Raw genomic sequence first — 54,839 nt, 5'->3', positions numbered from 1 at the left:
CGGCGACCGTCCTGTGGGGGCTTCGGCTGTCCGTGCACATCGCATGGCGCTCCCGAGGCCACGGGGAGGATCCGCGCTACACGGCACTCCTGGACAAGGCACGGGGCAACCGTACGTGGTACGCCCTGCGCACCGTCTACCTCCTCCAGGCCGCGCTGGTCTGGCTGATCTCCCTGCCCGTCCAGGTCGCCTCGTACGCGGCCGTCCCGGTGGGCTTCCTCGGCGTTCTCGGGCTGGTCGTGTGGGCCGCGGGGCTCGGCTTCGAGGCCGTGGGCGACCACCAGCTGGCCCGGTTCAAGGAGGACCCGGCCAACCGGGGCCGCATCATGGACCGGGGCCTGTGGGGCTGGACCCGCCATCCCAACTACTTCGGCGACAGCCTCGTCTGGTGGGGCCTGTACCTGCTCGCCTGCACGAGCCCGTCGGCGGCCCTCCTGAGCCTGGTCTCCCCGGTCGTCATGACGGCACTGCTGACCGTCGGCAGCGGCAAACGCCTGCTGGAGAGACACATGGCCGGCCGTCCCGGCTACGCCGAGTACGCCGCCCGCACGAGCGGATTCCTCCCCCGTCCGCCCCGCCCGCCTCGCAACGCAGGAGACGAGAAGTGAACCAGCAGCCGTCACGGGAGACCGCCGACCACCGGGGCGGCGCAGCGGACCGGGAGAGGCCCGACCAGGCCCTGGTACCCGCCCCGGGCCACCGGCTGTCACAAGGAGCGTCCGCCGCGGTCCTGCTGCTGCACGGGGGCCGGGCGGACGCCCTGCGACCGCCGACCCGGCTGAACCTCCCCGGCCTGCGTATGCGCCCCTTCGCGACGGCCCTGACGCGTGCCACCCCCCACCCCGACGTCCTCGTCGCACACGTCCGCTACCGCCACCGCGGCTGGAACGGCCGGCACGCCCATCCCGTCGCCGACACCCGCCGGGCCCTGGACGAACTCCGCGCCGTCGCCGGACCGGTCCCCGTCGTGCTCGTCGGGCACTCCATGGGCGGCCGCGCCGCATTGCGCGCCGCCGACGACCCGCAGGTCCGAGGAGTCGTCGCGCTGGCCCCCTGGTGCCCGCCGCACGAGCCCACCGCCCATCTGCGGGCCCGCGCGGTCGTCGCCCTCCACGACGAGAACGACCGCATCACCCGGGCGGCGGACACCTGGTCCTACCTGACGCGCGCCCGGAAGGCCGAGGCCCGGGTCCACGGGGTCAGGATGCCCCGAGGCGGCCACGCCATGATCGGCGACGCCGGCCTGTGGCACCGGATCACCGCCGGAGCCACCGCGGCGCTCCTCGGGCTCGCCCCGTACCCCGCGGCCCTCGCCGGCCTCGCGGACCACGCCCCGGACACCCCCGGGACGCCGTGGCAGGAGGGGTGATCACCGAGCCCGGGCCGCCGGCGCGGTCCGCGGGCCGGATCCGGTACCCGTCCGGCTCAGCGCACTGGGCCACCAGGCGCGCGGACCGATGTCGATGATGAGCGCCGGTACCAGCAGGGAACGGACGACGAGGGTGTCCAGCAGGACGCCGAACGCGACGATGAAGGCGATCTGGACGAGGAAGGCCAGCGGGATCACCATCAGGGCGGCGAAGGTCGCGGCGAGGACGACACCGGCGGAGGTGATGACGCCGCCCGTGGTGACGAGCCCCCGCAGCACCCCCTCACGGGTGCCCAGGGTGAGGCTCTCCTCGCGTACCCGGGACATCAGGAAGATGTTGTAGTCCACGCCGAGCGCGACCAGGAACACGAACCCGTAGAGCGGTACGGACGCGTCCGTACCGCTGAATCCCAGCAGGGGCCCGAAGACCAGCGCGGACACCCCCAGCGTCGCCAGGAAGTTCAGCGCGACCGTCGCGACCAGCAGCACGGGCACCAGTACGGAACGCAGGAGCGCGACGAGGATCAGCAGGATGATGCCGAGCACGACCGGGACGATCACGGTCCGGTCGCGGGCCGAGGTCTGCTGGGTGTCGAACTGCTGGGCCGTGTAACCCCCGACCAGCGCGTCCGCCCCGGCCACCGCGTGCACGCGCTCCCGCAGCTCCTGCACGGTCCGTCTCGCGTCGTCGCTGTCGGCCGCCGCCTCCAGCGTGGCGTCCAGCCGGACGCGCCCGTCCACGACCAGTGGGGTGCCCGTCCCCGGCCGGCCACCGCCCGCGGTGACGGGTACGACCGCGGCCACGCCGTCCGTGCCCTCGACCGCCGCCCGTACCTCCGCGGCCCGGTCGGCGGCCGCGATGACGACGGCCGGATTGCCCGAGCCGCCGGGGAAGTGCCGGGCGAGGGTCTGCTGGGCGCCGACCGAGGGCGCGTCATTGACGAAGATCTCGTCCAGCGGCACGCCCTTGGACGACAGCGCGGGGGAGAAGCCGGCCAGCACCACCAGCAGGACGGAGGTGGACACCCACACGCGTCGCGGCGACCGGTCGATCAGGCCCGCGACCCGGCGCCACAGCCGGTGCCCCTCGGCCGAGGAGTCGGCGTCGGCCGGCCCGGGCACGGCGGGCCAGTAGGCGGTGCGGCCCAGCAGGACCAGGACGGCGGGCAGGAAGGTCAGGGAACTCAGCACCGCGCACACGATCCCGATCGCGCCGACCGGCCCGAGGGCCCGGTTGTTCGTCAGATCGCTCGCCAGCAGCGCCAGCAGACCCAGCGCCACGGTCGCCGCACTGGCGGTCACCGCGCCGGCCGACCGGCGCACGGCGGCCAGCGCCGCGTCCGCCCGGTCGCCCCGCGCCGCGAGCTCCTCACGGAAGCGCGCCGCGACGAGCAGGGCGTAGTCGGTGGAGGCCCCGATCACCAGGATCGACAGGATCCCCTGCACCTGCCCGTCCACGCGGACGGCACCCCGGTCGGCCAGCGCGTAGACGACCGCGCAGGCCAGGCCCAGTGCGAACACCGCACTCACGATGATCACCAGGGGCAGTAGCACGCTGCGGTAGACCAGCAGCAGGATCAGCAGCACCGCCCCGAGGGCCACCCCCACCAGCAGCCCGTCGATGCCCGAGAACGCGTCCGACAGGTCCGCCTGGGTGGCCGCCGGGCCGGCGATCCCGACCGAGGTGCCCGGCACCCGCTGCGCGGCCTCCCGCACCTCGGCCAGGACCGCGGGGAGTTCCTCGCCCAGGTCGGGTGCGAGCGGCACGACGGACTGGACGGCGAGCCCGTCGGCGGACACGACGGCCGGTGTGGGTGGGCCGGTGATCCCCGGCCGGCCGGTGAGGTCCCCGACGGCCCGTGCGGCAGCCTCCTGCTGTCCGGCGGTCACCGGAGCCCCGTTCGCCGTCCACACCACCACGGCCGGTACGGACTGCGCCCCCTCGAAGGCCTTCCGGGCCTCAAGGACCTTCGTCGACTCGGCGCTGCGCGGCAGGAACGCCGCCTGGTCGTTCGTGGCGACCTCGCCCAGCTTCCCCGCGTACGGTCCGAGCGTCCCGCCGATGCCGAGCCAGACGAGCAGCAGCACGAGCGGAACGATCCAGCGGGCCCAGCGCGGTGCGTTTCTCAAAGCGAATCCCTTGGCGATGACGTATGACGTGTGGGTCGGACGGTGAAGAGCATCCATGCCGAGGGACCCGACGGCTGCGGCCCCTCGCCCCCACTTCCGGCACAGGACCCGATCGGGTTGCAGTTCTTCGTACTGAATGCCGGGGCATCGACCCGCCGGGTGTGTCCGGCCCGGCCGGCGCGGCCCGGCGCGGCCGGGTGGACACCGAGGAATGCCGGGTCGACGCCGAGGAATGCCCGGGTGGACGCCGAGGAACAGCGCACACCGCACATCGCACACCGCACTCGGCGGGGCGCCGGTCTCGCGGTGGCGTCCACCACCCCGCTGAGCGGGCGCTGTTCGTCTGCGAGGAGAGCGAACCCGGCCACGACACCCTGAGGCGTTTCCGGCCGGCGCGCGCGGGGCGGCGGTCGGGGGCGGCGCGGCGGCCGCTACTGTCGTGTCCCGAGGAGGGAGCCCATGCCCCGCACGTTCAGCGTCCATGACACCGTCGTCGTCGCGGCTGACCCGTCGACGGTCTACCAGCACGTCTGCGACCCCACCCTCATGGGACGTTGGAGCCCGGAGAACCTGGGCGCGACACCGGCCGAGGGACCCGGCACGGCGACCCGGCCCGGGATGGTCTTCGACGGCCACAACAAGCGCGGTCCGTTCCGCTGGACCACCCGATGCACGGTGACGGCCGCCGACCCGGGCGAGGTCTTCCGGTTCAAGGTCCACGCCATAGGGCTGCGCCGCCCGTGGCTGCGCGGCCCGATCGCCACCTGGGAGTATCGTTTCTCCGCCGTGCCCGGGGGCACCGAGGTGACGGAGACGTGGACCGACGACCGCCGTGCCTGGCCCGATCCGGTGGCCAACGCGTTCGACAGGATCGCGACGAAGGGGCACACCTTCGCCGAATTCCAGCGGAAGAACATCCGGACCACCCTGCGCAACCTGAAGGCGCACCTGGAAGCCCGCCCCACCACCGCACCCGGCTCGTCCGACTCCCCGTGACGCGAGCGGGACCGACCGGTCCGCGCCGAGCGGGCCGACCACGACGCCGATGCGCGCGGACAGTTGGTCGAGCAGTGCCGCGGTTCCTCCGCGAACCGGTACGCGCGGTGCCGGGCGGAGGTCCGCCGGACGGCCAGCCGGGTGACTTCTGCCCGCAGCGCGGCCCGGTACCGCCGCACCGCGCGGGACTCGGCGTGAGGATGCACGGGCCGGTTCCCCGTTCCTCCACGGCTGGAGTCAATCAGTGCTCGAACGCAAGCAGCTCAAGGGCCGAACCCAGGTCACCTTCATCCTCCCCGAGGGAATCCCGGACGGGCCGGTCAGCGTCGTCGGGGACTTCAACCACTGGAATCCCTCCGCGCACCCCCTGGAGTCCCGCGGCGACGGCACCCGCGCCGCGACCGTCGCACTGCCCGCCCGCAGCGCCCACTCCTTCCGCTACCTCGCCGCCGGCGACTACTGGTTCGACGACGAGCACGCCGACGGCCACGACGGCGCCAACAGCCGCGTCCACACCTGACGGCGAACGGCCCACACGGCCGGCTTCCCCGCCCCGAAGGGGCAGCCGGTCGACGTCCGTGTCCACCGCACCGCCGGGTGCGCGGACCGGTCGGCGTACCGGAGGCCGGTCGCCCCGGTCGGCGCCGGCCCGGAACATGATCACGAAGCTGCGTGCCGTGCGGTGCAGGCGAGTTCCGGCTGTAGGGTGGGGGCCTACCGATCGAGGGGGACCGGCGTGGTGAGCGTGGTGATCGCGCGGACGACCGTGAACGACGAGGCGAAGGCCCACGGGATCGCACGGGGTGCGGTGGAGGCCGGGCTGTCGGCCGCAGCCGACGTCGAGACTCGGACGACGCCCTGCCACCGGGCCAACCGCCCCCTGCGGCACGAACGCGGCCACCGGGTCTCCTGCACGACGACCCCGCAGCGGGCCGCGGACCTGCAGGCATGCGTGCACGAGCGCCACCCGTACGACGTCCCCCGGTGGATCGTGTTCCCGGCCGCCGGGGCCGCGCAGGGGCGCTTCGCCCGGGCGGTGAACGAGACCGACGCGGGCCGGTGCTCCTCGTGACCGGACACCCCGCGCACCTCCGGGCGACGGCCGACGCCTACGACGCTGTCGTCGCCCTCTACGCGGATCTCGCCCGGGACTGGCTCGACGGCGTTCCGCTGGACCGCTCGGTCATCGCCGCGTTCGCCGACCTCGCGCGGACCGGCGGCGGGCCCGTGGCCGAGCTGGGGTGCGGTCCGGGATACGTCACGGCGCACCTGCGCGACCTGGGGCTTGACGTCTTCGGCGTCGACCTCTCGCCCGGCATGATCGACTTCGCCCGCGCGGCCCACCCCGGCCTGAGCTTCCGCACCGGGTCCATGGACGCGCTGGACCTGGGAGACGGGGCGCTGGGCGGCATCGTCTCCTGGTATTCGATGATCCACGTTCCACCGGCGGAACTCCCGGCCTACTTCGCGGAGTTCCGCCGCGTGCTGGCTCCTGGCGGAACCCTCCTGCTGGCCTTCTTCGAAGCCGAGGGCGGTCCGGTGGCGGCGTTCGACCACAAGGTGACGACCGCCTACCGATGGCCGGTCGACGACCTCGCGGACATGGCCAGGGAAGCCGGGTTCGCAGAGATCGGGCGGATGCTCAGGGAGCCCGGCAGCCAGGAGCGCTTCCGCCGGGGCCACCTCCTGATGCGGGCGGCGGACCCCCGTACCGGCGACCGGACGTGAGCCCGGGGCACGCGGCCCTCGCGGCCGTGCCCCACTGCCTCCGGGCGGCGGCCCGCTGAAAACCACGTGCCCCGGCCGCCGCCGCGGGACGGCGGTGCGGTCCACTCCCGGCGGCGGGAGACTGGAGACCGGCAGACCAGAAGACCGGCAGACCGGCAGACCGGCCCCGGCAGACCAGCAGACCGGCCCCGGCAGACCGGCGGACCGGCCCCGACCGGATCGCGGGAGGATCCATGACCGCGCTCGGCGAGCTGATGGAACTCGACGACAGGACCGTGCTGGTCCTGGGGCAGGGACTGGACCTCGCGCACGACCGGCCGGACGTCGCCAACGCCCTCGCGCACCGGGCCGGCGACACACTGGTACTCGTCGACACCGGGGTCGGCCGGGCCTTCCGCGCCGCGCTGCGGACGGCGGCCGACCGGGTCGGACCCTGGTCCCGGGCGCTCGTGCTGACCACGCACGGCCACCTCGACCACGTCGGCAACAACGATGTGGCCGACGAGCTGGCCGACGAGCTGGGCGTGCCCGCCGAGCACTACGTCCCCGCCCGCGACCTCGACCAGATGCGGGACCCGAAGTCCTACTGGGCGCGCTCCTTCCGGCGCATCGCCTGGGCGGCCCCGCTGCCGGCGCCCGCACTGGCCGCCCAGGTGGTGTCGCTCTTCGCACCGATGCGGCCCTTCGCCGCGGCGACCCGGACCTACGAGCAGCGGCCCCTGGAGCGGATCCGGGTCGGGGCGCTGCGGTTCACCGGCTGGACCTTCGCCGACGGGGCGGTCCGGGTGCTGCGCAGCCAAGGCCACTGCGCCGGGCACGTGATCGTGCACCTGAGGGACAGCGGCGTGCTCCACCTCTCCGACGAGGGCAACGGGGCCTGCGGGGCCATGGCCGATGCCGACCAGCTCAAGATCCAGACCGCGCTCGGCGCCGTCGCCGGCCTCTTCGAACAGGAAGAGGCCACGATCCTCACCGACGGGCACACCCTCGGCGTACGCCGCGGCGCCGAAGCGGTGTCCCACCTGGACGGGCTGCTGGCGCAGGCCACCGCCCTGCACGACGCGGCACTCGGGCTGACCGGCGGGAGCGGGCAGATCCGGCCGAGCGCCTTCACCTCCCGCTATGCGGAGGCCATCGCCGGACTCGGGGTGGCCGGAGCCAACCCGAATCCGCTGTTCACCGCCATGATGGCGGTCAACCAGCTCGGCGAGCTGGGTCTCCGCCCGGAAGACCGGCGTACGGAAGACCGACCTACGGAACACCTCCGTCCGGAATCGGCCGACGACGCCGACGCGCCCTGGGCCCGGCCCCCACTGCGACCGTCCGGTGCACCGGACACCACCTCCTAGCCGGCGCTGATGGCCGCCACGTACGGGGTGCCGTCGGGCAGCGCGGTGATACGGCCCCGGCGGGTGCGTGCGGGTGTGCGCAGGTGCTGGTACGAACGAGGACGAGAGCCCCCGGGGCCTGTCCGCGAAGTCCCACATGCGGGCGGCCGGCGCTACCTCGCGAACGCTCCCTAGCGGCGGGAGCGCTGGGCGTCGACGATCTGCCGCACGGAGCCGTCGACGTCCATCCGGGCCTGGATCCGCTCGGCGAAGCCGGGGAACTGCCCGGCTATGGCGCTGAGTACCCGCAGTTCCGGCGGCGCGACGTTGACCTCGCACAGGTCCCGGCGGACCGCCCGGACGACGCCGTCGGCGACCTGGCCCGGCGTGACCGTCCGGATGCCGTTCGGGGTGGTGGCCCCGGTGGCCGCGAACATCCCGGCGTCGCGGACGAAACCGGGCTGGACCAGGGACACCCCCACGCCCGTGCCCCTGAGCTCCTGGCGCAGGGCGAGGGCGAACCCGCGCAGCCCGAACTTCGTCGCGTTGTACAGGGAGGTCGATCTGGTCGCCGCCTTGCCGGAGATGGAGCCGATCAGCACGATGTGGCCGCGGCCGCGGGCCACCATGTGTTCCGTGAGCAGCCGGGACAGCAGGACGGGCGCCCGCAGGTTCACGTCGAGGGCCCGGTCGAGCTGCTCCTCCGTGTAGTCGAGGAGGTCGCCGCTGGCGGGCAGAGCGGCGTTCGCGACGAGGACGTCGGTGTCGGCGCAGGTTTCGGCGAGGCGTGCAATGTCGGACCGGACGGCCAGATCGGCGACCACGGCGCGGGCCCCGCAGGCGTCCGCGGCGGCCTTGAGGGCGGCTTCCTGCCGACCGGTAACGGTGAGACGTGTCCCCTGCGCGGTCAGGTGTTCGGCCAGGGCGGAGCCGATCCCTCCGGTGGCCCCGGTGAGCAGAACGTTCGATCCGGACATCTTCACGACGACTCCCGTGCGGCGTGGCGGGGTTGCGGTGCTCTGGGCTGTTCGTTCGAACGAACAGTAGGGAACTGTAGGGACCGCAGCGCCGCTTGTCCACACCTCGGCCGGCCCCGACCACCGGGCCCCGCAGGGGAGAACGCGGAGGTCCATCGGGCAGAATGCGGACATGTCCCACGCATCCGCCACCCGCCAGAGCATTATCGACGCCGTACTGCGGATCATCGGGCAGGACGGCATCGCGGCCGTCACCAACCGGCGGATCGCCAAGGAGGCCGGGGTCTCCCTCGGCTCCGTCACCTACCATTTCGCCACCCAGCACGAGCTGCTGCGCGAGAGCCTGCTGCATTTCGTGGCCGAGGAGACCCGGCACTTCACGGCCCTCGCCGACGACTGCTCCGACGAGCATGTCGACATCGGCCAGGCGGCCGAGGTGGTGGCGCAGGTCGCGGGCGGCAACGCCTTCGACAGCCGCCACATCGCACCCTTCGAGCTGTACGTCCAGGCCGGCCGCGACGAACGGCTGAGGACCGCCGCGGCCGAATGCTTCGCCGCCTACGACCTGCTGGCCGCCCGCATCCTGACCCAACTGGGCGTGCCGGACCCCGAACGCCTGGCCGGCGTGGCCGTGGCGCTGGTCTTCGGGCAGCAGTTGCGCCGCCTGGCCACCGGTGCCCCCGCCGAGGAACTCGTCGACACCCTGCTGATCCTCACCAGGCTCACCCCGGCGGATCAGGCCTGAGCGTGTTGCAGAAGGCTCGGCAGCCCAGGCGGACCTTCCACAGCACCAGGACCCCCGGACGGCTGCGACTGCTGCTGCTGCTGCTGCTGCTGCTGCGGGGCGGTCGGGTTCCGGTCAGATCGTGACCGGGCCGTGGGGGGTGGTGAACTCGACTGAGACCAGACCCGGTTCCTCGTCCTCGACCCAGGTCACGTCGATCTGGTCGAGCGGGTGGTCGGCCGGTTCGCCGAGGAAATCGGCGATGGAGGCGGCGTCGCCGGCGATGGAGACCCCGTGGATGGTGGTGGAGGTGCGCGGGTCGGCGCTCGGGCGCTCCCCTTCGGGGATCAACCATTGCAGGAAATAGGGCAGTTGCGGGTCTTCCAGAAGCTCCAGCAGGCCGATCTGCTTCCACCTTAGGTCGTACCCGTCGGGGCGGACACGGTGGCCTTCGGCCGAAGTGCGGCCGAGTCGGGCCTCGACCGGGGCGATGTCGTCGACGGAGACCACCCAGCCGAGCCAGCCGCCGCCCTCGGCGGCGCGGCGCGCGACCGCCCGGCCGAAGGGCGCGCGGTCGGCGGCGGGGTGGTCGAGTGTGGTGACGACCTCGACGTAGGTGCCGCCGCTCAGCGGGAGAATGAAGTTGCGGGTGCCGAATCGCGGGTGCACGCCGCCGTCCACGAACCCGGCGCCCAGGGCCGATCCGATCCACTGGACGGTCGAGACGAAGCTGTCGCGGGCCACCGCATAGGACACGTGATCAAGTCGCACCGCGCCATCATCGCCCGGCGACCCGCACAAAACGCGACGCCACGCCCGCCGTCCCGGCCCGGCCCGCGCCGCCACCGCGGGCCGCCGTCCCCGTGAGGACGGCGGCCCGGCGGGACCGCCGCGCGGGGCGTTCTCAGAACGTGTGTCCCACATGGGCCAGGGCCTGCTTCAGCAGCACCGCGTGGCCGCCCGGCATTTCACCCTGCACAGCCGCCGAGGCCGCTTCCTGCGGGCTGAACCAGACCAGGTCCAGGGCGTCCTGCCGGGGGCGGCAGTCACCCGTCACCGGTACCACGTAGGCGAGGGACACCGCGTGCTGGCGAGGGTCGTGGAAGGGGGTGATGCCGGCCGTCGGGAAGTACTCGGCCACCGTGAACGGCTGCAGGGAGGCCGGGACCAGCGGCAGAGCCACGGGGCCCAGATCCTTCTCCAGATGGCGCAACAGGGCGTCGCGGATCCGTTCGTGGTGCATGACGCGGCCGGACACCAGCGTCCGGCTGATCGTCCCGTCCGTGCCGATCCGCAGGAGCAGTCCGATGCTGGTGACCTCGCCGGTTTCGTTCACGCGCACGGGAACTGCCTCGACGTACAGGATCGGCATCCGAGCCCTGGCCATGTCCAGCTCGTCACTGGTCAGCCAGCCGGGCGTAGTTTCGGTCATGTCAGCCATTTCTTGATCATACTTTCCGCAGCGGGCCTTGGCCCAGATCACGCGTCATCGGAAATCGACCGGCCGTCGGGCCGACGTCGGTGCCGCCGGTTGACGGGCCGTCATGAAGGACCAAAGTCGTCCGTCATGACCGAAAAGCTGCATTCGTGGAGACTGGAGCGCATATCCTCACTTCCCATGGCTACGGCGACGTATTCCTGGAGGCACGATGAGTGAGCGGCCGGTCCTTCTCCCCTACGCCGACCCGGCCTTCCTCGCGAACCCCTTCCCGCTGTACCGGGAACTGCGCGAGGAAGGCCCCGTACGCCGCGTCGTCGTAGCGGGCGGCCTCGACGCCTGGCTCGTCACCCGCTACGAGGACGCACTCGCGGCCCTGTCCGACACCCGCCTCAGCAGCGACGTACGCGACGCCTCCGACCCCCGGCTCCTGGCCCAGCTCCCCCAGACCGAGCGCGAGTCGATGCTGAGCAACATGCTCCGCAGCGACCCGCCCGACCACACCCGGCTGCGCCGACTGGTCTCCAAGGCGTTCACCGCCCGAAGGGTCGCGGAGCTGCGGCCCCGCATCCAGGCCATCACCGACCGGCTGCTGGACGGCATCGCTCCGGCCGGACACGCCGACCTCGTCGAGGAGTTCGCCCTGCCGCTCCCCGTCACCGTCATCGGCGAACTGCTCGGCGTTCCGGTGGACGACCGGCACGACTTCCAGCGCTGGACCGACCGCATGGTCATGCGGGGCGCCGAGCCACCGGACCCCGCCGTGGTGAACGAGGCCTGGCAGCACATGCGCGCCTACGTCACCGACCTCATCCGGGCCAAACGGGCCCGGCCCGGCGACGACCTGCTCAGCGGCCTGATCGCCGCCCGCGACGAGCAGCAGCGGCTCAGCGAGGACGAACTCATCGCCATGGTGTTCCTGCTGCTGGCCGCCGGATACATCACCACGGTCAACCTGATCGGCGGCGCCATCGCCATGCTGCTCACCCATCCCGCACAGCTCGACCTCCTGCGAGACGACCCCGAACTCCTGGAGGGAGCCGTGGAGGAGTTCCTGCGCTACGACGGCCCGGTCAACCCCGGCATCGCCCGCTTCGCCCGCGAGGACGGCGAGATCGCGGGCGTGAGCGTCCCGCGCGGCGCGACCGTCCTGATCGCCTCGGCCATCGCCGACCGCGACCCGGAGCGCTTCCCCGACCCCGACCGCCTGGACATCACCCGGCAGGACAACGCGCACCTCGCGTTCGGGCACGGCGTCCACTACTGCCTGGGCGCACCGCTCGCCCGGTTGGAGGGCCGTATCGCGATCGGCACCGCGCTGCGCAGGCTTCCCGGACTCGCCCTCGCCGTGCCCCCGGACGAGATCCCCTGGCGCCCGGGCGGACTGCGCGGCCCGCTGAGCCTCCCGGTCACCTTCGACGCCGGTACCTAGCTGTTCTGTCCAGGCAGGTCGTGGACCACGCAGGCGTTCCCGTCCGCTGCGTACACCCCCATGCGGATCGGCGGGCGCCCCGCGGACAGCCGGGCGCGGCGCGGATCGTCCGTACCGAAGCCGGCTGGCCGGGCGCGGACCGCCTGTCGTCCGGCTGCACGATGGGGCTACGACTACACGATGGGGCCACGACGCGGACCGCCTCGGCAGGGTCTACCTGGTGTCGCTGCACAGCGGCACCATCGTCGGCCGCGAGGAGGACCACGGACCGGGCGGGACCTTCCTCCTCGCCCCCGCCACGACCGGCCGCACGCGGGCAAGCCCGCCCACTCCGGGCGGACCGTGAAGAACGTGATGCGCGGGCTCACCACCCGCCGGCAGTTGTGCGATCGGGACCATGCGGTGGCCTGCGCCCCGCTGGAGGGCTGCATCTGACGGTCCGGGCCCGGCGACACCGACGACGGCACGGGCCCGGACAGCGCACGAGGCGGCGTCCCGTCAGGGCAGCAGACCTGCCGGGAGGTACTCTCCCAGGGGCGCGGCCGGGGACCGGCCGGTGGCCTGGCGGACCAGGTCCCACAACGGATCCCCGCCGGGGCCCTCCTCCGGTTCCGACAGGGGCGTGCCCAGGCGGGTCGCCACGTCCCGGCGAAGGGACGGCAGCAGGGCGTAGAGGCGGTCACCGGGGCAGGCGGTGGCGTTGAAGTCGCGGTGGCCGTAGATCTCCGACGCGGGCAGACCGTACTGGTCGCAGATGTGGGCGCACAGGTCGGCGAGCGCCGCGTACTGCGCCGCGGGCGGGGCCTGCGAAGTGTAGGTGCCCTCGTTCTCGATCCCGATCGACACCGTGTTCTGCCCGACGCAGTGCGCCGCGCGTACCTGGCGCCGGCCGGAGTTCAGTTCGGCGAGGCTGTTGTGGCGGCCCTCCAGCACGAACGCCCCCCGACTGATGGTGAAGTGCTGTCCGGTGTCGATCCAGCCGTGCGCGTCCATGTGGTACGTCTGGATGGCCCGGGCGAGGGCGACGGCTCGCTGCCTCGAGTAGTCCGTCACGTTCGCCGTCGCCGTGTGGTGGACGACGATCCGCTCCGGGCGGTTGGCGAGGACGACGACGGGCTCGGACGCGGCCCGCGCCCCCCAGGCGGCGCAGCCGATGATGTCCGGGACGGCGGCCGCGTACGCGCGCCCGGCCGCGCCGACGGGTAGCGCCGCGGCGCCGGCCAGGGCGAAGGCGCCCGTGAGGACGGACCGGCGGGTGTACCGGCTCGTGGCGGTTGCCGGCGACCGGTGCGATGCGGAGAGGGTCATACGGTGCCCGTTTCCGTTCCGTAGGAGGCTGCCCATTCAAGGGAGGCCGGCCGCCCGGGGCGCGCAGACACACCGAACGCCCCGCGGACTCACCCCGACCGGCCGCCGTCGCCTGCCGTCGTCCGCATCCGGCCGCCGGGCGCTCGCATCCGCCCGGTGACGCCCGCATCCGCCGATGAGGGGCGGCTCGTACGGTGTGCCGCACGGCGTGTCCACCGGCGTCCGGCCGGGGCGGCCGGGTCGGGCTGCCTACCGTGACGGCATGAGCAGACATCCAACAATGCCGTTGGCCGGGTACGGGATCCGGCGCGGCCAACCCGCCTGTCCGGAGCCCAGCGCCCTCACCGACATCCCCTTCTACGAAGGGCTGGGTTTCCGCGTCACCGGTGAGATCCGGCTGCCGGGCGGCGGACCGACCGTGTGGCCGATGTGGCGCGGCTGACGTGTGCCGGCCGCCCTCGACGAACGGGTGCGCGCGCCCTCACGCCGCCCGCCGGCCGCCCTGCCCCGCGCGGCGGCGGGCGGCCCGGCGCAGTTCGACGCCGCCGTCCCGCCAGCCGGTGGGGGCGCTCCAGTGGTGATGGGCGTGCAAGCGGCAGGACAAAACGATCAGCCGACGCCGCAGCATCGTGGTGCCGCCCTCGGCAGGTGCCTGGGCGAGCGCGGCATACGTACGCAGCCACGCCTCCTGGAGGTCGACGAGGTCATCGGGAAAGCGGCACGGTGGTCTCACCCCTCCATTCCAACACATGTTCGAATTCTTGTGCGACTGCGGAGTGCGAGGAGGCCGTGATCCGCTGTGGTACCCAGGTACTGGGCGGCGAGGCGGAATGCTGACGCGAGGCACCCCGAAGCAGAGGAGAGCCCGGTGGGCAAGGTGGCCATGTACGGCTCGGTGTCGGTGGACGGCTTCGTCGCTGACGAGAACGACCGGCCCGGACCACTGTTCGACTGGTTGTCCAACGGTGACGTCCCGTTGGACGAGAGCGGCGTGCTGAAGGTGTCGCAGGCGTCCTACGATCACACCCGGCCGTACTGGGACCGGATCGGTGCCACGATCGTCGGCCGCCACGTCTTCGACCTGACGGACGGCTGGGACGGGAAGCCGCCGGGCGGGATCGACCACGTGGTCGTCGTGACGCACCGGCCGCGGCCCGAGGGCTGGGATCCCGAGGCGCCGTTCCACTTCGTCAACGGCGTCGAGGCAGCCATGACCAAGGCGCAGGAGCTTGCGGGGGACCGCCTGGTCGAGGTCGCCGCGGGCGACGTCGGCGGCCAGGTGCTTGCCGCGGGTCTGGTCGACGAGGTGCGCATGGACGTCGTGCCCGTCGTGTTCGGCTCCGGCAAGCGCTACTTCGGTTCGGTCCACGCGCAGCACCTGCTGGAGGGCCCCGACGTGCTGATTCGGGGCAACCGGGTGCTTCACCTGTGTTATCGGGTACGTCGTTGACTGATCGGAGCGGGCACGCGAGGAAGTCCACCGCGAACGGCGAGGCAAGATCGGGCCTCCGGGAGATGTCGTCCCAGTCAAGGCCGTCGTCGGCCACCCACCGCGCGGCCCATCGGTCGGACTCGTCCCGGGTCAGGCGACCCTCGACCAGCGCGACGAAGCGCTCTTCGATCTCGTCAAGCGTCGGCTGTCCCGTACTTCGCGGGTCGTTGATTCATATGGTGTGACCGGTCCGGGAGTGTCCCGGGCCGGTCGTACGACGTTGGTCCGAAGATGTCGATGGCTTCCCGGTCCCCGCGGCCACAGTGAGCGTCGGCGCCTTGATGTGGTCACACCGGGCCTGCTCAACGACGACCGCCCGGCTCGGGCGCTCGACGCGATCGCGCCGAGGCCGGCGGTCATCACGGGGGGGGCGGACAGAGCGGGAATGCGCCGGATCGGCAACGTCGCCAGCGGCGGTCCCGCCACCGTGTCGATCGCCCCCAGCCCCGACCGCACGGCGTTGCCCGCCAGGTGATCGCGCTGCGGCAGCACTCCTGCGATCGTGCCGCCGCAGCGCGCCGAAGGCGTGCAGCGCCGGGACGGTGCCCCGTGCCCGTCCGTAACGCCGTGCCCCATGCCGGGAGTCGGGCGGGTCTGCGGTGGCGGAGGAGGCAGCCGGGCGGTACGGCGCCCAGCGCCCGGGCAGGGTGTAGGCGGCTGCCGTGAACGCCGCCCAGGCGCCGCGGTCGGCGGCCGGCGCCGGCTCGATCTCCGGCCGGCCCACCGCCACCACGGCCATGCCATCCCCAGCGCGGAGACGGCGAAGCCCGGCAGGACCTGCCGGCCCCCGCAGGGGCAGGCCAGGCGGCCTTCGTCCGGTGGCGGACACGTCACGCCGGGCGCGAACGGGCCGGGCAGAACAGCGCGGGCGCGGGCGTGGCTAGAGGTCGATGGTGAACGCCACCCGGTCGAGTCCGGGGCCGTCCGTCACGCTGCTCCGTGGCGGATCAATGGTGGGCCGCCGTGGCCTCGTACCCGTCGAGTCCTGCCGTGACGAGAGCGGGGACGAGGGCGTGCAGGTACCAGGCGAGATCGGTGAACTCCGGTGCTTCCGGGACACGGCGGCGGTCCATGGTCGGAGTGAAGGACACGTGCGTGCGGCCGGGGGAGAACATGAGCATGCCGCCCGTCCCCGCCTGCGGGTGGTGGACGTCGAGGGCCACCGTGTGGGGCAGGTTCCCCGGCGCGTCCAGCAGAGCCAGAGCCTCGCGCAAACCCTCGGGTGTGGTCGCGTACCACTCGAACATGTCGTCCGCGTCGTTGATCAGGTACGAGACGTGCCCGGGTGTCTCCTCGGCCGACCAACCGGCTCCGGTCAGGGCGTCCAGCACGGCATGCACGGTGGTCGGGCACCTGAACGAGAAGTCGGTGTCGGCACTTCTGGATCCCATCGGACCTCCGGGTGCGGTGGCGAGCGCGAGGCTCCCGCATCCTCGCCGGTGCGCCGCAGGGCCGTCGAACGCCTTTCCGCCGCGCCTTCTATCTCCAATCGGTGTTGTTTCTAGAATGGCCGAATGAAGGACATCGACGTGATCGCGGTGCTGCAGGATCCGGTGCGCCGTCGGCTGTACGAGTACGTGGCGGCTCAGGGTCGTGAGGTCGGCCGCAACGAGGCTGCCGAGGCGGCCGGAGTGGCGCGGACGCTCGCCGCGCACCACCTGGACCGGCTGGCCGAGGCGGGGCTGCTGGAGAGCGGCAGTCGGCGCCTGACCGGCCGCTCGGGGCCGGGGGCGGGCCGTCCGGCCAAGGTGTACACGCGGGCCAGGGCCGAGCGGTCGGTCTCGCTGCCCGCCCGCGACTACCGCACCGCCGCCGAACTGCTCGCCGAGGCCGCGGAGGAAGCCGGTCTGGATGCCGGGCTCTGCGCTGCCGCGCGCCGCCGGGGCGAGTCCCTGCGCGGCGCGGCGGCGCCCTGCGGCGACCTCGCGGAGGCCATGGAACTTCTGGCCGCCCGCGGCTACGAGCCGCACCTCGAAGCCGGTGGGGAGGGCGAGGGCGGTCAGGGCGGCCGCGGGGGCGTCGTGCGGATGCGCAACTGCCCGTTCCATGCCGTCGCCGAGCGCTTCCCGCCGCTCGTCTGCGGTATGAACCTCGCTCTGCTGGAAGGTCTGATCGGTACCGACGGCCCGGTCCGCGCCCGCATGGACGCCCGGCCGGGGGAGTGCTGCGTGGTGGTGGAGGCTTCTAAAAGCAATACTCATTGACATAGAAATGGAGGGCGTGCTGGGATGAGGCCATGACCGAACCCATGCAGACCGCCCACCTTGCCCAGCTGAACGTCGCCACGCTCCGCCACCCCATCGACGACCCGCGCACGGCGCCGTTCGTCGAGGCGCTCGACCCGGTCAACGCCGCCGCCGACGGAGCGCCCGGCTTCGTGTGGCGCCTCGTGGGGGAGGGGGAGAGCGATGCCACCGGCTTGCGTCCGGCGGGCGAGGACGTCATCGTCAACCTGTCCGTGTGGGAGAGCCAGGAGGCGCTGTGGAACTTCGCCTACCGCAGCGGGCACCTGGAGGTGATGCGTCGGCGGCGCGAGTGGTTCGAGCGGCACGTCGAGGCGCACATGGTGCTGTGGTGGGTCCCCGCCGGCCATCTGCCGACCGTCGGTGAGGCGCTGGAGCGGCTGACGGAGCTGCGGGAGCACGGTCCCGGCCCCCGCGCCTTCACCTTCGCCTCCTCGTACACCGCCACCGAGGCCGCCCAGCACGTTCCGCCCGCGCAGGCCGTACAGGCCGTTCAAGCCGCGCAGCCCGAGCAGGCCGTGCAAGCCGCGCATGGCGCGCAGCCCGAGCAGGCCGCGGCAGCGGTCTGAATCAGGGCGCCCCGCCCTCCCGGGTCGCCCCGCGGTACGCGCGAAAGCACGATGGGAAGGTGATGACCGTCCTGGTGGTCGGCGTGCCCGACGGCGAGCAGCTGGAGCTGCTGCGCTCGGGCATCCAGCGCAACCCGCACTTCCAAGTCGTGTCGCACGCCCACGACCCCGCTGTCGGCCTCGCCCACGCCCGGGTCCTGCTCCCCGACATCACCGTCCTGGCCCTGCCCGCCGGGCTCGACAGCATCGACTCCGACCCGGGGGTCCTGCGGGTGTTCCGAGGGGTGCGGGATCTGGACCCGCCCAGCGGGGTGGTGCTGCGGACCGCCGCCACCCGGGTGCCCCGCGCGGTGTCGGGCCTCCTGGTGGAGGGCGCAGTCCACATCGTGCGCGAGGGGGACCACGAGGCGCTGATGCGGGCCCTTCGTACGATCGGGCTGCGCCGGGCCAGTTGTGACCCCGACGAGATGCCCTGACCCGGCCGCGCGCCGCCCCGACCGGGGGCCGCTGCCGCTGCTTTCCACGGCCCGGCAGCCGTGCCGGCCCCGCACAGCCGTTCCGGCCCGGTGCCGTGGCCCGGGCCCGGACAGGGGGCGCCGGTCCGGGCCCGGGCACCAGCCCTCCGCTCCTGCGACGTCGCGGAGGGCGGTGCGTCAGGCGGAGGCCAGGGCCTCCAGGGCGGGGACCGTCTCGGCCGGGGTCGGCAGGGCGGCGTTCTCCGCGCGGAGGCGGTCGGCGCCCTCGCGCAGGGCCGGGTCGCCCATGAGCCGGGTGAGGAGTGCGGCATCGACCTCGTCGGACGCGGAACGCAGGGCGGCGCCGGTCGCGGTGAGGGCGTCGGCGTTGATGAAGTGGTCGGCGCCCTGCGGGAGCAGGAGCTGGGGGAGGCCGGCCTGGAGGGCGGTGAGCAGGGTGCCGGAGCCGCCGTGGTGGACCAGCGCGTCCGAGGCGGTCAGCAGCTCGGCGAGCGGGACCCAGGGCAGCGCGCGCACGTTGTCCGGGAGGGTGCCCAGCGGTGCGAGGTCGGCGTCGCCCACGGCGAGCAGGAACTCGGCGTCCACCGACGCGGCCGCCTCGATCAGACGGACGATGGCGTTGACGCCGTCCAGTTCGGTGAGCACTGTGCCCAGGGTGACGGCCACGCGGGGGCGCGTGCCGCGGCGGAGCAGTTCGAGGGGAACGAAGCCGCCCCCGTTGTAGGGGAGGTAGCGCATCCGCAGGCCGCCCGGGTCGCCGCCGAGGGAGGCGGGGACGATGTTCAGCGCGGTGGGCTCGGCAGGGCCGTCCACGCCGTACGTCTCGTACGCCTCGGTGAAGTTGGCGGCGAGCCGGCCGACCATGTCGTGGCCGGAGGCGACGCCGAAGTTCTGGATCACCGACGGGATCTTGAGCTTGGCCGCGACCAGCGGGGCCGACGCCTGGAAGGAGTCGTAGACCAGCAGGTCGGCGCCCCAGCTGTCGGCGACCGCCAGCAGGCCGTCCACGGTGGACCGGGACAGGAGCGCGAAACCGTGGGCCGCCCTGTCGAGGATCTGGTCGGAGGTCAGGTCGGTCGTGACGTAACGCACCTCCTCGCCCGTGGCCTGCTCGAACACCTCCCGGATGGTGCGGCCGTCGCCTATCTCGACGATCGGGAAACCTGCCTGACGCAGCGGGTGCAACGGCTGCGAGCCCGCGAACAGCACTTCGTGTCCGGCGGCGCGTAAGGCCTGCGCGGTCGGGATCATCGGAAAGAGGTGTCCGGCCGAGGCCGGGCCGGTGAAGAGAATGCGCACGGTGTCTCCTTGCCCATGGATCTGCCCGGTCGGGGACGAGTCGTGCGGGCCCGCCCCGGTTCCATCCGATGAACTGACGGGAAGGCAGCCGGTGTTCCCCGTCGACGATCGATATTCGGACGTTCCGAGAGCCTGGTGCCGAACGCCGCCGCCGTCGCTGTTGCCGTCGGGCGCACGGCCTTGGTGGGAGAGGGAGGACGAGGGAACCGCCATGGTCCGCCGTCCGGCCCGGACGGCGAACAGCCCCGCGTACGCCGTCTCCTTCGGCCCGAGCGTGGCAACGGCACGGCTCCCGGAGCCCCGTGGGGCGACCGGGCCGGGCTGGGCCGGGCCGCGCTCGCGGACAGTACGCATGAGCCCCCGCATGCCGCACATGGCTCGAACGCTGCGGTCGGTGCTGCCGGTCTGCCACTACCCGCACGCCTCGCTCGCCGTGGTCGAGGAGCGGGACACGCCCTGCCGCACGAGCGGCCGCAGCCCCTGTGCGCACTCCTCGCCGACCGGCTCGAACACTTCGAGCGCGTCGAGCGCGTCGAGCGCGTCGAGCGCGTCGGACGCTTCGGACGTGTCGAGCGCTCGCTCTGGGGCGCCGCCGCAGGGCACTTTCCGGCCGTTCCTGCCGACCGGCGTCCGCCGGGTGACAGCGCGCCGGCGTTCGGGGCATGCGCGGCAGTGGCTGCGACGCGCAGACCGTGCGACACACCAGCGAACAGGGAAGGAACGGCCATGCTGATAACGGTCACCCGCTCGGGAGGCTTCGCCGGCGGCCTGGAGAAGCTCAGCGCACTCGACACGTCCGGGCGCCCGGACGCGGCGGATCTGGAGGAGCTCGCCCAGCGGGCCGTCGCTCCCGCACCCGACGGCTACCGCTACCGGATCACCGTCGACGACGAGGTGCTCGACCTTCAGGACCCCTGCCTGTCCGACGCCCAGCGGACCTTGATCCGTACCGTCCTCGGCGTGGGCGCCTGACCGGACCACGAGGGCCGGGCACGCCGGGCACTGCGCACCCGGACGGGTCGCCCGCCGTGCCGGCGGGCGACCTCCGCCCTACGCTCGGGACATGCCACGCCGCCCGATGCGCATGTCCGAAGCGGCCAAGGCCGCGCTGGCCACCGCCCTGAAGAAGCTGCGGACCGACCTGCAGGCCCCCTCGGGCTTCCCCGAGCCCGTGCTCGCGGCGGCCGAAGCCGTCGCCCGTGCGCCCCGGCTCCCCGACAAGGACGCCACCGACCTGCCGCTCTTCACGATCGACCCGCCCGGCTCGAAGGACCTCGACCAGGCCATGTACCTGGAGCGACGGCCCGGCGGAGGGTTCCGCGTGTACTACGCCATCGCCGACGTGGCCGCCTTCGTCAACGCGGGCGACGCACTCGACGCCGAGGCACGCAAACGGATCGTCACCCTCTACTTCCCCGACGGCAAGGTGCCGCTGCACCCGCCCGTCCTCTCCGAGGGCGCGGCCAGCCTGCTGCCGAACCAGAAGGCCCCGGCCCTGCTGTGGCAGCACGACCTCGACGCCCACGGCGAGGTGGTCACGTCGTCGGTGAGCCGCGCCCTGGTGCGCAGCACGGCCAGACTCGACTACGCGGCCGTCCAGCAGGCCATCGACGCCGGCACCGCCGCGGAGTCCGTCGCCCTGCTGCGCGACATCGGCACCCTGCGCGAGGCCGTCGAGGCCGAGCGGGGCGGCATTTCGCTCAGCCTGCCGGACCAGGAGGTCACTGTCGAGGACGGATCGTTCCGGCTGAGCTACCGGGCGGCACTGCCCGTGGACGGGTGGAACGAGCAGATCTCCCTGATGACCGGTATGGCCGCGGCCAGGATGATGCTGGACGGCGGCGGCCCCGGCATCCTGAGGACCCAGGAGCAGGCCCCGACCCACGAGGTCACGCGACTGCGCCACATCGCCCAGGGCCTCGGTATCGACTGGCCGCACCACGTCTCGTACGCCGAGCTGATCCGTTCCCTCGACCCCCGCCGGCACCGGCACGCGGCCTTCCTCCACGAGGCGGCCGGTGCCCTGTTGCTGAAATCGGTCTACAAGTCCTTCCGGGACCACCAGCACGTCCCCGCGCAGACCGTGCACGCGGCGATCGCGGCACCGTACACCCACTGCACGGCGCCGCTGCGGCGGCTGGTCGACCGGTACGCCGGTGAACTGTGCGTGGCCGCGAGCGCGGACCGGGAGCCGCCCGAGTGGGCGCTCGCCGCCCTCGCCGACCTGCCGAGCAGGATGGAGAAGGCGAAGGGGAACGCGGCGGACCGGCAGTCCGTGGACCTGGTGGAGGCGGCGCTGCTCATGGACCGGGTGGGCAGCACCTTCGACGCGGTGGTGATCGACACGGACGCGGAACTGGCGCACCCGAACCCCCGGGAGGGCCAGGTGCAGCTCGCGGAGCCCGCCGTGCTGGGCAGGGTCGCCTCGGCCACCGTGGACCTCGAACTCGGCGCGAGCGTCCGGGTCCGGCTCGAACGGGCCGACCCCGCCTTCCCCGACAGGAACAAGCGGGTGCTCTTCACCCTGGCGCAGGACCAGGACCAGGACCAGGACCAGGACCAGGACCAGGACCAGGACCAGGACCAGGACCAGGACCAGGACCAGGACCAGGACCAGCGCCAGGGCTGACCGGCCGCCCGCGAACCCGTCCGCCGGACCCGCTGGTGGCGGGGGAGCGGTACGGCGCCCGGGGACGCTCGTCGTCGGCCGAGCGCGGGGCTGCCGCAGCGTTCGGGCATGAGCCGCCCGCGCCCCAGCGGAACCCCGGCCCGTACCGGCCTCCGTAGCCCCCGCACCCGCAGGTGCGCGCCGAGACGCGGCAGCCGATCGGCTGACACGGGCGCCGGTCACTGCTGCCGGTCACCGGCACCGGCGTGGGCGCCGGCGTGGGCACCGACACCGACACCGACATCGGCACCGGACATCGTCAACGGCGCCAAGCGATCGCAGGGTTGTGTCCGCAAGGTGACTTTCTGGATTCCCGGCCGGTCGGGCAGCGAGGACGCGGCGCCCGGTACGGCCTGCCGACGGTCGGCGCCGATCCCGGTGTGCCGAGGAAGGAACGTCCCGTGAACCGCCCCCGTCGTCCCGTTGCCCTGGCCGTCCGGCGGCCGGACCATCGTCAGCACCTACTGCTCGGCTCCAACCCCGACACCTGGACGCTGAAGCGCACTTCCTGAGCCCCGCCGAAGGCCGTGGCCGACCCGTTCCGCGGGCCGGCCACGGCCGTTCCATGCCCTCCTGCAGGGCCGGTGGGTCACCGTCCCTTGCTAAGCGGACCGACGGTCCGTAAGCTCTCGATCATGCGGACCGACGGTCCGCTTGTGTTTCCCCTGGGCCGCCACGGCGCCGCCCCAAGGCACCACCCCAAGGCGCCGCCCTCACGCCGAGCAGAACGGAAGCCCCCTCATGACGACCCCCATGGAGCCGGTGGAGCTGTACCGCCACGGCCTGCGACTGCTGCTGGAGAAGGACATCCCCGCCTGGATCGACCTCTGGGCCACCCACGGTGTCCTCGAATTCCCCTTCGCGCCCGACGGCTGGCCGGCCCGCCTTGAGGGCAAGGCCGCGGTCGGCGCCTATATGCGCGACTACCCCGACCACGTCGACCTGCACGACTTCCCGGACGTGAAGATCCACCGGACCACCGTCCCCGAAACGATCGTGGTCGAAATGCGGGGCGTGGGCCGCCTGGTGAAGACCGACACGCCCTACGACATGACCTACATCGCCGTGGTCACGGTCGAGGACGGGCTCATCACCTCCTACCGCGACTACTGGAACCCCCTCGCCGCGTCCCTGACCGGCGCCGACCTCACCGGAGCGAACCGATGACAACCACCCACGCCACGCTGGTCGTCGGCGCCACCGGCACCACCGGCCGCCGCGTCACCGCCGGACTGCTCGCCGCAGGCCGCCGCGTCAAAGCCGCCGGCCGGAACGCCATCCCGCAGGCGGGTGCCGACGCCGTCCGCTTCGACTGGGACGACCCGGCGACCTGGGCCGACGCCCTGGACGGCGTCGACCGCGCCTACCTCGTTCCGCCCACCGGCTCTCCCGACCCGGCCGCCGTCATGCTGCCCTTCCTCCACCGGGCCCGGGCCGCCGGCGTACGCCGCGTCGTCCTGCTCAGCTCCTCGGCGATCCCCTCCGGCGGCCCGGCCGTGGGCCGGGTGCACGAGCAACTGCCCGCCCTGTTCCAGGAGTGGGCGGTGCTGCGGCCGTCCTGGTTCATGCAGAACTTCACCGGTGCCGCCCCCCACGCGCGCACCATCCGCGACGACGGCACCATCCTCACGGCCTCGGGGGACGGCCGTGTCGGATTCGTCGACGCCGAGGACATCGCCGCCGTCGCCGTACACGCCCTGACCGCCGGGCGGGCCCCGAACACCGACCTGATCCTCACCGGGCCGCAGGCGCTGAGCTATGCCGACGTCGCCGCGATCATCACGGAGGTCACCGGTCGCACCGTCGTGCACCGGCAGCTGACCTTCGAGCAACTGCGCGACCGCTGGGCGGCCGAGATCCCCCTCGACTTCGCCACCATGCTCGCCACCATGGACCGCGCCATCGCCGCAGGCGCGGAGGACCGTACCTCCGACACCGTCGAGCGCCTCACCGGGCGCCCCCCGGGCACCCTGCGCGCCTTCGTCGAATGGGAGGTGCGGCCGGCCGCGGGCCGCGCGCCGAAACCGGCCGAATATCATTCCCAGGGGCCGGAGCGGCGGCCGTAGACGAAGGAGGACCCGTGGCCCCACGAGCGGAGCGTACGGAGCGCGCGGACGCCCAGCGCAACCGAGAAGCCGTCCTGGCGGCCGCGGATGCCCTCTTCGCCGCCAGCGGCAGCCCTCACAGCGTGTCGATGGACGACATCGCCGCAGCCGCCGGAGTGGGCAAGGGAACCCTCTTCCGCCGCTTCGGCGACCGGGCCGGCCTGATCGCCGCCGTGATCACCTCCCGCCTCGAACCCCTGCAGCGCGCGGTGCGGGAGGTGCAGGAGAAGACCGGCTCCGCACCGCGGCAGCAGGTGCTGGAGCTCCTCGACACCGCCCTGACCTTCAAGATCGAGAACCGGAACCTGATGTCCGCCGCGGAGGACGCCGGGATCAGCAGCCCGTACCGGGCCGGGCACTACGGATGGTGGCACGAGACCCTGCGTGCCGCGCTCGACCGGGTACCCGGCGTCCACGACCCGGACTTCACCGCCCACGCCCTGCTGGCCGCGATCCGCGCCGACCTGGTGACGCACCTGATCGACGAACGCCGGATGTCCCCCGACGGCCTGCGCCGCGCACTCGCCGCCCATGTCGCCGACGTCCTCGGCGGCAACCCACCGGAGCCCGGCGGGTCGTAGGGGCACGACCGGCCGCGCTCGTGCCCCGGTGGGCGCCCGCCGTCAGCCGCTACCGGACCCGGCCACCGGCATGACGTGGCCGAGCAGGCCCTCCCGCACGTACGGCCCCGCCGCGACCGGCCGGGGCGAACTCGACGCGTCCCTCGCCGCGTATGCGCGGGGCCAGCGGCGCAGGCTGCGCGGCCACCAGTACCTTGCCGCCGGCTTCGCCACCGCGCGACCGAGCGCTTCGTCGCCGAACTCGCCCGCCGCGCCGACCGGATACGCCTCGGCCGCGGCACCGACCCCGGCGTCGAGTGCGGCCCGCTGGTGTCCGCCGCCCAGCGCGAACGCACCGAGGGGGTACGTGGCCTCCGCCCTCGCCGAGGGAGCCGTGCTCCGCTCCGGCGGCGTACGCCCCGACGGCCCGGCTACTTCTACCGGCCGACCGCGCTCGACCGCTGCCACCGCGGGATGCGCGTCGTACGGGAGGAGGTCTTCGGGCCCGTCCTGACCGTCGAGACCTTCCGCAGCGAGGCCGAGGCCGTCACCCTCGCCAACGACACCGAGTACGGCCTCGTCGGCGCCGTCTGGACATCCGACCCCGGCCGCGCCCGCCGCGTCGCGGGCCGACTGCGCCACGGCACCGTCCGGATCAACGACTTCCACCCCCACCTCCCGCAAGCGGAGTGGGGCGGCTTCGGCAAGTCCGGCACCGGACGCGAACTGGGCCCCTCGGGCCTGGCCGAGTACCGCGAGACCAAGCACGTGTACCAGAACCTCGCCCCGCGCCCCGTGCGCTGGTTCGCGGGCTGAAGGAGGAGCACAGCATGACCACCCCCGCGCACCACCCCATGCCCGGAACAAGGGCCAGCTGCTGGACGGCTCCCCGTCCTACGTCACCAACGACAAGGCTCTGGTGAAGAACCTGGACCTGGACTTCGAGGTGGTTTTCGCGGGCTCCGAGGCCGCGCAGATCACCCAGATCAAACAGTTCGCCAAGGCGCGCAAGCCCTTCCTGACGTACTGGCACGAGCCGCAGTGGCTCTTCGAACGGGTCCCGATGACCGAGGTGAAGCTGCCCGAGTACACGGAAGGCTGCGCCGAAGACCCCGAGCAGGTGGCCTGCGCGTACCCGCACACGCCGCTGCAGCAGTACCTCAACACGCGCTTCGCGGAGTCGGGCGGCAGGGCGGCCGCCTTCCTGAAGAAGTTCCACTGGACGAAGGCCCAGCAGAACGAGGTCTCCCTGATGATCGCGGAGGAGAAGCTGTCGCCGCAGCAGGCGGCGAAGAAGTGGGTGGAGCGCAACGAGAACGTCTGGAAGCCCTGGCTGACCTGACCTGACCTGACCTGACCTGACCGCCCTGGCCGACCTGACAGCTCCGGTGCCCTCCCTCCCCGGGAGGGAGGGCCCACCCACTCCGGCCGGCCGGCCCATGGCAGGCCGGCCCCCTGAATGCTGAGGGGGAGTCATGGCGGAAGCCGAAGTCGGCGGGTGGATCCGGGAGCGCAACCTGCGGCCCTTCCTGGAACTGCTGTCGCACTACGTGGGATACGCATTCGATGCCACGGACTGGGCGACGGTGGCACGTGCGGTCGAGGAGACCGACGACGAGCGGGCCGACGGCTGGTACGCGTACCCCCTGGTGGGTGAAGCGCAGCAGGCGGAGGTCCGACGCGCCCGCTCTGCCGGGGGCGACGAGGTCTCCGTGACCGTGCACGGAGAGCTGTCGCGCGAGCTGCGTGTCCGGGCCGACACGCTCCTGTCCGCCCACTCCATGACCTGAGCCCCCGCAGGGTCGAAAGCGACCCGCCTGCGGGAGCGGTGCGCTGCGCCAACCCGGCAACGTCTCGTGGATCCGGGCCGGGGACACGCGTGGACGGGGCGGGGCGACGTACGGTCGAGCGACCGGCCTGGCCTCGCCGTCGGCAGCGGACGCCTCCGGCGGGGGCAGGCCCTCCCCGACGCCGTGACCGGAACAGGAGCAGCCGTTGCTTCTCTACGCCCAGACGCCCGCGCGGCGGAGCCGCCAGATCCTCGCGGACCTGATCGCGGTGCTCCTGATCGCCGCCGCGGTGTGGTTCGCCCTGGCCGTCCACGACGCGATCATGCTGCTGGCCGAGCCGGGCCGGAAGGTGGAGAGCTCCGGAGACAGCCTGGCCGCCGCCCTGGAAGACGCCGGAGAGACGGCCTCGCGGGTGCCGCTCGTCGGCGACCTCCTGAAGACGCCGTTCCGGTCCGCGGCCGACGCCGGCAGCGGCCTCGCCGACGCCGGCCAGTCGCTGCAGGACACCGTCGGGCAGGTGGCGTTCCTGGCCGCTCTCGGCCTGATCGTCGTCCCCGTGGCCCTCGTGCTCCTGCTCTGGCTTCCCCTCAGGCTGCGCTGGATCCGTCGCAGCGCCGCCATCCGGCGTCTCCTCGACGCTCCCGGCGGCACCGACCTGCTCGCCCTGCGCGCCCTCACCGGGCCGCCGGGCGACCTCGCCACGATCCCCGCCCCGCCCGGAGGCCTCGCCGACGCCTGGCGCCGCGGCGACCGGCAGGCCATCTCCGCCCTGTCCGGGATCACACTCCGGCGGGCGGGCCTGCGTTCCTGACGGCCGCCGCGGCCTGGTGCGGCCTGGTGCGGCGCACGGCCGCCGGTGCCGTCCGCAGGGTGGGAAGCAGCGTCGTCGGCCGTCTGGAAGGATCACGGGCTACGGTGCCCTTGATCGCCGTTCCCCCGGCCCGCCCGGGCTGCGCCGCCGGGGGAGCGGGGTCCGGCCGTCGCGCGTTGCACGGTCGAAGGGTGCGATGCGTCGCACCCACCGCACCACCGAGTGACGAGGAGGATCTGATGAGCGTGGCCGACGGGGGGCGGCAGTGGCCGGACGAGGTCAGCGTCGAGAACGCGAGGGCGACGCTGCTGCAGCTCCTGGCCCGGGCGGGGGTCCCGTCCGATGACGCACGGCAACTGATCGGGCTCCTGGAGGCGGGCGCGCTGGCTCTCGCGCACGAGGAGCTGAGCAGCGGCCGGAGCACCGCGGGGGAGAAGGACGAGCCGTACGCGTCGGGCCGGCTGGACGGGGCCCGGGAGGTCCTGGAAGAACTCGGGGCCGTCGCCGAGCGGACCCTGGTACGGGCCGTCGGAGCGGCAGGGGAGCAGGGGCCGGCGGGGGAGCGCCCCCGGGCCAGACGCATGGAGGTGGAGCGGGCTCGGGTGGCGGTCACACCGCTGTACCTGTCGTTCACCGAGGTCTCGGAGCTGGACCCGGAGGTGACGGACGAGGTCCTCGCCGCCGTCCTCGGCACGATGAGCCCCCGGCAGCGGGCGGGATACGCCGGCCGGCTGACGGAGTTCGCCGCGGACCACCAGGCCCGGCTGGAGCGGATGTTCGCCTGCTACGGACCGGGGAGCGCCATCACGATGCACGGCCGCTATTCGCTCCTCCACTCCGCCACGAGCATCGCCGTGCTGGAGCGGCTCGCCGCCGCACCGCGGGAGCTGCGCGAGGAATGGGACGCCGTGGAACTGCCGCCCGCGTGGCTGGACGGGCTGACGACCGCCTGGAACACCCCTGCCTGACTGCCTTCGTCGCAGCGAACGCGGTCGTCACCAGCCGCCCGGGCCGTCCTGCCGGGCGGCTTCTCGTTTGCACGGGCATCGGGATACGGGCATCGGGAATACCTCGGCCGCACCTCCCGTTCCCGGGTATAGTTGAATCGTAAACAACCTTGGGAAGGGGAGCCATGCAGTTCGGGATCTTCACGGTCGGTGACGTCACGGCCGATCCGACGACCGGACGCGTGCCCGGCGAGCACGAACGCATCAAGGCGATGCTTGCCATCGCGCAGAAGGCCGAGGAGGTCGGCCTCGACGTCTTCGCCACCGGTGAGCACCACAACCCGCCGTTCGTCCCCTCCTCGCCGACCACGATGCTCGGCTACGTCGCCGCACGCACCGAGAACCTGATCCTGTCCACGTCGACGACGCTGATCACCACGAACGACCCGGTGAAGATCGCCGAGGACTTCGCGATGCTCCAGCACGTCGCGGACGGCCGCGTCGACCTGATGATGGGCCGCGGCAACACCGGACCGGTCTACCCCTGGTTCGGCAAGGACATCCGCGACGGCATCGACCTCGCCATCGAGAACTACGCGCTGCTGCGCCGCCTCTGGGACGAGGACGTCGTCACCTGGAAGGGCAAGTTCCGCACACCGCTGCAGTCCTTCACCTCCACCCCCCGCCCCCTCGACGGCGTGGCGCCCTTCGTGTGGCACGGCTCGATCCGCTCGCCCGAGATCGCCGAACAGGCGGCGTACTACGGCGACGGCTTCTTCCACAACAACATCTTCTGGCCTGCCTCCCACACCGAGCAGATGGTGAACCTCTACCGGCAGCGCTACGCCCACTACGGACACGGGACCCCCGAGCAGGCCATCGTCGGCCTCGGCGGCCAGGTGTTCATGCGCAAGAACTCGCAGGACGCGGTGCGCGAGTTCCGTCCGTACTTCGACAACGCGCCGGTGTACGGCCACGGCCCGTCCCTGGAGGAGTTCACCTCCCAGACACCGCTGACCGTCGGCTCCCCGCAGGAGGTCATCGAGCGGACCCTCTCCTTCCGGGACTACGTCGGCGACTACCAGCGCCAGCTGTTCCTGATGGACCACGCGGGCCTGCCCCTGAAGACCGTCCTGGAGCAGCTCGACCTGCTGGGCGAGGAAGTCGTGCCGGTGTTGCGCAAGGAGTTCGCGAACATGCGCCGGGCCGGCGTGCCCGACGCCCCGACGCACTCCGCCCGGGTCGCGGCCGCCGCCCGGGGCTCCGAGGACGCGAAGGACGCGCAGGAGGCGAAGGGCGTGAACACGAGGGAGGAGACGCAGGCATGAACATCGTCGTCGTATCGGCCGGGCTGAGCTCACCCTCCTCCACCCGACTGCTCGCCGACCGGCTCGCGGCCGCGACCCTGCAGCACGCGGACGCGGAGACCGAAGTGATCGAACTGCGGGAGCTGGCGACGGAGATCGCCCAGCACTTCGTCACCGGCTTCCCGCCCGCCAGGCTCGCCGCCGCGCTCGACGCGGTGGCCGCCGCGGACGGCCTGATCGCCGTGACACCGGTGTTCGCGGCCTCCTACAGCGGTCTGTTCAAGTCCTTCTTCGATCTCATCGACAAGGACGCCCTCACCGGCAAACCGGTGCTCCTCGGCGCGACCGGCGGCACGGCCCGGCACTCCCTGGTCACCGAACACGCCCTGCGCCCGCTCTTCGCGTACCTGCGCGCGCTCGTCCTGCCGACCGCCGTGTACGCGGCCTCGGAGGACTGGGGCGAGGAGGGGCTGGCGCAGCGAATCGCGCGTGCGGGCGCCGAGCTGGCACGGTTCACCGCCCCCGCCGCAGTCCCCGGCGCGGGCAGCGCCCCCGACGTCGACACCGCCGCCGCGATCGCGCCGCGTTCGCCGACCGGGGCGATCACGTCGGTGGATCCGGCGCACGGCTTTGTGACCGTGCCGTTCGAACAGCGGCTGGCCGCGCTGCGGGTCCCCTGACCGCCGCAGCTCGTCACGCCGACCGCCCACCTGCCGCCGCCCGCCGAACCGGGTGGCGGGTGGCGGGTGGCGGGCGGCGTGGAGCGGCGCGAGGCAGACGCGGCAGACGGGGCAGACCGGGAAGACGCGGCAGGTGCGGCAGAACCGGCAGAGGCGGCAGGCGCCGCGAAATCCGGTGGGGCCGAGGCCGCCCCGTCAGACACAATGCCCAGCGATGATCTCGACCGCAGACGAACTGCTCGCCGCCCTCGCACCCCTGCCGCACGCCGCCCGGCGCGCCGGGGGCCCGCGCAGCGGGCGTACGCCCCGGCGCGCCGGACGCGGTGCGCCGGCGTGGCGGGCGGACGGCGCGGCACCATGGCAGACGTCCCGCGCAACCGATACATCCCGTACACCCCGTACCTCTTGTGCATCCCGCGTATCCCGCGCATCCCATACATCCGCTACGTCCGTTGTCCGCTCCCGCGGAGGAGGCGCCGTGCACGTCCCACCGGAAGCCTTCACAGGGCTGCTCGCCGAAGCGCACGCCGCCCTGCCCGGCCTCGTGGCCCTGCGCCGCAGCATCCACCGCCTCCCCGAGACCGGCACGCACCTGCCCCGTACCCAGCAGGCCGTCCTGGAGGCACTGGACGGGCTCGGGCTGGATCCGGCCACCGGATCGAACCAGAGTTCCGTCACCGCACGACTCGAAGGAGCCCGGCCCGGCCCGACGGTCCTGCTGCGCGCCGACATGGACGCCCTGCCGATGGACGAGGAGAGCGGTCTCGACTTCGCCTCCACGGTGCCGGGTGCCATGCACGCCTGCGGACACGACACCCACACCGCCATGCTCGTCGGAGCGGCCCGGCTGCTCACGGCCCGCCGCGCCCTGCTGGCGGGCCGCGTCGTCTTCATGTTCCAGCCCGCGGAGGAATCCGGCGGCGGCGCCCGCCGCATGATCGACGAGGGAGTGCTGGAGACCGCCGACGGCGGCGTCGCGGCGGCCTTCGCCCTGCACGTCACCACCCGGTTCGAGAGCGGCACCCTCCATCTGCGGCCCGGTCCCACCTTCGCCGCATCCGACGGGCTGCTCGTGACCGTACGCGGCCGCGGCGGACACGCCTCGACACCGCACCGGGCCCTCGACCCCGTCCCCGTCGCCTGCGAGATCGTCCAGGCCCTGCAGTCCATGGTCACGCGAAACGTCGACGTGTTCGATCCGGCCGTGGTCACCGTGGCCTCGATCCACGCGGGCACGACGAGCAACGTCATCCCCGAGACCGCCGAGATCCGCGGCACCTTCCGCACCCTCACCCCCGCCACCCGGCATCTGGTGCGCGACGGCATCACCCGCGTCGCCCAGCACGTCGCCGCCGCCCACGGGGCGCGGGCCGAGGTCACCCTCACCGAGGGCTACCCACCCGTCGTCAACGACCCCGCCCGTACGGCGGCCCTCCACGACGCGGCCGCCGCGCTCCTCGGCCCCGGCCGGGTCCACCACCTGGCCGAGCCGTTCATGGGCGCCGAGGACTTCTCGTACGTCCTGCAGCGGGTGCCGGGCGCGATGGCGTTCCTCGGGGCGTGTCCGCCAGGCGTCCCCCCGGCGCAGGCCCCCGACTGTCACTCCAACCGCGTGGTCTTCGAGGAGGACGCCATGGCTGTCGGCGCCGCCGTCCACGCGGCCGCCGCCCTGCGGGCCGGGCTCCTCCCCGACGCCGGACCGGGCGCGGGCCCACGCAGCTGACCGACCGCCCGACCGCCCGACCACCTGACCGCCCCACCGCCCCACCGGCCCACCGGCCCACCGTGCCGGGCCGCGGCAGGGCCTGGCGCGGGTCAGTCCGGCCGCTGCTGCGGTACGACGGCCGGATGGAATGTTCGGCATCCCGGGATGCGACTGCGCACCCTGGCGGGCGGGCGCCGAAGGGGATTTCGGCCCCGCGCCCGCCGTGCGTACGCCGTGCCCGTCACCCGTCCACCACCTGCCCGCGAGCGGGTCACGACCGGCGACTCCACGGGTGACGTACCAAGAACGGAGCAACGTCCGGCCGGGACCGCTCCGCGGATCCGGGCCCCGTGGACCCGTCCCGGGGCATCGGGCCGGTGCCCGATCGGCCTGCGGCCGCACTGCGCAGGCCCCGGCGCCGGGATATCAAGGAGCGTGACGGCGAGCGTGGCCCAGGCGGCCACCACCCCACGGCGGAGGAGTACGTCTCGTGGAGTTCGAGGTCAATGGCGCCCGGCGGACGGTCGACGTGGACGGCGACCCCGCTGCCGTGGACGTGGTCCGCGACCGGCTGGGCCTGACCGGCACGAAGCTGGTCTGCGCCGGCGGCGTGTGCGGGGCCTGCACCATCCAGGTCGACGGAGAACCCCGGGTCTCCTGTCTGACCCCGGCGGCCCGGCTGGCCGGGCGGCGGGTGACGACGGTGGAGGGCCTGTCCGGCCATCCCGTGGCACGGGCCTTCGCCGCCGAGGACGCCCTCCAGTGCGGCTACTGCACCCCGGGATTCGTGGTCGAGGCGGCCGCCTTCGTCGAGCGCTGGCGCGCCCTGCACGGTACCGCCCGGCCGGAGCGCGAGCAGATCGCGGAGGCCCTGGCCGGTCACCTGTGCCGCTGCGGCGCCTACGAGGGGATCTTCCGGGCGGTGGCCGCCGCCTGCGCAGGCGACCACGACACGGCACCGACCGGCACGGCACCGACCGGCACGGCACCACCCGGCACGGCACCACCCGGCACAGCACCGACCGGCACGGCACCACCCGGCACGGCACCACCCGACACAGCACCGACCGGCACGGCACCACCCGGCACAGTGGCGTCCGGCACGGCGCCGACCCGGTCGAGGGAAGCGGCGGTACCGCGCGTCGAAGCACCGGAGAAGACCGACGGATCCGCCCGCTACACCACGGACCTGCACCCCGAGGGGCTGCTGGAGGGCGTGATCATCCGCTCGCCGCACGCGCACGCCCACGTACGCTCCCTGGAGGCCGGCGACCTGCCGCTGGTGCCCCTCCTGCCGCCCGACGGCGTGGTCCGCTACGTCGGGCAGCCCGTCGCCGCCGTCGCCGGGACGGACCGGGCCGCCGCACGGGCGGCCGCAGCGCGCGTCACCGTGGACTACGAGGTGCTGCCCGCGGCCCTGGACGCACGCCTGGCCCGCACCGGCGAAGGCCCGCCGGTCTACGAGGACAAGGCGTCCCGTAAGCGGGCCCCCGGATCCGGCGAGACCCCCCAGCTGGTCCCCGCCCGATGGCGCGGCAACCTACGGGGCCCGTCCGCCATGAGCAAACGCCCCGCCCTGGCCGTACGACGCATTCAGGAGGCCCGTACCCAGTACCCCGAAAGGGTCGTCGAAGGGGTGTTCACCACCGCCGCGCAGACCCACACCCCGCTCGAACCGCACGCCTGCCTCGCCCATTGGGCCGACGGCACCCTCCACCTCCAGGTGTCCACGCAGTCCGTGAGACACGTCGCCGAACTCGCCGCCGAACGCTTCGGCCTGCCCCCCGAACAGGTGGTGGCACGGGCCGTCCACGTGGGCGGCGGCTTCGGCTGCAAGATGGGACTGACCACCGACGTCGTCGCGGCGGCGGAGCTGGCCCGGCTGCACGGCGCCCCGGTCCGGGTCGTGCTCGACCGGGACGAGGAACTCACCGACGGCGGATACCGGCCCGGCAGCCGGATCCGGCTCGCGATGGCCGTCGACGCGGCCGGCGACCTGAGCGCGCTGGCCATGGACGCGGACAGCGACGGCGGGGTCTCGGTGGGCGGCACCGTGGCGGCCCTCGCCCGGTTCATGTACGGCAAGGCCCCCCGCCGGCTCCGCGACTTCGACACGGTCACCCACCGCCCCCCGGGCGCCCCCTTCCGCGGCCCCGGCGGCCCCACCATGTGCTGGGCCCTGGAACAGGCCGTCGACGAGATGGCCCACCGGCTCGGCCAGGACCCGATCGCCCTGCGCCGCCGCTGGGACGGCAACCCCAAGCGGCACGCCCTCTACGACCGGGCCGCCGCACTGCCGCTCTGGTCGGGCCGCCGCGGCGGCACCGGACGCTTCCGCCGCGGCGTCGGCGTCGCGGCGGCCAACTGGCTCTACTTCCTCGACCCCGTCACCGAGGTCGAACTCGCCGTCGAGGACGGGATCGTGGTCGCCCGCTGCGCCGTACAGGACATGGGCACCGGCTCACGGACCGTGCTGCGCCGCGCCGTGGCCGGCGCACTCGGCCTGCACGAGGCGCGGGTGCGCGCCGAGATCGGCCACAGCGACACCGTCCACGGCCCCACCTCCGGCGGCAGCCGCACCACCCCTTCCCTCGTACCCGCCGCCGCGGACGCCGCCGCCCGGCTGCGCGAAGCACTCGGCGGATCCGACGTCGCCGCCCGGCTCGACGCCGCACACGGCGTACGGGTGACCGGGCGACGCCCCCGCGACCACCGGGGCTTCGTCCTCCCCTTCACCATGGGCGGCGTGGCGATCGGCCGCGGCTTCACCGGCTCGGTGCAGGTCGCCGAGGTCGAGGTGGACACGCGGCTCGGCCGGATCCGCCCGCTGCGCGTCTGGAGCGGCATCGCCGCGGGCCGCATCCACGAGGACCGGCTCGCCCGCAGCCAGTGCGAGGGCGCCGTCGTCCAGGGCATCGGCTACGCCCTGTACGAGGAGCGGCGCACCGACCCGGTCACCGGCCGGGTGCTGACCGACAACCTGGAGGACTACCGCATCCCCGGGATCGGCGACACCCCCGAGATCACCGTCCACTTCCACCAGGAGGGCTTCGGCCACGTCCCCGGCGGCGGCGTCGGCCTCGGCGAGATCGCCACCCTGCCCACCGCGGCGTGCCTGGCCAACGCGGTCCACGACGCGACCGGCTGGCGCCCGTACGACATGCCCATCCGCCCCGACCGGCTCCTGGAAGGACTGGGTACGTGAGCACCGATCAGCCCGACCTCACCGACCTCACCGGCCTCTCGGCCGCCGTACGGGCCCGCGGCGGGGAACTGCGCGCGGGCGGCACCGACACCGGCGCCCGGCAGCGCAGCGGCGTCTCCACCGGGCCGTTCACCGACCTCGACGGCATGGCGGACCTGCGCGGCACCGAGCCGCTGCCCGACGGAGGGCTGCGCATCGGAGCCCTGACCACCCTCGCCGAGCTCGCCGCCGATCCCCGGGTACGCGCAGGCTGGCCGGCCCTCGCCCTGTCGGCCGGGACCGCGGCCACCCCGCAGATCCGCGCCGCCGGGACCCTGGGCGGCAACCTGCTGCAGCGCAACCGCTGTTGGTACTACCGCAACCCGCACGTCAGCTGCCTCCAGAAGGGCGGCGCGGGCTGCCCCGCGCGCGAGGGCGACCACCATTTCGGCGTGGTCAGCGGAGGCGGTCCCTGCATCACCCCGCATCCGTCCACCCTGGCGACGGCCCTGCTCACCTACGACGCCGAGGCCGAGATCCACGACGAAGCGCCGCGCAGCATCGCCGACTTGTACGGCGACGGCGACCTCCTCCATCACGCCGACCACCTGCTGCCGCCGCACCGCGTCCTCACCGCGGTACGGCTGCCCGCCCCGCTGCCCGGCGAACGCGCCGCCTACCACCGCGCCACCAGCCGGGCCCACGCCGAGTGGCCCCTGGTCGAGGCCACCGCCCGGCTCGCGCTCGACGACGGCACCGTCACACACGCCGCCGTCGCGGCCGGCGGGGTGGCCCGCGTCCCGCTGCGACTGCCCGAGGTGGAAACCGTGCTGATCGGCCGCGAGGCCACCCCCGGGACCCTCGCCGCGGCGGCCGCGACGGTACTGACCCGCTGTCGGCCCCTGCCGCAGACCGGCTACAAGGCCACGCTGTTCCGCGACACCGTCCTGGAGGCACTGGAACGGGCACTGGGCGGGGCGGCGCGCTGAATTTTTGGCATCACAGGCCAACTATTCGCCCGGCCGCCGTCAGGAGGACTACAAAGGTCGAGACCGAACCGAAACCGAATCCGGAACCGGGGAAGGGGGCCACCCCTCCCGCAGGTGACCGGAACGATGTATAAGGCGGTGGATGCGCGTGCGTGAGTACAGCAAGGTCGAACCGAATCCGTTCAGATTACTGACGAGGAGTCCGGCTCCCGGCTCCTCCACCTGATGCAGGCGGCCATGCTGAAACCCGTGTCGTTTTCCTCGGCGTACGCATCGGTGGACGAGTATCGGCTCCTGATGTCGACCATCAGGTCGAGAGCGGCAGATGCTCACGGTATGTTCAGCATGGCCGGCCCGGGGGGTCGGGATGAATCCCATCTCCCGCTCCGTATTCAACTCAGTGGTTTGTTCATCGAGCTCTACGTCGAGCTCCGCCTGCACGGCGCAGGCCCTCGGATCATCGGTTTCCGCAACACCTTCGAGAACGGACAGGCCCCGCCGGAGGCGTACGTCCGCCACGTGCGGGACTCGCCCGCGCCGCCCGGCATCAGCCGTACGCAGGCACTGCCGTTCGGCGGCCGCCGCAGGGACCTGGAGGTGGCCGCGGGCGTGCGGCTCCCGGGGCTCCTCCTGGGGCGCCGCCCCCTGGGCGACGCGATCATGCGGCTGCACCGCAACCGCGATCCGAAATCCACCGCGCACGGAATGCTCGTGCTCTCGGTGATGCTCTGCGACGCAGCCCGATTCCCCGCCCTGGCCGATGCGATGTCACGCATCTGGATGACCGGGGGAAGGCTGCCGGACGCAGTGGGCGCCGAAAAATCTTCAAAGAGGAACCCATCCACAGGCGTTGGGGCGCCGAAGTAGGAAAGAGACCCTTTCCGGGGCTCGTTTCCAACCCAGCACGATCTGCGATTCCCGTCCAGGGGATCCACGGAACAGGAGCGAATGTGATAGTCAAGCGCGCCGGTCGCCACGTGGTTCTCGCCGCCGTACCCGCCGCCGTGTTCCTGACCCTCGGTCTTTCCGGGCCAGCACTCGCGGAGGGCGGAAAGGCGTACCAGATCGACCTGGCGCAGCTGAACGATTCGGGCTCCCGCGGCACGGTCCTGCTCAGTCTCAAGGGAAATCAGCTGACCGTGCAGATCGAGTCCGAGGGCATGGTGCCCGGTTCGCCGTCGGCCCAGCACCTCCACGGCTCGACGAAGGGGCACGACTTCAAGTGCCCGGACGCGACCGACGACACCGACGGCGACGGAGTCCTCAGCAACACCGAGGCCACGCACGACTACGGCGACATCAACATCTCGCTCACCACGACAGGCGACACCAGGCCCGCCAGCGGCCTGGCAGTGGACCGCATGCCCGTCGCCGACAAGAAGGGCAAGGTCTCCTACAAGCGGACCATCACCGTCGGCCAGGACGTCGTCGACCACATCAAGGACCTGCACGTCGTGCAGCACGGCATCGACCGCAACAACAACGGCAAGTACGACTTCGAGGGAGCCGGCAAGAGCGAGCTCGACCCGAAGCTGCCCCAGGAGGCCACGGCCCCGACCAACTGCGGCGAGGTCAAGGGCGCGGCCGTCGGATCCCTCCCCGTCGGAGCCATCGAGACCGGCGGAGGCACCGCGGAGAGCGCCTCCGTGCCGGTGACGGTCCGCGACGGCGTGGCGATCACCGTGCTCGCCGCGGCGGCCGGCGCGGTGGCCCTCTCGCGCAAGCGGGCCTCCGCGGTCCCCGTCCCGGTCCGCCGGGAGAACACCGGGGGCGGCGCGTGAAGCCGACCGCCGAACCCCGCACGTCTCCTGTGCCCGGCACGACCGCCACGGCCACCGGGTGGAGCCGCCACCGCACCGTACGCCCCCTGGCCGCCGCCGCACTCGCCGCGCTGCTCCTCGCGGGCTGCGCGGGACAGAACGCGGCCGAGCCCGCGACCCCGGACGGGCAGGCCGCGCAGGGCGCGGCACCCGATGCCCCGGGCGGCGCCCCCGGCGGGAAGCCCGCCGACGCCCCGAAGAACGGTACGGGCGCAGGCTCGGCCACGGGCGGCGGCACGGGTGCCGGCGGGGCCCGGCCCGCCCTCGCCCGCTCGGAGCCGCAGAAGATCACGATCCCGTCGCTGGGCGTGACCAGCAGCCTGGAAACGCTGAAGCAGAACGGCGACGGCACCATGCAGACCCCGAAGGACCCCGCGCTCGCGGGCTGGTACGAGCCGGGACCGACGCCCGGATCCGAGGGACCGGCCGTGATCGCAGGGCACGTCACGTGGAACGGAGCGGCAGCAGTGTTCGAGAAGCTGAAGACGATGAAGGGCGGTGACACCATCAAGGTGACGCGCAAGGACGGCAAGACGGTCACGTTCACGGTGGACAAGGTCAGCGAGTACCCGAAGGCGGAGTTCCCCACGCTGGAGGTGTACAAGAACCTCGACCACGCGGGCCTCCGCCTGGTCACCTGCGGCGGAGACTTCGATCCCAAGAAGCACTACTACGACAGCAACGTGGTCGTGTTCGCCCGTATGACGGGCGCCGCGTAGCGACACGGCAGGGTCGAGAGACGTCCGCCGGCCGCAGCCCCCACCGCGGCCGGCGGGCCCGCGCCGACGACCGCGTCGCCACGGACGTTTCATCCGGCGGATCGTGAGCAGGCGAGCCATCGTCATCACCATCCCACGGAAGGAGCCGGCAATGTCCGACGCGTCGCGACTCCCGGGCCCGGCCGAGCACCACTGGGCGTGGCAGGCGGAAGCGGCCTGCCGGGGCCTGGGATCGCGCCGGTTCTTCCACCCGGCGGGAGAGCGCGGTGAGGACCGCGCGGCCCGCGATCAGGCGGCCAAGGAGATATGCGGCCGGTGCCCGGTGCGGGAGGCGTGCCTGCGGCACGCGCTGCGCACCGGCGAGGCGTACGGCGTGTGGGGCGGGCTCACCGAGGAGGAACGCCGGAAGTACGCCGCCCGCCGGAGCGTGGGAGCGGCCGCCTGACGGTCGCCACCCCATCAGGGGAGACCGGTGTTCAGGGGAAGGGTCGCTCCGGCACGTACGGCATTGATGACCGCGTCGTGCAGGGCGCGGCTCGCCTCCTCACTGGGGCACGGGACGGGGCTTCCCGCAAGGGGAAGCCAGTCGGAGGCCCCGCTGTACTGCACCGTGACGTGCGCCAGACCTTCGACCTCGGTCCACGTGGTGTGGATGTCGAGCTCACCGGTGAGGACGGGTCCCGCTTCGCCGGTCATGACACCGTCCCGGCCGGCGAAGATCCCGCGAGTGGTCCAAGATGCCCAGCTCATCCGGCCTCCTTGCCGCACTGCACTAGCACTGCCCTGCACTGCACTCGTCGTCCTGCCAGTGTGAACGCCTCGGCCCTTCCGCGCCCTGTGGACGCGACGGCGTCCCGTCACGACACCGGATCGGGCGCGGCACACCGGCGGTGCACCCGCCCGGCCGGGCCGCCGCCCGTTCGGCGGACCTGCGGGGCGGCGCGGGGTCGTCGCGGCCCCGACGGGATACGAATGTCGTCACCGACACGACGACCGGGCCCGCCGCCTCCAGGGAGACCTCCGTGAGCTGCATCAACCGACGCGACCTCGCCCTGCTGGCGCTGCGGGCCGGGACCGGAGCGGTCCTCATGGCCCACGGTACGCAGAAGCTCTTCGGATGGTTCGGCGGCGCCGGCCTCGACAGGACGGCCGCCGCGATGGAGCACATGGGCTACGCCCCCGGCCGGCAGAGCGCCCTCGCCGCAGGCCTGGGGGAGACCGGTGGCGGGGCACTCCTCGTGCTGGGCCTCGCCACGCCGGCGGCCGGCGCCGCGGCCGCGGGAGCCATGGCCGGGGCCGTGGCGGTCCACGCCCCCGCCGACTTCTTCGCCCAGGGCGGCGGTTTCGAGTACCCGGCCTTCCTCGGCTTCACCGCCGCCACCATCGGCCTCGCCGGGGCGGGCCGCTACTCCCTCGACCACGCCACCGGTCACACCTTCGACCAGCGGTGGATGCTCGCCCTGGCCTTCGCCACGAGTGCCCTCGCGGCGGCAGCCGTGGTGACGAAGCGCGCACGCAACCAGCCGGAGGGCGACGCCGAGGAGGAATGAGGAGGAATGAGGAGGAATGAGGAGGAATGAGGAGGGCGCCCCGGCAGGAGCAGGAGCAGGAGCAGGAGCAGGGCAGAGGATTGAGGATGACTGCCATGCCGTTCGTCGATCTCACGGAGCAGACCCGGATCCTGTCACGGCTCGTGACGGAGGTGCCGGACACCAGGCTGGCCGGCCCCACGCCGTGCCCCGAGTACACGGTGGCCGGCCTGGTGAGCCACCTCATGGGCCTTGCCGTCGCGTTCCGTGATGCCGCCCGCAAGGACCTGGGCCCGACGACCGACACGGCACCGGACCGGGCCGGCGCTTCCCTGCCCGAGGCCTGGCGCGAGGAACTGCCCCGGGTCCTCGGCGAGCTGGCCGGGGCCTGGCAGGACCCGGAGGCCTGGACCGGCATGACCCGGGCGGGCGGCGTGGACCTCCCCGGCCAGGTCGCGGGTGTGGTGGCCGTGGACGAGCTGGTGATCCACGGCTGGGATCTGGCCCGGGCCACGGGTCAGGCGTACGTGCCGGACCGGGCCGCGCTGCGTGCCTCGCACGCCTTCCTCCTCGCAGCCGCACAGGAGGGGGACCGGGGCGCGGGCATCTTCGGCCCGGTGGTACCCGTCCCGGACGACGCCCCGCTGCTGGACCGGGCGGTGGGGCTGTCGGGACGGGACCCGGGCTGGGCACCTCCGACGGCGCCATGAGGTGCCCCGCAGGTCTTAGGCGGTGGTGGTGAGGGTGGCGAGTGCGGCTTGGTAGTGGGTGGGGGCGGGGAGGTCGGTGAGGTGGTAGCCGGGGACGGTGGGTGGGTGGGGGTGGGTGCCGACGTAGGGGTGGGTGAGGCCGTTGGCGAGTCCGGTGCCGGTGGCTTTGAGGCAGGCTTCTTTGCGGGCCCAGCAGCGGGCGAGTGCGGTGGGTTGTCCGGTGGTGGGGAGGTTGGTGAGTTCGTGGGTTTCGGTGGGGTGGAGGGTGTGGAGGACGTCGGTGACGGTCTCGGGGGTGGGGTGTTGCTCGATGTCGACGCCGACGGGGGTGGTGGCGAGGGCGATGTAGGCGTGGTCGCCGCTGTGGGAGAGGGAGAAGTGGAGGGGGTTTCCCGGGATGTTGGGGCGGCCGTGGGGGGCTCCGCAGCAGGGGCAGTTCTCGCGGGTGAGGCGGATGGCGTGGGGTGGTTGGTTGAGGTAGGTGCCGAGGAGGCTGCGCAGGGCGAGGTGGGATGTGGTGTAGCGGTGTCGGTGGCCGGGGTGCTGGAAGCGGTCGGCGCGGGTGCGTTCTTCGGCGTCGAGGATGTGGTGGGCGTCGGTGACGGTGTGGCCGCCGATGGTGGTGAGGGTGGTGTCGAGGGCCCAGACGACGGGTGTGGTGGGGGTGGGTGCGGGTCCGGGGACGGGTGGGTTGGGGCCGAGTTGGTGGAGGTTCTCGATCACGTGTTTGAGGGTAGTCGAGACGGGTGGAGCGTCCGTTCGACCGGGACCCACAGCTGGAAGTCGGTTGCCGAGCCGACGTCCACCGGCCGTGTCCGCAGGAGCTCCGGCCCCGGCCGGCTCGTGTACGGGTTGGAGGGGAACCACAAGGTGAACACGTCACGCCAGAGTTCCTGAACGGCACCCGGAAAGGGACCGTGATGGTCGAAGACCGCCCAGGTCCCGGCGGGGACGTCGAGGACGTCAAGGTCGCCGGACGCGCCGGACGCGCCGGACGCGCCGGACGCGCCGGACGCGCCGGACGCGCCGGATGCGCCGGGGTCGCCGGGTGCGTCGGGGGCCGCTTCGGCAGGGGTCGCGACACCGACCCAGTAGTCCGCGCGGGCGCCCTCCTCCCGACTGCCGGTCAGATACACGAACGCCGAGAGGATCCCCTCCGGTTCCCGCACACCGCGGAGTTCCTTCATCCGTGTGATCGTCCGCGCGTCCAGACTCGCCACATGTGCCGTCGCGGCCGCGTTCACCCCGTCGTGCACGAGAGGGACCGTGGCCCTCCGGCCGATGACCTGGAACGGTTCCTTCTCCACGATCCGGTAGCGCATGCTCGTACTGCCCTCGACGACGACACGGAAGGACATCCGCGGCTGCGCCGTGAGGACCGCTCCCGTACGCCGGGCCTCGCCCGGTCCGATGCCGTGCACCGACCGGAACGCCCGGGCGAACGCCTCGCCCGAGCCGTACCCGTAGCGCACCGCGATGTCGAGCAGCGTCAGCTCCCCGGCGAGCACTTCGGCCCCGGCGAGCGTCATGCGCCGCCGCCGTACGTAGGTGGGCAGGGGCATTCCGGCCAGGGCGGAGAACAGCCGCCGGAAGTGGTACTCCGGCACTGCGGCGATCCGGGCCACCTCGGCCATGTCGAGGTCCTGGGCGAGGCGGTCCTCCAAGTGGTCCAGCGCCTGATTCAGCCGCTCCAGCACGCGCCTGCGTCCTTCCCTCGTGTGCTCACCTCTTCACCGCGGGAACGCCCCCTGCCATCCCGTCGCGGGGCCGCGCCTCCTCGAAGGGTAGGGGCGACCTGATCGTGCCCGCCCGACAAAGCCGGTGCGGGAAGTGTCGGGCGGGCCGCGGCAGGGCCGCCTGAGCCTTGTGCCCATGAACGACACGAACATCGAGGGACGGTACGAGCCGCGGTTCGCCGCGGTCCGTGAGGTACTGGCGGGTCTGCTCGGCAGGGGCGACGTGGGTGCCTCGGTTGCCGTCTTTCTCGACGGAGAGCCGGTGGTCGACATCTGGGGCGGCTACGCGGACGGGGAGCGCCGCACCGCATGGGAGCGCGACACCCTCACCTGCGTGAACTCGACGAGCAAGAACATGACCGCCCTGTGCGCGTTGATCCTGGCCGACCGGGGCGAGCTGGACCTGTCCGCGCCGGTCGCCGCCTACTGGCCCGAATTCGCGGCCGCGGGCAAGGAGAACATGCTGGTACGGCATGTGCTGTCGCACACCGCGGGACTCCCGGACCTGGCGGGGCCGACGGCGGTGGAGGAGCTCTACGACTGGGACGGCGTGACCTCGGGACTGGCCGCGCAGACGACCGAGTGGGAACCGGGAACGGCCGCCGGATATCACGCGCTCACCTTCGGGTTCGTGGTGGGTGAGATCGTCCGCCGCGTCACCGGCCGCAGCCTCGGTGAGTTCTTCGCCGACGAGGTCGCCGGGCCGTTGGGCGCGGACTTCCACTTCGGGCTCGGCGCCGAGCACGACCGACGTGTCGCACCGCTCGTCCCGCCGCCGACGCTGACCGACGCGTACACCGCCAGGGCGCCGCTCGGGCCGGACGGCGTACGCCGGGAGCACCGCGGTGCCGCGATCCGGGTGCGGGACGTCAACTCCGAGGCCTGGCGCCGTGCACAGATCCCGGCGGTGAACGGTTTCGGCAACGCCCGGTCCGTGGCCCTCGTCCAGTCCGTACTGGCCAACCGCGGATCGGCCGGAGGCGTGCGGCTGCTGTCCGCCCGGGGCTGTGAGCCCGCGTGGGATGAGGTGTTCCACGGCGACGACCGCGTCCTGCGGACGCCGGTGTCCTGGACCACGGGCTTCGGCAGGTTCGGCACCGCCTTCGGATGGGGCGGATGGGGCGGCTCACTGGTCGCGAGCAACCCCGGCTCACGCATGACGGTGGCCTACGTCATGAACCAGATGCTCGACCGGGACACGCAGGAGGACAACCGAGGCCTGGAGATCATCATGGCTGCCTACAGCGGACTGCGGTGACGCGTGGCAGCCGGACCGCCGCTCACGTCCGGGCCGGCCGACGCCGGGGTGGGCGCCTCCGGGCAGACCGGGAACGGTCGCGGCGTACAGGGAGGTCCGGGCGCCGTCCGGCGTGGGGCGGAAGGCGTAGCGCAGGAGCAGCCGCATCAGGGCTCCGTAGGCGCGGCCGCGGGCGCTGTCTGCTCCGCCGGTGAGTACGTTGGAGCGGTGAGTCAGGGGCCGACGGCCATGCTGCGCAGCCCGAGCCCGGCGGCGTCGGCCCTGCGCTGCAGTTCCGTGGCGGAGCAGAGGTCGGCCGCTTGGCCGGGATGCCGGTGAACAGGGGCTGGGGGCGGTCGGGGTGCGTGTGCGGTGGAGGGAGTGGTGTGGGTAACGTCGGGCCATGGGTTTCGGTGGTGTGAGTGACGGTCAGCGGCGGGGGCACGTACTGCTGTTGGCGGGGGACGCAGCGGTGCGCCGTGGCGGCGTGCTGGTGGATCCCGGTGTGAACGTGGCCGCCTTGTCGATGGTGGCGGCGGACGCGCTGCTGGGGTGCGCAGTGCCGGCCGACATGGTGTGTCTGGAGGGACCACGCGATCCGAACACGGTGCTGGCACGGTTGCGCGTGGCGGCGGGGGCGGAGGGTCCGCTGTTCGTCTACGTGTCGGGGAGGTTGACGGCAGATCGCCGTGGCCGTGGCCGTGGCCGTGGCCCTGGCCGCGGGCTGTGCGTCGCTTTGGCGGGGACGGCGGCGGCCAGTGTGCGGTACACGTCGTTGCCGTGGGAGTGGCTGCTGGGGGAACTGCGTTCACGTACGGCGGGCGAGACCACGGTGGTGGTCGACCTGGTGGCGGACAAGGCCGCATGGCCGCTGGTGGGGGAGACCGGGACGCTGCCGGGGCTGGCCGGGCTCGCGGGGGTGGAGGCGTACGGGGTGGTGTGCGGGCCGGGTGCCCCGGCGGCGGGCGGCGGGGCCAGTGGGTACACGCGGCAGTGGATCGATCAGCTGCGGCGCGCTCCGGTACGGCCGTCGAACGTGGAACTGCACGTTCTGGCGGCGGGGTCGGCCGGGCTGGCACCGGGCACGCTGGTGGTCCCGTCCGCGCAGGAGTTGGAGACGCGCTGGGTACCTGCTCCCGCTCCGGAGCCCGTGGCTTCGGCCGGGACCGCGCAGGTCGTCGAAGCCGGGTCCGGTCCTGGACGTGGCCACGCCTCGGAAGCCGCGGCCGGATCGGTGACGGCGGTGGCGACGGAGGATCCGCGGGCACGGTTGCATGCGCTGGCGATGGGCGGCCGCCATGGTGAGGCGGACGCGCTGGCCAGGGCGTGGGAACGGTGGGTGGTGGAACGGTCGGGGCAGGGCTCGGCAGAAGCGGTGCAGTGCGGGGAGATCCGGGCGGATCTGGCGCGGATGGCGGGTGATTTCGCCTCGGCGACCCGATTGTGGACGGGTGCGGGGCGGGCGCGGCTGGCGTTGCAGGGCGCTGATGCGGCCGAGGTCCAGGACGCGGCGGCGGGAGCCGTGTATTGCTGGACACAACTGAAGGACCGGACTGGGGCGTTGGAGCTGGGACCCGCGCTGGTGGGCCTGTTGCGCGCCCTGCCGTTGCCGGATCCGGGCCTTCTGCGCCTGGCCGAGCGCCGACTCGAGACGCTGGGGACCCCCGACGGCTCTCCGGATGGTTCCCGCGTCGTGCGGTCCTGACCTTCTGCCGGGGGGGCAATCCTGGTCATGGTTTCGGCGTACGGCCTTCGGCGGGGTGGTGGGTGGGTGTGGATACTGCTGGGCATGAGGTCTTCGCCTGTTGCCCGGATCCACTTGATGATCACCTTCGTGCTGGTGATGTGCGGAGTGGCGGGTGGGGCCTGCGTCGGCTTGTTGCTGGGTGGACGGGTGACGGGGGTGCTGGCCGCGACGGCGGCAGGGCTGGGTGCGGGGATCGGATCGTTCCTGTCGCGCAGACATGTGGCCCATTTCCTCCGGCCTGACCCCGCCCCCGCCCCAGCGGTTGCTCCCGCTCCCGTCCCTGCTCCCGCGCCTGCTCCCGCCTCCGTCGCGGGCGTGAGCACCGGCGCGGGCGCCACGGCCATGGGCGGGTATGCCGAGGGGATCGCGGATGCGGTGCTGGTGAGCGTCGCGGTGTACCAGGCGGCGGTTTTCCCGGTCACGGCTTTCGGCGTCAGCGAGGAGGAGCGCGTCGCGCGGCGGGGCGTCGCATACCGTGTCTGTGCGCATGAGGGTCTGCCGCAGGCGGTGCGGGTGTCGGCGGCTGCGGCGTTGGAGGCGGTTGATCAGGGCGTGGATGCCGAGCGGGCGCATGCTGCGGTGAGAGCGTTGTTGCTGGCCGTCTATGACGAGCGCGCCGCCCGCTGACCCTGCGCGTGCGCGGGAGGCTGGGGCCGGGGCTGGATCGGTTGGGGTCGGGGTGGGGTGGGCTTGATGGAATCTTTTACGGTCGGGTGACCCGTCGGAGGTCGGTGGCTACCGGTTGCTGGCCCGCTTGGGCGCGGGCGGGATGGGCGAGGTCTTCCTGGCCCGGACGGCTTCGGGGCGGCCTCTCGCGCTGAAGACCGTGCACCGTGATCTGAGCGCGGATGCGGGTTTCGCCGAGCGTTTCGACCGGGAGATCCGTACGAGTGACCGGGTGCGGGGCGCCTGGATGGTCTCGGTGGTCGATTTCAGCCCGCCGGGGGCCGTGACGCAGTGGCTGGCGACGGAGTACGTGGCGGCGCCGTCGCTGGCGGACTGGGTCCATCGGCACGGGCCGTTGCCCCCGCCCGCCCTGTTGTGTCTGGCCCGGGAGCTGACGGCTGCGCTGGTCACGGTGCAGGCGGGCGGAGGTGCAGGCGGGCGGAGTCGTTCATCGCGACATCAAGCCGGCGAATGTCCTCTTGGGCCGCGAGCGTCCCTTCCTCATCGACTTCGGCATTGCCCGCGTGGTGTGCGATCCCCGCTACACGCAGACCGGCGCGGTCATCGGGACCCCTGGCTACCTCGCTCCGGAGCAGGCCACCGGTGCTGTCGCCGCGGCTCCGGCGGATGTGTTCTCCCTCGCTGCGGTACTGGTTCATGCGGCGACGGGGCACGGCCCGTTTCTGGCGGCGGGTGAGGAGCTGACGCTGCAGGCTCTCCTCTACCTGATCGTTCACGACGAACCCCGTCTGGACGCTGTACCGGGGGAGCTGGCCGGATCCGCCAGGACTCCGCCGTTTTCGCGGCGGTGACCAGTCACCCCACTGATCGTTCGGCGACGTTCGAGTGCCCCCGGGGCAATCTCTACGTCCTCACGATGACGCGGCCCGACCAGGTCACGCTGGAGTCGGAGGAAGCCCGGTCGGCAGGCGCCCCCGAGAATCTCACCCGACGCGGCTGACCGACCGACGCCGACAGACCAGGCGGCCGGGGGACGGTGGTGCCAGGCTGGGAGGAGGCCCATCTGCACACCGGCACAGCGCGGCATGCGGAGGAGCGCCATGTCCTACACCGTGAACGACGCTGCGGCCCCCGTCCGGCTGCGTACGGCCCTGGGAGCGGCCGCCGCCGTGGCAGCCCTGCTGGCTGCTGCCGCACCGGCCGCCGGAACCGAATCCGGTGCCGTTGCGGCGCCCGTGCCTGCGTGCGGCAGCGGTCAGCTCGCGGCGGACGGCGCCGAACGTCTCGGGGCGAACGCGGTGCGGATCACCGTCGTCAACGAGGGTTCCGCGCCCTGCGTCCTGCGGGGCCACCCTGCCGTCGCCCTCGCCGGCCAGGGCTCACCCGGCAACGCCAAGTCCCTCACGGTCGTCCGTCTGGGCCCGGCGCGTCCGGTGGAGCTGCCCCCGGGAGGTGCGGCCCAGACCCGTATTTCCTTCACGCCGGTACTGGGCGAGGCCGACGGCTACTGCGCCTCGGGTGCCGAGCCCTTCGCCGCGCCCTCGATGGTTCTGGGCGTCGCGGGCGCCCGTCTCCAGCTCGCACCGGATGACGGCGGGAACTTCGCCCTGTGCGGCACCGTGGTCCGCGCCACCGCCTTCCGCCCCGCCTCCTGACCCTGGGGGCCCGTGGCCTGCCGGTGCGCGCTCAGCGCGGGTTCCAGTGGGCGCGGGTGGCGCCGAAGTGGGTCTCGTGTGCCCATACGTGGTTGCAGGTGGGGCACTGCAGGTGGAGGAGGCTGCCGGTGTTGGCGAGAAGGTAGCGCCAGTGAGTGGGGCAGGTCCGTTGCTGCGTGCATGGCTCGCAGTGACGGCTGTCGCGGCAGTGGGGACAGGGCGTCCAGGCGCGGCGTCCCGGGTCGGCCTGCGGGTCAAGGGGCAGCACGGCGCTCTCCGCGGGCGGGAAGTATGCCGGCTGCCACGAGGGTGTCGTGGATCTCTTGCTGTTCGGGGTCGAGTCCGGAGTACAGCAGGTCGTGGGCGGCTTCTTCACCGAGGAGGACCTCGACCGGGTTCCAGTCGGGCCCGAGGGCTTCCATCATGTGGGCACGCCGGAGTGTCTCGTGGGGAGTGAGGTCGAGCGCGAAGTCGACCAGTGCGGACGCGGCAGGTTCGTGGGGGGCCATGTCCTCGAAGTTAGGTAGCCCTTCCTTGGCCGGTCAAGGGAGGGTGGCCGGAGTCACAGCCACTCCATCGGCGCCCCGTTCCCCGTCCCGTGCACGGCCGCGCTCCCCGCCCGCCCTGCGCGCCCGGCTCGAACGGGAACCTGACCGCATCCTCGCCAACGGCAGGCGGACCCCGGCGAAGGAGCCGGTCACGTGAGCCGAAGGCGGCAGCCGACCGGGCGTCCGGGGGAGCCGGTGAGCGGACGTGACCGTCGTCCGGGCAGGGTCCCGGAAGCTCTTCGGACGCCCTCGGTCGACTGCCGGTGGCGGAACCCAGGATCAGGCCAGGAGCACCGCGTTGAGTCCCTATCTGCTGGACGCCGAGCGCACCCGGGGGTGGGTGGGTCGGGGGCAAAGGGTCCCTTCGAACCGGCCGAGGAAGAGGCGTGGTCCGGGACCCAGCTGGCCGCGGGCGTCCCCGCTGTCTCCGAGGCGCTGGAGGCGGTGGTGAACGGAGGGCCGTTCACCACCCGAGGTGTGGCGAGTGGTCGGCCGAGGACTGCGAGCGGGCGCTGGCGCAGTTCGAGGAGGGTGAATACCTCGGGCTCGCCGCCCGGGCTTGCCCCGCCATGGACCGGGAGGTGGCCGAGGCGGTCGCCCACAGGTGATCGGCTGGCTGCGCCGGGTGCCGCGCGGTCCGGGTACGGGATCATCGGGTTCCGCTCTTGAGACGTGCCATGCCGTCGTCGTCCCCGTCGGCGGGTCGGCGGTCGGCGGTCGGCGGGGCCCGGAAGCCGGGGAGGATGTGTCCGCGCATGCTGGTGATCAGGTTGGTGACGGTGTCCCTGCGGAACTCGTGCTGTTCTTGTGGGGTGCGGTGGACGGCCGCCAGGTCAGGATCGCTCCTTCTGTGTGTGGGTGCGGCGACCGCGTGTTCTTCGTGTTGGTCGGTGTGTCCAGCGCGGAACGGGAGGGCTCCGAGTGCGGTAGTCGCGCGTTCATCGGGGGCAGCGAGGAGTACTGGAACGAGGGGTCCTGGGAGGGCGCTGAGCCCGGTGCGGCCGGCTGCCCCTGCGGGAGTGAGGAGTTCGAGGCCGCGGTCGCGGTCGCGTTCTCTCTCGGCGACGGCGGAGCGGTCCGCTGGGTCACCGTTGGCCTGGGTTGCGTGAAGGATGGGTTCTGCGGGGTCTATGCCGGCTGGAAGATCGACTACGGTCCAACGGATCGCCTCCTGACCATGGTTCAGATCCTTGCTCCCTCTCAGGAGGACTGGTCGCCGAGGATCGGCGACCAGGAACTACGGGTCGCGGTGGCGGTCCGGTCGCGACACGCTCCTTCGGGCCTGTGACGGGCTTGCGGTGCCGCGTCATCCCGATGTCCGGGTTCAGAAGGTCGATGGCCGACGACCGGCGGAGTGCCCTGGCGCTGTCGGCTCGGAGTCGGCGGTCCTGCTCCTGCCCGAGGTTGCCTGCAAGACCCGGTGAGCTATTGCGAGGCGTCAGAGGGCGTGCGGTGAAGAACGTGTTCGTCGAGGACGATGGTGTTGCTGCTTCGGACGGCGCCGTGGAGGTCCGAGAGGTTGCCGTCGAGGTGGATGCTCTTCCCCTCCGTGCGGTACGTTCCCGTGTTCACGCCGATCTTGAACGCGGGGCAGTCGTCCAGGTTGCAGATCACGTCATTGATCTGCTCGAAACGTCCGTCCGCGGTGAAGGTCAGCTTCTGGACGTAGAAGGTGATTCCCGGGCGGTTCCTGTCGACGGACTCGGTCCACTGCCCCGTCAGCCGAACCGGGTGTGCGGCCGGGGTGTCTGCCCCCGGTACGTGGGCCACAGCAGAGCCACTGGTCGCCGTCATGCCGGCCAGCAGCAGCAGTGCGGTGCCCAACGCCGACTGGATCGTCGTCTTCATCTGCGTGCTCATTCCTTGTTCGTCAGTCCGGGGTGCGGTTCGTAGAGGATGCAGTAGGGGCGGCTTTGCGTGACTGGGGGGCAACACCGTCGCTTCGGCATATGCCGCTGGACAGCCTCCGTGGTGAGTGCTGTAGGCGTTGGCGAGCCCGACCGTATCTGTGCACATGCCGCCCCCGTCGCACCTGGCAAGGGCCGCGTCTCGTTTCGACTGCTCCGCGGAGGCGGTGAACGTTCCACGTCAACCGCGGGTGGCTGAGGGTCCGGGCCCTCTCTGTCTTCCGGTCTTGGGCGTGCTGGCGGATGCGGATTGGCCGAGGGGTACCAGGTGGGCCCGGCCCGCCCCGCCCCGGCCCGCCCCGCCCTGCCCTGCCCCGGGCCTGGCCGGGCCTGGCTGGTCGGTTTGTGGGGTGGGTTGGGTGGTTGTGCGGGTGTGTGTCATGTGTTGTGTGCTCGCCGCCCCCGGCCCTGCGGTCGGTGTTTTTCGTTCGGGAGTTGGTGTCATGTCAGGAGACGAGCGGCCCCCGGTGGGGGAAAGCCCTGACCGGACGGGGTGGGACGGTGCGGTGACAGCGTTGCCATCTCGTTAAGGATTCACTTCTTGACGGCAGCGGTACGGGCACGTTGACTGCCTGGACCTTGGCCGTACGGACACGGCCTTGTCAGGGAGGCTCACCTCGTGAACGCGTACCTGGGGCGTGCCCCCATAGCTCTGGCCGTCGTGGTGCTCGCTGCCGCGCTCACCGCCTGCGGAACCACCGAAGAAGGCGGCAGCGGTGGGAGTGACGCGGTCAGGATCGGCCTGCTGCTCCCCGAGAACGAGACCGCGCGTTATGAGAAGTTCGACAGGCCGTTGATGGAGAAGAAGGTCTCCCTGCTGACCCTGGGCAGGGGCAAGGTCCTCTACGCCAACGCGGCCGGGGACGCGGCCCGGCAGAACACCCAGGCCGAAGCGATGATCAAGGACAAGGTGGACGTCCTGGTCATCGATGCGGTGGACTCCAGGGCCATCGCGGGTGCGGTGACGAAGGCGAAGGAGGCTGGCATAGCGGTGGTTGCCTACGACCGTCTGGCCGAGGGTCCGGTCGATGCGTATACCTCCTTCGACAACGAGGACATCGGCCGCGTCCAGGGCAGGGCGATGCTGGAGGCCCTGGGTGACAGGGCCAGGGCCGGGAAGATCGTGATGATGAACGGTGCGGTCACTGATCCCAATGCGGCCAGTTTCAAGGCCGGTGCCCGTTCTGTGCTCGATGGCAGGGTCAGTGTCGGCAAGGAGTACGACACCGTGGAGTGGAAGCCGGAGAACGCCGGCGCCAACATGACGGCCGCGCTCTCCGCACTCGGCAGGGACAAGATCGTCGGTGTCTACTCCGCCAACGACGGCATGGCCGGCGGCATCATCTCCGCCCTCAAGGCTGCTGGTGTCTCCCCGCTGCCGCCGGTCACCGGCCAGGACGCCGAGCTCGCCGGTGTCCGCCGTATCGTGGCCGGCGATCAGCATATGACCGTGTACAAGCCTTATGCCCGCGAGGCGGAGGCCGCGGCCGAACTCGCCGTGCTCCTCGCCAAGGGCGAGAGGATCGACGGCATCATCAACCAGTTCGTCTCCAGCCCGACCAGCAAGCGCGTACCGGCCGTTCTGATCCCCGGCACGGCGGTGAACCGGAACAACATCGCCACCACCCTTGTCCTCGACGGCGTCTACACCATCGAGGAGATCTGCACCGAGAACCTCAAGGCCACGTGCGAAGAGATCGGCCTGAAGTAGCACCACCACCCCCACCCCACCTGCGCGGGCCCCGCAGATCCGTCCGCACAGATCTGTGCGGGCCCACGCGGCCCACAGGCCCGTGCAAGGCCCGTGCAGGCCCGTGCAAGGCCCGTGCAGGCCTGCGCAGACCTGTGCGGGCCCCCACCCGCACACGGGTGGAACTGCCGGTGACGGAACCCGACATGAACGAGTACGCCGCCGGACCCGCCCCCCTCGCACACCCGGCGCCCCCTCGCCGCCCCGCCCCTCGCGCCGCCCGTGGCAGCCCGTACCGCCCATGCCGCTCGCGCAGCCGTGCCGCCCCGCTGTTCGCCCGAGGAGCCCGTGCCGCCTCGCGCAGCCCGTGCCGGCCCTCGCCGCTTTCGTGTCCGCGCCCGTGCAGGCCCGTTCCGCCGAGCAGCCCGTACCGCCTCGCACCGCTCGCGCCGTCCCCGTGCTGCCCGCCCCGCCCGGTGTCCGCCCGACCCGCCTCGCCCCGCCCGGTGTCCGCCCGTGCCGCCGAGGCGCTGCCGCCGCCCCGGCCGCCCGCCCCGCCCGTGCAGGCCCGCCACGGCTCGCCCCGCCCGCTGTCCTCCCGTACCGGGCCCGCCCTGCCCGTAACTCCCGTGCGGTGGTGCGGGGTCGGGTGGAAGGGTGAACTCATGGGACTGTCAGTGCCGTTCGGGGACGCGCTGCGCGCGGAGCTCGGCGCGCCCGGGCGCGCCCGACGGCTGGCCAGCAGTCCCCGCTCGCGGGTGTGGCGCGTCGACCTCGCGCAGGGCCCCGCAGTGGTCAAGCAGATCGTCGCCGGTCCCGGCGCCGACGACGCCTACGCCCGCGAGACGGCCTCGCTGCGGCTCGCCGCCCGGGCCCGGCCCCCGGTGGCGCCCGCACTCCTGGCCGCCGAGCCCGGGCAGCGGGTCCTGGTGATGCAGCATCTGGAGCACCGCGGCCCGGCCCCCGACTGGATTGTCGGCTACGCGGCCGCGCTGGCGTGCCTGCACGCCACCGCCGGCCCCGGGGACGCCGGTGCGCTGCCCCGCCGGCAGGGCCCGGCGCGGGCCGACGCCGCCGCCTTTCTCCGGCTGGCCCGGACGCTGGGCGTCCCCGCCCCCGTCACCGCCGGCGCGGCCGGTGAACTCGAGGACCTGCTGGACCGGCTCGGCCGCGCGCCGGGACACGCCCTGCTCCACGGCGACCCCTGCCCCGGCAACGATCTCCACACCACCGCAGGGATCAGGTTCGTCGACTTCGAGCAGGCCTGCCTGGGCAGCGGCCTGACGGAGCTGGCCTGCCTGCGCATCGGCTTCCCCACCGGCTGGTGCGTCACCTCGCCGCCCGAGCCGTTGCTGCGGCGGGCCGAGGACGCCTACCGCACCCAGTGGCGTGTCGCGACCGGCACCGACGTGGCCGGCCTCGCCGACGGCGGCCTCACCGACGCGTGCGCCGGCTGGCTGCTGCGCGGCGACGCACTGGTCCAGCGGGCCCGCCGCGACGGCACCGACCACCTGGCCCGCGCCGCGCGCCGGGACTGGACGTGGGGCACCGCGACCGCCCGCCAGCGACTGCTCCACCGCCTGCGGACCGTCGCCGCGATGGCCGCCGGCCATCCCGCCCTGGCCGGTGTGAGCGACCTCACCACCGCCATGCACGACCGCATGCTCACCCGCCGGCCCGCACTCCGCCCGGTGCCCGCCGAACGCCCCCCTGTCACCCCCTGAACCACCCCTGAACCACCCTGGACCACCCCTGGGCGCCGCGCCTCTGCCCCACATCCCGGGCCGCCCCTCCCGGGCCGCCTCCCCGAGCGTCCTCCGAGCAGCCCCCGAGCCCCGCACCCCCCGAACGACTCCCCCCGTGAACCTTCCGCGGCAGCTTCCGGGGGACCCGTGAGGAGCAGGCCGGCAGCGCGCTCCCTGCACGCAACCCCGCATAAGGGACCGCACAGGCCTGTAAACCCACGTGGAAGCACCTGCAAGTCCCGCGGAGGGCCTCGCAGGGAGCCCCCGGGAGAGCCGCTCGGAGAGCCCCGCGAAGAGCAGGGCGGGAGCCCGGCAAGGGACCCGCGGCAGCCCGGCATGGGACTCGTGGGAGCCCGGCATGGGACCCGCGGCAGCCCGGCATGGGACTCGCGGGAGCCCGGCATGGGACTCGCGGGAGCCCGGCAAGGGACCCGCGGGAGACCTGCGCCCGGCCGGCGGGAGCCCTGCCGGGGAACGGCCCGCCTGCACCCGTCCGCCACGGCCCGTCCGCCGTGCCCGCCCGCCCCCGCGGCCCGCCGCGACCGGCCGCGGCCCGTCCCGCCGCCCGCCACGGCCCCGCGCCCCGTACCGGCCGCCGCCGGACCGCCGTACACCCCCCCGCACGCCCGCACCCCTGAACCCCGCGCCCCGTCCCGCCGCCGGACCGCCGTACACCCCCGCCCCCCGCACTTCTGCACCCCGCCCGCGCTGTCAGTGCCGCCCGTGCCGGCCCGTACCAGGCCCTGCTGCCTGTGCCGCCCGCACTGCCCGCTCCCGCACCCCGTGCTCCCGCGTCCGGCCTGCCCGTGCCTCGTGCTCCCGTGCCTCGTGCTCCCGTGCCTCGTGCTCCCGTGCCTCGTGCTCCCGTGCCTCGTGCTCCCGTGCCTCGTGCTCCCGTGCCTCGTGCTCCCGTG

60 protein-coding genes and 2 pseudogenes (1 of these 62 running past the window's edge) are annotated in these 54,839 nt (G+C 73.0%); 47 read left to right on the top strand and 15 right to left on the bottom strand.

All coding sequences use genetic code 11. The features are described from left to right. Nucleotides 1-608, top strand: the 3' portion of a protein-coding gene (locus ACIPXC_RS19895; RefSeq protein WP_401619708.1) for a DUF1295 domain-containing protein. Its footprint begins 217 nt before the window's first position; 608 of the gene's 825 nt are visible here — the last part of the coding sequence; the start codon falls outside the window, past its left edge; the stop codon is at nt 606-608. Next, nucleotides 605-1,369: an alpha/beta hydrolase gene (locus ACIPXC_RS19890; RefSeq protein WP_401619705.1), complete on the top strand. Its 765-nt coding sequence runs from the start codon at nt 605-607 to the stop codon at nt 1,367-1,369. The genes ACIPXC_RS19895 and ACIPXC_RS19890 overlap by 4 nt, the downstream gene beginning before the upstream one ends. On the opposite strand, the gene ACIPXC_RS19885 is transcribed toward ACIPXC_RS19890, so the two are convergent. After that, nucleotides 1,370-3,499 carry an MMPL family transporter gene (locus ACIPXC_RS19885; RefSeq protein WP_401619702.1) on the bottom strand — a complete coding sequence of 710 codons (2,130 nt, stop codon included), beginning with the start codon at nt 3,497-3,499 and terminating at the stop codon, nt 1,370-1,372. It lies immediately after the preceding gene. Nucleotides 3,500-3,958: 459 nt separating this feature from the next. Here ACIPXC_RS19885 and ACIPXC_RS19880 point away from each other — a divergent pair, with 459 nt between their 5' ends. The 5 genes from ACIPXC_RS19880 to ACIPXC_RS19860 all read left to right on the top strand — a co-directional run bounded on the left by ACIPXC_RS19880 (nt 3,959) and on the right by ACIPXC_RS19860 (nt 7,572). After that, nucleotides 3,959-4,495, top strand: a complete 537-nt coding sequence (locus ACIPXC_RS19880) for an SRPBCC family protein (RefSeq protein WP_401619699.1) — start codon at nt 3,959-3,961, stop codon at nt 4,493-4,495. Nucleotides 4,496-4,739: 244 nt separating this feature from the next. Next, on the top strand, nt 4,740-5,015 hold the full coding sequence (locus ACIPXC_RS19875; protein WP_401619696.1) for an isoamylase early set domain-containing protein: 276 nt from the start codon (nt 4,740-4,742) through the stop codon (nt 5,013-5,015). Nucleotides 5,016-5,234: 219 nt separating this feature from the next. Next, nucleotides 5,235-5,567, top strand: coding sequence for a divalent cation tolerance protein CutA (gene cutA / locus ACIPXC_RS19870; protein ID WP_401619693.1), 333 nt, complete (start codon nt 5,235-5,237; stop codon nt 5,565-5,567). Continuing rightward, the gene (locus ACIPXC_RS19865; RefSeq protein ID WP_401619690.1) at nt 5,564-6,223 is read left to right on the top strand and encodes a class I SAM-dependent DNA methyltransferase; all 660 of its coding nucleotides are present in this window, start codon (nt 5,564-5,566) and stop codon (nt 6,221-6,223) included. Before cutA ends, ACIPXC_RS19865 begins: the two co-directional genes overlap by 4 nt. 233 nt (nt 6,224-6,456) lie before the next feature. Then, the gene (locus tag ACIPXC_RS19860) at nt 6,457-7,572 is read left to right on the top strand and encodes an MBL fold metallo-hydrolase (protein ID WP_401619688.1); all 1,116 of its coding nucleotides are present in this window, start codon (nt 6,457-6,459) and stop codon (nt 7,570-7,572) included. Nucleotides 7,573-7,742: 170 nt separating this feature from the next. On the opposite strand, the gene ACIPXC_RS19855 is transcribed toward ACIPXC_RS19860, so the two are convergent. Continuing rightward, a complete protein-coding gene (locus tag ACIPXC_RS19855; protein ID WP_401619685.1) occupies nt 7,743-8,534 on the bottom strand; it encodes an SDR family NAD(P)-dependent oxidoreductase in 792 nt (263 codons plus the stop codon). A 166-nt stretch (nt 8,535-8,700) separates the two neighbouring features. Here ACIPXC_RS19855 and ACIPXC_RS19850 point away from each other — a divergent pair, with 166 nt between their 5' ends. Both ACIPXC_RS19850 and ACIPXC_RS19845 read left to right on the top strand, forming a co-directional pair. Then, entirely contained in the window at nt 8,701-9,273 is a 573-nt protein-coding gene (locus ACIPXC_RS19850; protein ID WP_401619682.1) for a TetR/AcrR family transcriptional regulator, read from the top strand. 2 nt (nt 9,274-9,275) lie between these two features. Beyond that, nucleotides 9,276-9,398 carry a hypothetical protein gene (locus ACIPXC_RS19845; RefSeq protein WP_401619679.1) on the top strand — a complete coding sequence of 41 codons (123 nt, stop codon included), beginning with the start codon at nt 9,276-9,278 and terminating at the stop codon, nt 9,396-9,398. On the opposite strand, the gene ACIPXC_RS19840 is transcribed toward ACIPXC_RS19845, so the two are convergent. Further along, the gene (locus tag ACIPXC_RS19840) at nt 9,388-10,023 is read right to left on the bottom strand and encodes a VOC family protein (protein WP_401619676.1); all 636 of its coding nucleotides are present in this window, start codon (nt 10,021-10,023) and stop codon (nt 9,388-9,390) included. The genes ACIPXC_RS19845 and ACIPXC_RS19840 overlap by 11 nt on opposite strands. 133 nt (nt 10,024-10,156) lie before the next feature. After that, nucleotides 10,157-10,693: an NUDIX hydrolase family protein gene (locus ACIPXC_RS19835; RefSeq protein WP_401619674.1), complete on the bottom strand. Its 537-nt coding sequence runs from the start codon at nt 10,691-10,693 to the stop codon at nt 10,157-10,159. Between the two features lie 208 nt (nt 10,694-10,901). On the opposite strand from ACIPXC_RS19835, the gene ACIPXC_RS19830 reads away from it, so the two are divergent. From ACIPXC_RS19830 to ACIPXC_RS19820, 3 genes and pseudogenes are all read left to right on the top strand, one after another. Next, nucleotides 10,902-12,122 carry a cytochrome P450 gene (locus tag ACIPXC_RS19830; protein ID WP_401619671.1) on the top strand — a complete coding sequence of 407 codons (1,221 nt, stop codon included), beginning with the start codon at nt 10,902-10,904 and terminating at the stop codon, nt 12,120-12,122. Nucleotides 12,123-12,342: 220 nt separating this feature from the next. Further along, nucleotides 12,343-12,468 (top strand): hypothetical protein, encoded by a 126-nt coding sequence (locus tag ACIPXC_RS19825; RefSeq protein WP_401619857.1) that lies wholly within the window; start codon nt 12,343-12,345, stop codon nt 12,466-12,468. Then, nucleotides 12,435-12,557 (top strand): annotated as a pseudogene (locus ACIPXC_RS19820) (DNA-binding response regulator); the annotation flags it as partial. The gene ACIPXC_RS19825 and the pseudogene ACIPXC_RS19820, both read left to right, overlap by 34 nt. A gap of 63 nt (nt 12,558-12,620) precedes the next feature. On the opposite strand, the gene ACIPXC_RS19815 reads toward ACIPXC_RS19820, so the two are convergent. Further along, complete coding sequence (locus ACIPXC_RS19815) at nt 12,621-13,430, bottom strand: peptidoglycan recognition family protein (RefSeq protein WP_401619668.1); 810 nt, start codon at nt 13,428-13,430, stop codon at nt 12,621-12,623. Nucleotides 13,431-13,692: 262 nt separating this feature from the next. On the opposite strand from ACIPXC_RS19815, the gene ACIPXC_RS19810 reads away from it, so the two are divergent. Then, nucleotides 13,693-13,872, top strand: coding sequence for a hypothetical protein (locus tag ACIPXC_RS19810; RefSeq protein ID WP_401619665.1), 180 nt, complete (start codon nt 13,693-13,695; stop codon nt 13,870-13,872). Between the two features lie 39 nt (nt 13,873-13,911). Here ACIPXC_RS19810 and ACIPXC_RS19805 read toward each other — a convergent pair whose 3' ends face one another. Continuing rightward, nucleotides 13,912-14,163, bottom strand: a complete 252-nt coding sequence (locus ACIPXC_RS19805) for a hypothetical protein (protein ID WP_401619662.1) — start codon at nt 14,161-14,163, stop codon at nt 13,912-13,914. A 135-nt stretch (nt 14,164-14,298) separates the two neighbouring features. Here ACIPXC_RS19805 and ACIPXC_RS19800 point away from each other — a divergent pair, with 135 nt between their 5' ends. Further along, a complete protein-coding gene (locus ACIPXC_RS19800) occupies nt 14,299-14,880 on the top strand; it encodes a dihydrofolate reductase family protein (RefSeq protein WP_401619659.1) in 582 nt (193 codons plus the stop codon). Nucleotides 14,881-15,869: 989 nt separating this feature from the next. Here ACIPXC_RS19800 and ACIPXC_RS19795 read toward each other — a convergent pair. Continuing rightward, nucleotides 15,870-16,313 carry a hypothetical protein gene (locus ACIPXC_RS19795; protein ID WP_401619657.1) on the bottom strand — a complete coding sequence of 148 codons (444 nt, stop codon included), beginning with the start codon at nt 16,311-16,313 and terminating at the stop codon, nt 15,870-15,872. A 123-nt stretch (nt 16,314-16,436) separates the two neighbouring features. Here ACIPXC_RS19795 and ACIPXC_RS19790 point away from each other — a divergent pair, with 123 nt between their 5' ends. From ACIPXC_RS19790 to ACIPXC_RS19780, 3 genes are read left to right on the top strand one after another with little or no spacing between them, the layout of a single operon-like run. Further along, a complete protein-coding gene (locus ACIPXC_RS19790) occupies nt 16,437-17,126 on the top strand; it encodes a helix-turn-helix transcriptional regulator (RefSeq protein WP_401619654.1) in 690 nt (229 codons plus the stop codon). A gap of 32 nt (nt 17,127-17,158) precedes the next feature. After that, entirely contained in the window at nt 17,159-17,734 is a 576-nt protein-coding gene (locus ACIPXC_RS19785; RefSeq protein WP_401619651.1) for a DUF3291 domain-containing protein, read from the top strand. 59 nt (nt 17,735-17,793) lie between these two features. After that, entirely contained in the window at nt 17,794-18,210 is a 417-nt protein-coding gene (locus tag ACIPXC_RS19780; RefSeq protein WP_401619648.1) for a hypothetical protein, read from the top strand. Nucleotides 18,211-18,387: 177 nt separating this feature from the next. Here the strand turns inward: ACIPXC_RS19780 and ACIPXC_RS19775 are convergent, their stop codons facing one another. Together ACIPXC_RS19775 and ACIPXC_RS19770 are read right to left on the bottom strand one after the other, a co-directional pair. Beyond that, complete coding sequence (locus ACIPXC_RS19775) at nt 18,388-19,509, bottom strand: nucleotide disphospho-sugar-binding domain-containing protein (protein WP_401619645.1); 1,122 nt, start codon at nt 19,507-19,509, stop codon at nt 18,388-18,390. A 411-nt stretch (nt 19,510-19,920) separates the two neighbouring features. Next, nucleotides 19,921-20,112, bottom strand: a complete 192-nt coding sequence (locus ACIPXC_RS19770; protein ID WP_401619642.1) for a hypothetical protein — start codon at nt 20,110-20,112, stop codon at nt 19,921-19,923. A gap of 123 nt (nt 20,113-20,235) precedes the next feature. On the opposite strand from ACIPXC_RS19770, the gene ACIPXC_RS19765 reads away from it, so the two are divergent. From ACIPXC_RS19765 to ACIPXC_RS19670, 20 genes and pseudogenes are all read left to right on the top strand, one after another. Beyond that, nucleotides 20,236-20,481: a protealysin inhibitor emfourin gene (locus ACIPXC_RS19765; RefSeq protein WP_030959959.1), complete on the top strand. Its 246-nt coding sequence runs from the start codon at nt 20,236-20,238 to the stop codon at nt 20,479-20,481. Between the two features lie 91 nt (nt 20,482-20,572). After that, nucleotides 20,573-22,138 carry an RNB domain-containing ribonuclease gene (locus ACIPXC_RS19760; RefSeq protein WP_401619639.1) on the top strand — a complete coding sequence of 522 codons (1,566 nt, stop codon included), beginning with the start codon at nt 20,573-20,575 and terminating at the stop codon, nt 22,136-22,138. Nucleotides 22,139-22,395: 257 nt separating this feature from the next. Then, nucleotides 22,396-22,689: a hypothetical protein gene (locus tag ACIPXC_RS19755; RefSeq protein ID WP_401619636.1), complete on the top strand. Its 294-nt coding sequence runs from the start codon at nt 22,396-22,398 to the stop codon at nt 22,687-22,689. A 229-nt stretch (nt 22,690-22,918) separates the two neighbouring features. Beyond that, nucleotides 22,919-23,344: a nuclear transport factor 2 family protein gene (locus ACIPXC_RS19750; RefSeq protein WP_401619634.1), complete on the top strand. Its 426-nt coding sequence runs from the start codon at nt 22,919-22,921 to the stop codon at nt 23,342-23,344. Then, nucleotides 23,341-24,243, top strand: a complete 903-nt coding sequence (locus ACIPXC_RS19745; RefSeq protein ID WP_401619631.1) for an NmrA family NAD(P)-binding protein — start codon at nt 23,341-23,343, stop codon at nt 24,241-24,243. The genes ACIPXC_RS19750 and ACIPXC_RS19745 overlap by 4 nt, the downstream gene beginning before the upstream one ends. Nucleotides 24,244-24,257: 14 nt before the next feature. Beyond that, entirely contained in the window at nt 24,258-24,863 is a 606-nt protein-coding gene (locus ACIPXC_RS19740; protein ID WP_401619627.1) for a TetR/AcrR family transcriptional regulator, read from the top strand. 75 nt (nt 24,864-24,938) lie between these two features. Next, complete coding sequence (locus ACIPXC_RS19735) at nt 24,939-25,658, top strand: aldehyde dehydrogenase family protein (RefSeq protein ID WP_401619624.1); 720 nt, start codon at nt 24,939-24,941, stop codon at nt 25,656-25,658. Between the two features lie 49 nt (nt 25,659-25,707). Next, nucleotides 25,708-26,184 (top strand): annotated as a pseudogene (locus tag ACIPXC_RS19730) (glycine betaine ABC transporter substrate-binding protein); the annotation flags it as partial. Nucleotides 26,185-26,317: 133 nt separating this feature from the next. Beyond that, entirely contained in the window at nt 26,318-26,632 is a 315-nt protein-coding gene (locus ACIPXC_RS19725; protein WP_401619622.1) for a hypothetical protein, read from the top strand. Between the two features lie 205 nt (nt 26,633-26,837). Then, complete coding sequence (locus ACIPXC_RS19720; protein WP_401619620.1) at nt 26,838-27,443, top strand: hypothetical protein; 606 nt, start codon at nt 26,838-26,840, stop codon at nt 27,441-27,443. Nucleotides 27,444-27,682: 239 nt separating this feature from the next. Then, nucleotides 27,683-28,411 carry a hypothetical protein gene (locus ACIPXC_RS19715; RefSeq protein WP_401619617.1) on the top strand — a complete coding sequence of 243 codons (729 nt, stop codon included), beginning with the start codon at nt 27,683-27,685 and terminating at the stop codon, nt 28,409-28,411. Between the two features lie 164 nt (nt 28,412-28,575). Next, nucleotides 28,576-29,718: an LLM class flavin-dependent oxidoreductase gene (locus ACIPXC_RS19710; protein WP_401619615.1), complete on the top strand. Its 1,143-nt coding sequence runs from the start codon at nt 28,576-28,578 to the stop codon at nt 29,716-29,718. After that, the gene (locus ACIPXC_RS19705) at nt 29,715-30,377 is read left to right on the top strand and encodes a CE1759 family FMN reductase (protein WP_401619612.1); all 663 of its coding nucleotides are present in this window, start codon (nt 29,715-29,717) and stop codon (nt 30,375-30,377) included. Before ACIPXC_RS19710 ends, ACIPXC_RS19705 begins: the two co-directional genes overlap by 4 nt. 478 nt (nt 30,378-30,855) lie before the next feature. Then, entirely contained in the window at nt 30,856-32,100 is a 1,245-nt protein-coding gene (locus tag ACIPXC_RS19700; RefSeq protein WP_401619609.1) for a M20 family metallopeptidase, read from the top strand. A 472-nt stretch (nt 32,101-32,572) separates the two neighbouring features. Continuing rightward, on the top strand, nt 32,573-35,287 hold the full coding sequence (locus ACIPXC_RS19695; RefSeq protein WP_401619606.1) for a molybdopterin cofactor-binding domain-containing protein: 2,715 nt from the start codon (nt 32,573-32,575) through the stop codon (nt 35,285-35,287). Then, complete coding sequence (locus ACIPXC_RS19690) at nt 35,284-36,255, top strand: FAD binding domain-containing protein (RefSeq protein ID WP_401619603.1); 972 nt, start codon at nt 35,284-35,286, stop codon at nt 36,253-36,255. Before ACIPXC_RS19695 ends, ACIPXC_RS19690 begins: the two co-directional genes overlap by 4 nt. A gap of 225 nt (nt 36,256-36,480) precedes the next feature. Next, entirely contained in the window at nt 36,481-37,122 is a 642-nt protein-coding gene (locus ACIPXC_RS19685) for a ribosome-inactivating family protein (RefSeq protein WP_401619601.1), read from the top strand. A gap of 83 nt (nt 37,123-37,205) precedes the next feature. After that, nucleotides 37,206-38,036, top strand: coding sequence for a hypothetical protein (locus ACIPXC_RS19680; protein ID WP_401619598.1), 831 nt, complete (start codon nt 37,206-37,208; stop codon nt 38,034-38,036). Continuing rightward, nucleotides 38,033-38,794 (top strand): class F sortase, encoded by a 762-nt coding sequence (locus ACIPXC_RS19675; RefSeq protein ID WP_401619596.1) that lies wholly within the window; start codon nt 38,033-38,035, stop codon nt 38,792-38,794. Before ACIPXC_RS19680 ends, ACIPXC_RS19675 begins: the two co-directional genes overlap by 4 nt. A 151-nt stretch (nt 38,795-38,945) precedes the next feature. Next, nucleotides 38,946-39,239, top strand: coding sequence for a WhiB family transcriptional regulator (locus ACIPXC_RS19670; RefSeq protein ID WP_401619593.1), 294 nt, complete (start codon nt 38,946-38,948; stop codon nt 39,237-39,239). Between the two features lie 14 nt (nt 39,240-39,253). Here the strand turns inward: ACIPXC_RS19670 and ACIPXC_RS19665 are convergent, their stop codons facing one another. After that, a complete protein-coding gene (locus ACIPXC_RS19665; protein WP_401619590.1) occupies nt 39,254-39,544 on the bottom strand; it encodes a hypothetical protein in 291 nt (96 codons plus the stop codon). 272 nt (nt 39,545-39,816) lie between these two features. Here ACIPXC_RS19665 and ACIPXC_RS19660 point away from each other — a divergent pair, with 272 nt between their 5' ends. Together ACIPXC_RS19660 and ACIPXC_RS19655 are read left to right on the top strand one after the other, a co-directional pair. Continuing rightward, complete coding sequence (locus tag ACIPXC_RS19660; RefSeq protein ID WP_401619587.1) at nt 39,817-40,344, top strand: DoxX family protein; 528 nt, start codon at nt 39,817-39,819, stop codon at nt 40,342-40,344. 86 nt (nt 40,345-40,430) lie between these two features. Then, nucleotides 40,431-41,033, top strand: coding sequence for a TIGR03086 family metal-binding protein (locus ACIPXC_RS19655; protein ID WP_401619584.1), 603 nt, complete (start codon nt 40,431-40,433; stop codon nt 41,031-41,033). A gap of 15 nt (nt 41,034-41,048) precedes the next feature. Here the strand turns inward: ACIPXC_RS19655 and ACIPXC_RS19650 are convergent, their stop codons facing one another. Both ACIPXC_RS19650 and ACIPXC_RS19645 read right to left on the bottom strand, forming a co-directional pair. Beyond that, a complete protein-coding gene (locus ACIPXC_RS19650) occupies nt 41,049-41,756 on the bottom strand; it encodes a 4'-phosphopantetheinyl transferase family protein (RefSeq protein WP_401619581.1) in 708 nt (235 codons plus the stop codon). Beyond that, nucleotides 41,753-42,730, bottom strand: a complete 978-nt coding sequence (locus ACIPXC_RS19645; RefSeq protein WP_401619578.1) for a helix-turn-helix domain-containing protein — start codon at nt 42,728-42,730, stop codon at nt 41,753-41,755. The genes ACIPXC_RS19650 and ACIPXC_RS19645 overlap by 4 nt, the downstream gene beginning before the upstream one ends. Before the next feature lie 175 nt (nt 42,731-42,905). Between ACIPXC_RS19645 and ACIPXC_RS19640 the strand changes: the two genes are divergently transcribed. From ACIPXC_RS19640 to ACIPXC_RS19620, 5 genes are all read left to right on the top strand, one after another. Beyond that, a complete protein-coding gene (locus ACIPXC_RS19640; protein ID WP_401619575.1) occupies nt 42,906-44,027 on the top strand; it encodes a serine hydrolase domain-containing protein in 1,122 nt (373 codons plus the stop codon). Between the two features lie 484 nt (nt 44,028-44,511). Then, complete coding sequence (locus tag ACIPXC_RS19635) at nt 44,512-45,711, top strand: hypothetical protein (RefSeq protein ID WP_401619572.1); 1,200 nt, start codon at nt 44,512-44,514, stop codon at nt 45,709-45,711. A gap of 117 nt (nt 45,712-45,828) precedes the next feature. After that, a complete protein-coding gene (locus ACIPXC_RS19630) occupies nt 45,829-46,380 on the top strand; it encodes a hypothetical protein (protein ID WP_401619569.1) in 552 nt (183 codons plus the stop codon). Between the two features lie 467 nt (nt 46,381-46,847). Next, nucleotides 46,848-47,231 carry a protein kinase gene (locus tag ACIPXC_RS19625; RefSeq protein ID WP_401619566.1) on the top strand — a complete coding sequence of 128 codons (384 nt, stop codon included), beginning with the start codon at nt 46,848-46,850 and terminating at the stop codon, nt 47,229-47,231. A gap of 249 nt (nt 47,232-47,480) precedes the next feature. Then, entirely contained in the window at nt 47,481-48,035 is a 555-nt protein-coding gene (locus ACIPXC_RS19620) for a DUF4232 domain-containing protein (RefSeq protein ID WP_401619563.1), read from the top strand. A gap of 254 nt (nt 48,036-48,289) precedes the next feature. Here ACIPXC_RS19620 and ACIPXC_RS19615 read toward each other — a convergent pair whose 3' ends face one another. Continuing rightward, nucleotides 48,290-48,544, bottom strand: coding sequence for a DUF6400 family protein (locus ACIPXC_RS19615; RefSeq protein ID WP_401619560.1), 255 nt, complete (start codon nt 48,542-48,544; stop codon nt 48,290-48,292). 856 nt (nt 48,545-49,400) lie between these two features. Between ACIPXC_RS19615 and ACIPXC_RS19610 the strand changes: the two genes are divergently transcribed. Then, nucleotides 49,401-49,871 (top strand): hypothetical protein, encoded by a 471-nt coding sequence (locus tag ACIPXC_RS19610; protein ID WP_401619557.1) that lies wholly within the window; start codon nt 49,401-49,403, stop codon nt 49,869-49,871. Nucleotides 49,872-50,008: 137 nt separating this feature from the next. On the opposite strand, the gene ACIPXC_RS19605 is transcribed toward ACIPXC_RS19610, so the two are convergent. Next, nucleotides 50,009-50,431 carry a hypothetical protein gene (locus ACIPXC_RS19605; protein WP_401619554.1) on the bottom strand — a complete coding sequence of 141 codons (423 nt, stop codon included), beginning with the start codon at nt 50,429-50,431 and terminating at the stop codon, nt 50,009-50,011. A gap of 678 nt (nt 50,432-51,109) precedes the next feature. Between ACIPXC_RS19605 and ACIPXC_RS19600 the strand changes: the two genes are divergently transcribed. Both ACIPXC_RS19600 and ACIPXC_RS19595 read left to right on the top strand, forming a co-directional pair. Further along, a complete protein-coding gene (locus tag ACIPXC_RS19600; protein WP_401619551.1) occupies nt 51,110-52,201 on the top strand; it encodes a sugar ABC transporter substrate-binding protein in 1,092 nt (363 codons plus the stop codon). A gap of 644 nt (nt 52,202-52,845) precedes the next feature. Then, nucleotides 52,846-53,904 carry an aminoglycoside phosphotransferase family protein gene (locus ACIPXC_RS19595; RefSeq protein ID WP_401619548.1) on the top strand — a complete coding sequence of 353 codons (1,059 nt, stop codon included), beginning with the start codon at nt 52,846-52,848 and terminating at the stop codon, nt 53,902-53,904. A 732-nt stretch (nt 53,905-54,636) separates the two neighbouring features. Here ACIPXC_RS19595 and ACIPXC_RS19590 read toward each other — a convergent pair. Next, nucleotides 54,637-54,839: hypothetical protein (locus tag ACIPXC_RS19590; protein WP_401619545.1), on the bottom strand; the 203-nt coding region annotated here is incomplete at its 5' end.

The organism is Streptomyces sp. NPDC090021, assembly GCF_044748225.1.
Lineage (GTDB): Bacteria > Actinomycetota > Actinomycetes > Streptomycetales > Streptomycetaceae > Streptomyces.
Note: the sequence above shows the minus strand (reverse complement) of the source record. Positions and strands in the feature narration are given on the sequence as shown.

What these genes read in the sequence shown, in the direction of transcription:
- ACIPXC_RS19860 (WP_401619688.1), top strand. Translation starts at nt 6,457, where the DNA reads ATGACCGCGCTCGGCGAGCTGATGGAACTCGACGACAGGACCGTGCTG.
- ACIPXC_RS19630 (WP_401619569.1), top strand. Translation starts at nt 45,829, where the DNA reads ATGATCACCTTCGTGCTGGTGATGTGCGGAGTGGCGGGTGGGGCCTGC.
- ACIPXC_RS19710 (WP_401619615.1), top strand. Translation starts at nt 28,576, where the DNA reads ATGCAGTTCGGGATCTTCACGGTCGGTGACGTCACGGCCGATCCGACG.
- ACIPXC_RS19795 (WP_401619657.1), bottom strand. Translation starts at nt 16,313, where the DNA reads ATGGGATCCAGAAGTGCCGACACCGACTTCTCGTTCAGGTGCCCGACC.
- ACIPXC_RS19665 (WP_401619590.1), bottom strand. Translation starts at nt 39,544, where the DNA reads ATGAGCTGGGCATCTTGGACCACTCGCGGGATCTTCGCCGGCCGGGAC.
- ACIPXC_RS19685 (WP_401619601.1), top strand. Translation starts at nt 36,481, where the DNA reads ATGCAGGCGGCCATGCTGAAACCCGTGTCGTTTTCCTCGGCGTACGCA.
- ACIPXC_RS19760 (WP_401619639.1), top strand. Translation starts at nt 20,573, where the DNA reads ATGCCACGCCGCCCGATGCGCATGTCCGAAGCGGCCAAGGCCGCGCTG.
- ACIPXC_RS19850 (WP_401619682.1), top strand. Translation starts at nt 8,701, where the DNA reads ATGTCCCACGCATCCGCCACCCGCCAGAGCATTATCGACGCCGTACTG.
- ACIPXC_RS19715 (WP_401619617.1), top strand. Translation starts at nt 27,683, where the DNA reads ATGAGCGTGGCCGACGGGGGGCGGCAGTGGCCGGACGAGGTCAGCGTC.
- ACIPXC_RS19785 (WP_401619651.1), top strand. Translation starts at nt 17,159, where the DNA reads ATGACCGAACCCATGCAGACCGCCCACCTTGCCCAGCTGAACGTCGCC.
- ACIPXC_RS19765 (WP_030959959.1), top strand. Translation starts at nt 20,236, where the DNA reads ATGCTGATAACGGTCACCCGCTCGGGAGGCTTCGCCGGCGGCCTGGAG.
- ACIPXC_RS19815 (WP_401619668.1), bottom strand. Translation starts at nt 13,430, where the DNA reads ATGACCCTCTCCGCATCGCACCGGTCGCCGGCAACCGCCACGAGCCGG.
- ACIPXC_RS19790 (WP_401619654.1), top strand. Translation starts at nt 16,437, where the DNA reads ATGAAGGACATCGACGTGATCGCGGTGCTGCAGGATCCGGTGCGCCGT.
- ACIPXC_RS19750 (WP_401619634.1), top strand. Translation starts at nt 22,919, where the DNA reads ATGACGACCCCCATGGAGCCGGTGGAGCTGTACCGCCACGGCCTGCGA.
- ACIPXC_RS19725 (WP_401619622.1), top strand. Translation starts at nt 26,318, where the DNA reads ATGGCGGAAGCCGAAGTCGGCGGGTGGATCCGGGAGCGCAACCTGCGG.
- ACIPXC_RS19605 (WP_401619554.1), bottom strand. Translation starts at nt 50,431, where the DNA reads ATGAAGACGACGATCCAGTCGGCGTTGGGCACCGCACTGCTGCTGCTG.
- ACIPXC_RS19810 (WP_401619665.1), top strand. Translation starts at nt 13,693, where the DNA reads ATGAGCAGACATCCAACAATGCCGTTGGCCGGGTACGGGATCCGGCGC.
- ACIPXC_RS19670 (WP_401619593.1), top strand. Translation starts at nt 38,946, where the DNA reads ATGTCCGACGCGTCGCGACTCCCGGGCCCGGCCGAGCACCACTGGGCG.
- ACIPXC_RS19640 (WP_401619575.1), top strand. Translation starts at nt 42,906, where the DNA reads ATGAACGACACGAACATCGAGGGACGGTACGAGCCGCGGTTCGCCGCG.
- ACIPXC_RS19745 (WP_401619631.1), top strand. Translation starts at nt 23,341, where the DNA reads ATGACAACCACCCACGCCACGCTGGTCGTCGGCGCCACCGGCACCACC.
- ACIPXC_RS19615 (WP_401619560.1), bottom strand. Translation starts at nt 48,544, where the DNA reads ATGGCCCCCCACGAACCTGCCGCGTCCGCACTGGTCGACTTCGCGCTC.
- ACIPXC_RS19655 (WP_401619584.1), top strand. Translation starts at nt 40,431, where the DNA reads ATGACTGCCATGCCGTTCGTCGATCTCACGGAGCAGACCCGGATCCTG.
- ACIPXC_RS19620 (WP_401619563.1), top strand. Translation starts at nt 47,481, where the DNA reads ATGTCCTACACCGTGAACGACGCTGCGGCCCCCGTCCGGCTGCGTACG.
- ACIPXC_RS19835 (WP_401619674.1), bottom strand. Translation starts at nt 10,693, where the DNA reads ATGGCTGACATGACCGAAACTACGCCCGGCTGGCTGACCAGTGACGAG.
- ACIPXC_RS19705 (WP_401619612.1), top strand. Translation starts at nt 29,715, where the DNA reads ATGAACATCGTCGTCGTATCGGCCGGGCTGAGCTCACCCTCCTCCACC.
- ACIPXC_RS19880 (WP_401619699.1), top strand. Translation starts at nt 3,959, where the DNA reads ATGCCCCGCACGTTCAGCGTCCATGACACCGTCGTCGTCGCGGCTGAC.
- ACIPXC_RS19830 (WP_401619671.1), top strand. Translation starts at nt 10,902, where the DNA reads ATGAGTGAGCGGCCGGTCCTTCTCCCCTACGCCGACCCGGCCTTCCTC.
- ACIPXC_RS19595 (WP_401619548.1), top strand. Translation starts at nt 52,846, where the DNA reads ATGGGACTGTCAGTGCCGTTCGGGGACGCGCTGCGCGCGGAGCTCGGC.